Origin of the sequence: Sphingomonas floccifaciens, assembly GCF_042681125.1 — a bacterium.
GTDB classification, from domain to species: Bacteria; Pseudomonadota; Alphaproteobacteria; order Sphingomonadales; family Sphingomonadaceae; genus Sphingomonas; species Sphingomonas floccifaciens.
In genome coordinates this window covers 290,760-345,852 of sequence record NZ_JBHUFC010000003.1, presented here as the reverse complement: position 1 = coordinate 345,852, position 55,093 = coordinate 290,760, and the positions used below count along the sequence as shown (strand labels likewise).

At 67.6% G+C, this 55,093-nt stretch carries 59 protein-coding genes and 1 tRNA gene (2 of these 60 only partly in view); 28 read left to right on the top strand and 32 right to left on the bottom strand.

From position 1 onward, the window contains the following. The 8 genes from topA to ACFSC3_RS08685 form a co-directional block, all read right to left on the bottom strand. A protein-coding gene (gene topA / locus ACFSC3_RS08720; protein WP_380940017.1) for a type I DNA topoisomerase crosses the window boundary here: on the bottom strand, positions 1-624 show its start. It extends 1,938 nt beyond the left edge of the window; 624 of the gene's 2,562 nt are visible here — the first part of the coding sequence; its start codon is at positions 622-624; the stop codon falls past the left edge of the window. Between the two features lie 62 nt (positions 625-686). Then, the gene (locus tag ACFSC3_RS08715) at positions 687-1,316 is read right to left on the bottom strand and encodes a MarC family protein (protein WP_380940016.1); all 630 of its coding nucleotides are present in this window, start codon (positions 1,314-1,316) and stop codon (positions 687-689) included. After that, positions 1,313-1,924 carry a Cif family virulence factor gene (locus ACFSC3_RS08710; RefSeq protein WP_380940015.1) on the bottom strand — a complete coding sequence of 204 codons (612 nt, stop codon included), beginning with the start codon at positions 1,922-1,924 and terminating at the stop codon, positions 1,313-1,315. Before ACFSC3_RS08710 ends, ACFSC3_RS08715 begins: the two co-directional genes overlap by 4 nt. Further along, entirely contained in the window at positions 1,921-2,796 is an 876-nt protein-coding gene (folD, locus tag ACFSC3_RS08705) for a bifunctional methylenetetrahydrofolate dehydrogenase/methenyltetrahydrofolate cyclohydrolase FolD (RefSeq protein ID WP_380940014.1), read from the bottom strand. The genes ACFSC3_RS08710 and folD overlap by 4 nt, the downstream gene beginning before the upstream one ends. A gap of 174 nt (positions 2,797-2,970) precedes the next feature. Next, positions 2,971-3,246: a DUF167 domain-containing protein gene (locus ACFSC3_RS08700; RefSeq protein ID WP_380940013.1), complete on the bottom strand. Its 276-nt coding sequence runs from the start codon at positions 3,244-3,246 to the stop codon at positions 2,971-2,973. After that, positions 3,243-3,536 (bottom strand): YggT family protein, encoded by a 294-nt coding sequence (locus ACFSC3_RS08695; RefSeq protein WP_380940012.1) that lies wholly within the window; start codon positions 3,534-3,536, stop codon positions 3,243-3,245. The genes ACFSC3_RS08700 and ACFSC3_RS08695 overlap by 4 nt, the downstream gene beginning before the upstream one ends. A 44-nt stretch (positions 3,537-3,580) precedes the next feature. Next, positions 3,581-4,480: an acetylglutamate kinase gene (gene argB, locus ACFSC3_RS08690; RefSeq protein WP_380940011.1), complete on the bottom strand. Its 900-nt coding sequence runs from the start codon at positions 4,478-4,480 to the stop codon at positions 3,581-3,583. Between the two features lie 156 nt (positions 4,481-4,636). Continuing rightward, a complete protein-coding gene (locus ACFSC3_RS08685) occupies positions 4,637-5,290 on the bottom strand; it encodes a queuosine precursor transporter (RefSeq protein ID WP_380940010.1) in 654 nt (217 codons plus the stop codon). A 312-nt stretch (positions 5,291-5,602) separates the two neighbouring features. Between ACFSC3_RS08685 and ACFSC3_RS08680 the strand changes: the two genes are divergently transcribed. Both ACFSC3_RS08680 and ACFSC3_RS08675 read left to right on the top strand, forming a co-directional pair. Beyond that, positions 5,603-6,925 carry a NupC/NupG family nucleoside CNT transporter gene (locus ACFSC3_RS08680; RefSeq protein ID WP_380940009.1) on the top strand — a complete coding sequence of 441 codons (1,323 nt, stop codon included), beginning with the start codon at positions 5,603-5,605 and terminating at the stop codon, positions 6,923-6,925. After that, positions 6,922-7,380: a hypothetical protein gene (locus tag ACFSC3_RS08675; RefSeq protein WP_380940008.1), complete on the top strand. Its 459-nt coding sequence runs from the start codon at positions 6,922-6,924 to the stop codon at positions 7,378-7,380. Before ACFSC3_RS08680 ends, ACFSC3_RS08675 begins: the two co-directional genes overlap by 4 nt. A gap of 150 nt (positions 7,381-7,530) precedes the next feature. Here the strand turns inward: ACFSC3_RS08675 and ACFSC3_RS08670 are convergent, their stop codons facing one another. The 3 genes from ACFSC3_RS08670 to ACFSC3_RS08660 all read right to left on the bottom strand — a co-directional run bounded on the left by ACFSC3_RS08670 (position 7,531) and on the right by ACFSC3_RS08660 (position 9,497). After that, positions 7,531-8,181, bottom strand: a complete 651-nt coding sequence (locus ACFSC3_RS08670; protein ID WP_380940007.1) for a L,D-transpeptidase family protein — start codon at positions 8,179-8,181, stop codon at positions 7,531-7,533. Between the two features lie 292 nt (positions 8,182-8,473). Continuing rightward, positions 8,474-8,620 carry a hypothetical protein gene (locus tag ACFSC3_RS08665; RefSeq protein WP_200911473.1) on the bottom strand — a complete coding sequence of 49 codons (147 nt, stop codon included), beginning with the start codon at positions 8,618-8,620 and terminating at the stop codon, positions 8,474-8,476. A 7-nt stretch (positions 8,621-8,627) separates the two neighbouring features. Then, positions 8,628-9,497 (bottom strand): 3-hydroxyacyl-CoA dehydrogenase NAD-binding domain-containing protein, encoded by an 870-nt coding sequence (locus tag ACFSC3_RS08660; RefSeq protein ID WP_380940006.1) that lies wholly within the window; start codon positions 9,495-9,497, stop codon positions 8,628-8,630. A 135-nt stretch (positions 9,498-9,632) separates the two neighbouring features. Between ACFSC3_RS08660 and ACFSC3_RS08655 the strand changes: the two genes are divergently transcribed. Next, the gene (locus ACFSC3_RS08655; protein ID WP_380940005.1) at positions 9,633-10,199 is read left to right on the top strand and encodes an HNH endonuclease; all 567 of its coding nucleotides are present in this window, start codon (positions 9,633-9,635) and stop codon (positions 10,197-10,199) included. 55 nt (positions 10,200-10,254) lie between these two features. Further along, on the top strand, positions 10,255-12,399 hold the full coding sequence (locus tag ACFSC3_RS08650) for a transglycosylase domain-containing protein (RefSeq protein ID WP_380940004.1): 2,145 nt from the start codon (positions 10,255-10,257) through the stop codon (positions 12,397-12,399). Positions 12,400-12,618: 219 nt separating this feature from the next. Here ACFSC3_RS08650 and ACFSC3_RS08645 read toward each other — a convergent pair whose 3' ends face one another. After that, entirely contained in the window at positions 12,619-13,128 is a 510-nt protein-coding gene (locus ACFSC3_RS08645; protein WP_380940003.1) for an O-acetyl-ADP-ribose deacetylase, read from the bottom strand. Continuing rightward, complete coding sequence (locus tag ACFSC3_RS08640; protein ID WP_380940002.1) at positions 13,125-14,393, bottom strand: dicarboxylate/amino acid:cation symporter; 1,269 nt, start codon at positions 14,391-14,393, stop codon at positions 13,125-13,127. The genes ACFSC3_RS08645 and ACFSC3_RS08640 overlap by 4 nt, the downstream gene beginning before the upstream one ends. A gap of 72 nt (positions 14,394-14,465) precedes the next feature. Between ACFSC3_RS08640 and glmM the strand changes: the two genes are divergently transcribed. The 6 genes from glmM (at position 14,466) to folP (ending at position 20,186) form a co-directional block, all read left to right on the top strand. Next, positions 14,466-15,803 (top strand): phosphoglucosamine mutase, encoded by a 1,338-nt coding sequence (glmM, locus tag ACFSC3_RS08635; RefSeq protein ID WP_380940895.1) that lies wholly within the window; start codon positions 14,466-14,468, stop codon positions 15,801-15,803. Between the two features lie 141 nt (positions 15,804-15,944). After that, a complete protein-coding gene (locus tag ACFSC3_RS08630) occupies positions 15,945-16,169 on the top strand; it encodes a DUF1272 domain-containing protein (protein ID WP_380940001.1) in 225 nt (74 codons plus the stop codon). Next, positions 16,166-16,984: a bifunctional hydroxymethylpyrimidine kinase/phosphomethylpyrimidine kinase gene (thiD, locus tag ACFSC3_RS08625; RefSeq protein WP_380940000.1), complete on the top strand. Its 819-nt coding sequence runs from the start codon at positions 16,166-16,168 to the stop codon at positions 16,982-16,984. The genes ACFSC3_RS08630 and thiD overlap by 4 nt, the downstream gene beginning before the upstream one ends. A 1-nt stretch (position 16,985) precedes the next feature. Continuing rightward, the gene (locus ACFSC3_RS08620; RefSeq protein ID WP_380939999.1) at positions 16,986-17,582 is read left to right on the top strand and encodes a ribonuclease HII; all 597 of its coding nucleotides are present in this window, start codon (positions 16,986-16,988) and stop codon (positions 17,580-17,582) included. A gap of 238 nt (positions 17,583-17,820) precedes the next feature. Beyond that, on the top strand, positions 17,821-18,951 hold the full coding sequence (locus ACFSC3_RS08615) for a site-specific DNA-methyltransferase (RefSeq protein ID WP_380939998.1): 1,131 nt from the start codon (positions 17,821-17,823) through the stop codon (positions 18,949-18,951). A gap of 110 nt (positions 18,952-19,061) precedes the next feature. After that, complete coding sequence (gene folP / locus ACFSC3_RS08610; RefSeq protein ID WP_380940894.1) at positions 19,062-20,186, top strand: dihydropteroate synthase; 1,125 nt, start codon at positions 19,062-19,064, stop codon at positions 20,184-20,186. On the opposite strand, the gene ACFSC3_RS08605 is transcribed toward folP, so the two are convergent. The 3 genes from ACFSC3_RS08605 to ACFSC3_RS08595 form a co-directional block, all read right to left on the bottom strand. After that, positions 20,167-20,505: a hypothetical protein gene (locus ACFSC3_RS08605; RefSeq protein ID WP_380939997.1), complete on the bottom strand. Its 339-nt coding sequence runs from the start codon at positions 20,503-20,505 to the stop codon at positions 20,167-20,169. The two genes, folP and ACFSC3_RS08605, sit on opposite strands and share 20 nt — an antisense overlap. Positions 20,506-20,552: 47 nt before the next feature. Next, positions 20,553-21,305 (bottom strand): SDR family NAD(P)-dependent oxidoreductase, encoded by a 753-nt coding sequence (locus ACFSC3_RS08600; RefSeq protein WP_380939996.1) that lies wholly within the window; start codon positions 21,303-21,305, stop codon positions 20,553-20,555. A 132-nt stretch (positions 21,306-21,437) separates the two neighbouring features. After that, on the bottom strand, positions 21,438-22,862 hold the full coding sequence (locus tag ACFSC3_RS08595; protein WP_380939995.1) for a sigma-54-dependent transcriptional regulator: 1,425 nt from the start codon (positions 22,860-22,862) through the stop codon (positions 21,438-21,440). Between the two features lie 145 nt (positions 22,863-23,007). On the opposite strand from ACFSC3_RS08595, the gene ACFSC3_RS08590 reads away from it, so the two are divergent. The 7 genes from ACFSC3_RS08590 (at position 23,008) to ACFSC3_RS08560 (ending at position 27,849) form a co-directional block, all read left to right on the top strand. Next, entirely contained in the window at positions 23,008-23,133 is a 126-nt protein-coding gene (locus ACFSC3_RS08590; protein WP_380939994.1) for an aa3-type cytochrome c oxidase subunit IV, read from the top strand. Between the two features lie 16 nt (positions 23,134-23,149). Continuing rightward, positions 23,150-24,274 carry an NAD(P) transhydrogenase subunit alpha gene (locus ACFSC3_RS08585; RefSeq protein ID WP_380939993.1) on the top strand — a complete coding sequence of 375 codons (1,125 nt, stop codon included), beginning with the start codon at positions 23,150-23,152 and terminating at the stop codon, positions 24,272-24,274. After that, complete coding sequence (locus ACFSC3_RS08580) at positions 24,271-24,720, top strand: endonuclease domain-containing protein (protein WP_380939992.1); 450 nt, start codon at positions 24,271-24,273, stop codon at positions 24,718-24,720. Before ACFSC3_RS08585 ends, ACFSC3_RS08580 begins: the two co-directional genes overlap by 4 nt. 10 nt (positions 24,721-24,730) lie before the next feature. After that, positions 24,731-25,030: an NAD(P) transhydrogenase subunit alpha part 2 gene (locus ACFSC3_RS08575; protein WP_380939991.1), complete on the top strand. Its 300-nt coding sequence runs from the start codon at positions 24,731-24,733 to the stop codon at positions 25,028-25,030. 35 nt (positions 25,031-25,065) lie between these two features. Further along, positions 25,066-26,577 carry an NAD(P)(+) transhydrogenase (Re/Si-specific) subunit beta gene (locus ACFSC3_RS08570; protein WP_380939990.1) on the top strand — a complete coding sequence of 504 codons (1,512 nt, stop codon included), beginning with the start codon at positions 25,066-25,068 and terminating at the stop codon, positions 26,575-26,577. Between the two features lie 156 nt (positions 26,578-26,733). Beyond that, positions 26,734-27,678, top strand: coding sequence for a winged helix DNA-binding protein (locus tag ACFSC3_RS08565; RefSeq protein ID WP_380939989.1), 945 nt, complete (start codon positions 26,734-26,736; stop codon positions 27,676-27,678). 95 nt (positions 27,679-27,773) lie between these two features. Next, positions 27,774-27,849, top strand: a tRNA-Val gene (locus tag ACFSC3_RS08560). A gap of 338 nt (positions 27,850-28,187) precedes the next feature. Here ACFSC3_RS08560 and trmB read toward each other — a convergent pair. Further along, entirely contained in the window at positions 28,188-28,874 is a 687-nt protein-coding gene (gene trmB, locus ACFSC3_RS08555; RefSeq protein ID WP_380940893.1) for a tRNA (guanine(46)-N(7))-methyltransferase TrmB, read from the bottom strand. A 66-nt stretch (positions 28,875-28,940) separates the two neighbouring features. Between trmB and ACFSC3_RS08550 the strand changes: the two genes are divergently transcribed. Further along, positions 28,941-29,519 (top strand): phosphatase PAP2 family protein, encoded by a 579-nt coding sequence (locus tag ACFSC3_RS08550; RefSeq protein WP_380939988.1) that lies wholly within the window; start codon positions 28,941-28,943, stop codon positions 29,517-29,519. Then, positions 29,516-30,898: an RNB domain-containing ribonuclease gene (locus ACFSC3_RS08545; RefSeq protein ID WP_380939987.1), complete on the top strand. Its 1,383-nt coding sequence runs from the start codon at positions 29,516-29,518 to the stop codon at positions 30,896-30,898. Before ACFSC3_RS08550 ends, ACFSC3_RS08545 begins: the two co-directional genes overlap by 4 nt. 64 nt (positions 30,899-30,962) lie before the next feature. Here the strand turns inward: ACFSC3_RS08545 and metK are convergent, their stop codons facing one another. Next, entirely contained in the window at positions 30,963-32,177 is a 1,215-nt protein-coding gene (gene metK, locus ACFSC3_RS08540; RefSeq protein ID WP_380939986.1) for a methionine adenosyltransferase, read from the bottom strand. Between the two features lie 102 nt (positions 32,178-32,279). Beyond that, the gene (lnt, locus tag ACFSC3_RS08535) at positions 32,280-33,827 is read right to left on the bottom strand and encodes an apolipoprotein N-acyltransferase (RefSeq protein ID WP_380939985.1); all 1,548 of its coding nucleotides are present in this window, start codon (positions 33,825-33,827) and stop codon (positions 32,280-32,282) included. 298 nt (positions 33,828-34,125) lie between these two features. On the opposite strand from lnt, the gene ACFSC3_RS08530 reads away from it, so the two are divergent. Next, entirely contained in the window at positions 34,126-34,548 is a 423-nt protein-coding gene (locus ACFSC3_RS08530; protein WP_380939984.1) for a VOC family protein, read from the top strand. 11 nt (positions 34,549-34,559) lie between these two features. Further along, positions 34,560-34,862 (top strand): polyhydroxyalkanoic acid system family protein, encoded by a 303-nt coding sequence (locus tag ACFSC3_RS08525; RefSeq protein WP_380939983.1) that lies wholly within the window; start codon positions 34,560-34,562, stop codon positions 34,860-34,862. 34 nt (positions 34,863-34,896) lie between these two features. Here ACFSC3_RS08525 and ACFSC3_RS08520 read toward each other — a convergent pair whose 3' ends face one another. The 4 genes from ACFSC3_RS08520 to recQ all read right to left on the bottom strand — a co-directional run bounded on the left by ACFSC3_RS08520 (position 34,897) and on the right by recQ (position 38,601). Further along, complete coding sequence (locus tag ACFSC3_RS08520; RefSeq protein WP_380939982.1) at positions 34,897-35,832, bottom strand: sterol desaturase family protein; 936 nt, start codon at positions 35,830-35,832, stop codon at positions 34,897-34,899. Between the two features lie 159 nt (positions 35,833-35,991). Further along, positions 35,992-36,399 carry a hypothetical protein gene (locus ACFSC3_RS08515; RefSeq protein ID WP_380939981.1) on the bottom strand — a complete coding sequence of 136 codons (408 nt, stop codon included), beginning with the start codon at positions 36,397-36,399 and terminating at the stop codon, positions 35,992-35,994. Positions 36,400-36,403: 4 nt separating this feature from the next. Further along, positions 36,404-36,835 carry a protein tyrosine phosphatase family protein gene (locus ACFSC3_RS08510; RefSeq protein WP_380939980.1) on the bottom strand — a complete coding sequence of 144 codons (432 nt, stop codon included), beginning with the start codon at positions 36,833-36,835 and terminating at the stop codon, positions 36,404-36,406. Further along, positions 36,832-38,601 carry a DNA helicase RecQ gene (gene recQ, locus ACFSC3_RS08505; RefSeq protein WP_380939979.1) on the bottom strand — a complete coding sequence of 590 codons (1,770 nt, stop codon included), beginning with the start codon at positions 38,599-38,601 and terminating at the stop codon, positions 36,832-36,834. Before recQ ends, ACFSC3_RS08510 begins: the two co-directional genes overlap by 4 nt. Before the next feature lie 78 nt (positions 38,602-38,679). Between recQ and ACFSC3_RS08500 the strand changes: the two genes are divergently transcribed. Both ACFSC3_RS08500 and ACFSC3_RS08495 read left to right on the top strand, forming a co-directional pair. After that, a complete protein-coding gene (locus ACFSC3_RS08500) occupies positions 38,680-39,573 on the top strand; it encodes a hypothetical protein (protein WP_380939978.1) in 894 nt (297 codons plus the stop codon). A gap of 71 nt (positions 39,574-39,644) precedes the next feature. After that, positions 39,645-40,568, top strand: a complete 924-nt coding sequence (locus ACFSC3_RS08495) for a hypothetical protein (RefSeq protein ID WP_380939977.1) — start codon at positions 39,645-39,647, stop codon at positions 40,566-40,568. On the opposite strand, the gene ACFSC3_RS08490 is transcribed toward ACFSC3_RS08495, so the two are convergent. Continuing rightward, entirely contained in the window at positions 40,565-42,385 is a 1,821-nt protein-coding gene (locus ACFSC3_RS08490) for an ABCB family ABC transporter ATP-binding protein/permease (protein ID WP_380939976.1), read from the bottom strand. The two genes, ACFSC3_RS08495 and ACFSC3_RS08490, sit on opposite strands and share 4 nt — an antisense overlap. 110 nt (positions 42,386-42,495) lie before the next feature. On the opposite strand from ACFSC3_RS08490, the gene ACFSC3_RS08485 reads away from it, so the two are divergent. Next, positions 42,496-42,723, top strand: coding sequence for a hypothetical protein (locus ACFSC3_RS08485; RefSeq protein WP_380939975.1), 228 nt, complete (start codon positions 42,496-42,498; stop codon positions 42,721-42,723). Positions 42,724-42,819: 96 nt separating this feature from the next. On the opposite strand, the gene ACFSC3_RS08480 is transcribed toward ACFSC3_RS08485, so the two are convergent. From ACFSC3_RS08480 to ACFSC3_RS08445, 8 genes are all read right to left on the bottom strand, one after another. After that, the gene (locus tag ACFSC3_RS08480) at positions 42,820-43,773 is read right to left on the bottom strand and encodes a phytoene/squalene synthase family protein (protein WP_380939974.1); all 954 of its coding nucleotides are present in this window, start codon (positions 43,771-43,773) and stop codon (positions 42,820-42,822) included. Between the two features lie 94 nt (positions 43,774-43,867). Continuing rightward, on the bottom strand, positions 43,868-44,449 hold the full coding sequence (locus ACFSC3_RS08475) for an LOG family protein (protein WP_380939973.1): 582 nt from the start codon (positions 44,447-44,449) through the stop codon (positions 43,868-43,870). A 312-nt stretch (positions 44,450-44,761) separates the two neighbouring features. Next, on the bottom strand, positions 44,762-46,234 hold the full coding sequence (locus ACFSC3_RS08470) for a phytoene desaturase (RefSeq protein ID WP_380939972.1): 1,473 nt from the start codon (positions 46,232-46,234) through the stop codon (positions 44,762-44,764). Beyond that, positions 46,231-47,394 (bottom strand): lycopene beta-cyclase CrtY, encoded by a 1,164-nt coding sequence (crtY, locus tag ACFSC3_RS08465; RefSeq protein WP_380939971.1) that lies wholly within the window; start codon positions 47,392-47,394, stop codon positions 46,231-46,233. The genes ACFSC3_RS08470 and crtY overlap by 4 nt, the downstream gene beginning before the upstream one ends. A gap of 177 nt (positions 47,395-47,571) precedes the next feature. Next, complete coding sequence (paoC, locus tag ACFSC3_RS08460) at positions 47,572-49,770, bottom strand: aldehyde oxidoreductase molybdenum-binding subunit PaoC (protein ID WP_380939970.1); 2,199 nt, start codon at positions 49,768-49,770, stop codon at positions 47,572-47,574. Further along, the gene (locus ACFSC3_RS08455; protein ID WP_380939969.1) at positions 49,767-50,714 is read right to left on the bottom strand and encodes an FAD binding domain-containing protein; all 948 of its coding nucleotides are present in this window, start codon (positions 50,712-50,714) and stop codon (positions 49,767-49,769) included. Before ACFSC3_RS08455 ends, paoC begins: the two co-directional genes overlap by 4 nt. Then, positions 50,711-51,349 (bottom strand): aldehyde dehydrogenase iron-sulfur subunit PaoA, encoded by a 639-nt coding sequence (gene paoA / locus ACFSC3_RS08450; protein WP_380939968.1) that lies wholly within the window; start codon positions 51,347-51,349, stop codon positions 50,711-50,713. Before paoA ends, ACFSC3_RS08455 begins: the two co-directional genes overlap by 4 nt. A 111-nt stretch (positions 51,350-51,460) precedes the next feature. Then, a complete protein-coding gene (locus ACFSC3_RS08445; protein WP_380939967.1) occupies positions 51,461-52,894 on the bottom strand; it encodes a hypothetical protein in 1,434 nt (477 codons plus the stop codon). 125 nt (positions 52,895-53,019) lie between these two features. On the opposite strand from ACFSC3_RS08445, the gene ACFSC3_RS08440 reads away from it, so the two are divergent. From ACFSC3_RS08440 to thiC, 4 genes are all read left to right on the top strand, one after another. Continuing rightward, on the top strand, positions 53,020-53,805 hold the full coding sequence (locus tag ACFSC3_RS08440) for a sterol desaturase family protein (protein WP_380939966.1): 786 nt from the start codon (positions 53,020-53,022) through the stop codon (positions 53,803-53,805). Beyond that, positions 53,723-54,160 (top strand): DUF2141 domain-containing protein, encoded by a 438-nt coding sequence (locus ACFSC3_RS08435; RefSeq protein WP_380939965.1) that lies wholly within the window; start codon positions 53,723-53,725, stop codon positions 54,158-54,160. The genes ACFSC3_RS08440 and ACFSC3_RS08435 overlap by 83 nt, the downstream gene beginning before the upstream one ends. Before the next feature lie 225 nt (positions 54,161-54,385). Then, positions 54,386-54,883 carry a DUF2569 family protein gene (locus tag ACFSC3_RS08430; protein WP_380939964.1) on the top strand — a complete coding sequence of 166 codons (498 nt, stop codon included), beginning with the start codon at positions 54,386-54,388 and terminating at the stop codon, positions 54,881-54,883. A gap of 181 nt (positions 54,884-55,064) precedes the next feature. After that, positions 55,065-55,093, top strand: partial view of a phosphomethylpyrimidine synthase ThiC gene (gene thiC / locus ACFSC3_RS08425; protein ID WP_380939963.1) — the 5' end (the start) only. The gene runs 1,816 nt beyond the window's last position; the window shows 29 of its 1,845 coding nt (coding positions 1-29); it begins with the start codon at positions 55,065-55,067; the stop codon falls past the right edge of the window.

Here is a 55,093-nt window from a genome sequence, read left to right as displayed (position 1 = left end):
ACGCGCGACGAACGGCGTGCCGTCCTGTTCGAACGTCGCCTCGACCGACCAATATTCCTGCGGCTTGAACGATTCGATCTCACGCTCGCGCTGGACGATCAGCCGCAGTGCGACCGACTGCACGCGGCCCGCCGACTTGGCGCCCGGCAGCTTGCGCCACAGCACCGGCGACAGGGTGAAACCGACGAGATAATCGAGCGCACGGCGGGCTCGATAGGCGTCGATCAGGTCGGTATCGAGCTCGCGCGGCGCCTTCATCGCCGCCAGGATCGCGGGCTTGGTGATCGCGTTGAAGGTGACGCGCTCGACCTCCTTGGGCAGCGCCTTGCGATTGCGCAGCACTTCCTGGACATGCCAGCTGATCGCCTCCCCTTCGCGATCAGGGTCGGTCGCGAGGATCAGGCGGTCGGCCTTCTTCGCCTCGTCGGTGATCGCTTTCAACTGGCGCGACTTGTCGGCGTAGGTTTCCCATTCCATCGCGAAGTCGGCGTCGGGGTTCACCGACCCGTCCTTCGCCGGCAGGTCGCGGACGTGTCCGTAGGAGGCGAGGACATGATAGTCCTTGCCCAAATATTTCTCGATGGTTTTGGCCTTGGCCGGGGATTCGACGATGACGAGCTGCATGGGGGCCTTAGCTAGGTATCTTTACGTGTACGCGCGAGGGTGACGGGTATTTTGCCGTAGCGTCAAGCCGCGGCGAAGAAGCTGGCCTTCACCCCGTTGATGACGAATTGCGCGGCAAGTGCCGCCAGCAGCACGCCGAGCAGGCGGGTGATGACCGCCTCGATCTTCGCCCCCAGGATGCGCATGATCGGCCCGGCGGCCAGCAAGGCCACGAGGGTCAGCGCCAGGATCGTCAGCATCGCGCCAAGCACGACCAGCGAGGCGCTGAGCCCCTCCGTCCGCGACATCATCAGCATCACCGACGCGATCGATCCCGGGCCGGCGATCATCGGCATGGCCATCGGAAAGATCGACACGTCCTCGACTTCCGGCGTGTCCTTCAGCTTCTCTGCACGCTCCTCGCGACGCTGGGTGCGGCGTTCGAACACCATGTCCATCGCGATGACAAACAGCATGATCCCGCCCGCGATGCGGAAGGCGTCGAGCCCGATGCCGAGCGCGTGGAGCAATGCCTCGCCGAACAGCGCGAAGACCAGCAGGATGCAGGTCGCGACGATCACCGCGCGCACCGCCATCGCGCGGACATGCGTCGGCGACGCGCCGCTGGTCAGCCCGGCATAGATCGGCGCGCATCCCGGCGGATCGATGACGACGAAGAAGGTGATGAGCGCGGAGATGTAGAGTTCGATCATTTGGCGGCCCCCGGCGCGTCGATGCGGTCCGCGATCACGCGCTCCATCCGGCGGCCGTTCCACAGATAGACGTCGAGCGCGCGGGCGCCGGCGGGGGTATAGGTCCAGCGCCATTGCAGCGTCGAATCGCCCGATCGGCCCGAAGACTGCTGCTCCGCCCCCTCTTCCGGCGCGCCAAGCACGTCCCTGGCGCGACCGCGACAGGCCGCCTTGCGCTGCTTCGGCCGGTCGCCGGCGGCATCGATCCGTCCGGTCTGGTCGCCGCCGTCGTACAGCCACTTCCACCCGCCATCGGCCTGTTGCCGCCAGATGGTGGTGAAATAGCCAGCAGCCTTTTGCGCCGGGACCATCCACGGACCGGTATTGACCGCGGTCTTGCCGTCGCACGAGACATAGCTGGCGCGCGGGAACCACTGGATCGGGTGTTTCGGCTCCGCACGATCGGCAAGGAACCGCCGCGCGACGATCGGCTGCGGCACGAACATCATCGCATCTTCGGTCGCCGTATCGCGGAACGCCGCCCATTGTTCGCCCTTCGCGGCCCGTGCGGCAAAGGCACGCTCGGCATCGAGCGCGCTTGCCTGGACCGCGAGGAGCGTCAGGATCACAGGCTGTCCTCGTCGAACGCCACGTCCGCATTGCGATAGGCGGCAACCAGCGTGTTGCGCAGCAGGACAGCGATCGTCATCGGTCCGACTCCGCCCGGCACCGGCGTGATCGCCGCGGCAACGCTGGCGGCCGAATCGAAGTCGACGTCGCCGACCAGTCCGGTGTCGGTCCGGTTGATGCCGACATCGATCACGGTCGCGCCTGGCTTCAGCCATTCGCCCTTCACGAACTGCGCGATGCCGACCGCTGCCACCACGATGTCGGCGCGCGCGACATGGCCGGCCAGATCCTTCGTGCGCGAATGGGCGATCGTCACCGTCGCGCTGGCGCGGGTCAGCAGCGCGGCCATCGGCTTTCCGACGATGTTCGACCGGCCGATCACGACGGCGTCCTTGCCCGTCAGGTCGCCGAGCTCGGTCTTCAGCAGCATCAGGCAGCCGAGCGGGGTACAGGGGACGAAGCCCTCCAGCCCGGTCGCGAGGCGACCCGCGTTCACCGGGTGGAAGCCGTCGACATCCTTTTCAGGCACGATCCGCTCGATCACCACGCTTTCGCGGATGTGCTTCGGCAGCGGCAGCTGGACGAGGATACCGTCGACCGCCGGGTCGGCGTTGAGCCGGTCGACCAGCGCCAGCAGGTCGGCCTCGGCCACATCCGCGTCCAGCCGATGCTCGAAGCTCGCCATGCCGGCAGCGACGGTCGCCTTGCCCTTGGAGCGGACGTAGACGGCGGATGCCGGGTCCTCGCCGACCAGCACGACGGCCAGCCCCGCCTTGCGCCCCGCCTTTGCCTCGAACGCCGCTGCCGCGTCGCCTACCCGCGCCCGAAGGTCGGCCGCAGCCGCCTTGCCATCGATGATCCGTGCCGTCATACGAGGGGTCATAGAGGGGCTCGTCGCAAGTCGCCACCCGTTCGTCGTTGATCCCGAAACGATTCACCAAGCCCCGCCGTGTTCCCGCGAAGGCGGGAACCCAGGGGTACGAGTATACCATGGCACATGGCGGCTTGACCCTGGGCTCCCGCCTGCGCGGGAGCACGGCAGGAATTAGGCGCTTGCAAGCCCCGCCGCGATCGCGGCCAACGCGGCCGGGTCACCCGCGATCGCCAGCCGTTTTTCCCGCGACGCTTCCCCGCCGACGATCCGCACGTCACGCTTGGGCACGCCGAACGCCTTGGCGACCAGCGCGATCACCGCTGCATTGGCCTCGCCATCGACGGGCGGCGCCGTCACGCGGGCGGCAAGCGCGCCGTCGCGCCCCGGGCCCAGGCTGGCGCGCGACGACCGCGGGGTGACGCGGACCGCCAGGACGAAGTCGCTCAAGCGCCGGCAGCGGCGATCAGCTGGTTCCGGATGACGACGTCGAGGATCGCGAGGATGACCAGCACGACGACGGGCGACAGGTCCAGCGCGCCGAAATCGGGCAGGATGCGGCGGATCGGGCGGTACAGCGGTTCGGTCATCACGCCCAGCGCGTTCCAGACGTTGCGCACCAGATCGTTCGACGTGTTGATGACGTTGAACGCGATCAGCCACGACAGGATCGCCTGCACGATGATGATCCACCACACGAGGTTGAGCAGGATCTGGAGGATTTCGAGGATCGTCGTCACGCCGTGGTCATTCCCGTATCTGTCTTAACCCGATATAGCACCGATCAGCGCCGGACCAAGGTGCCGGCCCCACGTTCGGTGAAGATCTCCAGCAACATGCCGTGCGGGATACGGCCGTCGAGGATGACGGCGGCGTCCACTCCGCCCTCGACCGCAGCGACACAGGTTTCCAGCTTGGGGATCATGCCCCCGGTGATCGTCCCGTCCGCGCGCAGCCCCGCGATGGCGGCGGGGTCGAGGTCGGTCAGCAGTTGCTTGTCCTTGTCGAGCACGCCCGGCACGTCGGTCAGCAGGAAGAAGCGCGCGGCGCGCAGTTCCGCGGCGATCGCACCCGCCATCGTGTCCGCGTTGACGTTGTAGGTGTGCCCGTCCGCGCCCAGCGCCACCGGCGCGACCACGGGGATGAAGCCTTGGGCGTTCAGGCTGGTCAGGATCGTCGGATCGACCTGGGTCGGCTCACCGACGAAGCCCAGGTCGACGTGGCGCTCGATTCCCTGGAGCGGATCGGCCTCGCGTCCCGTCACCTTGCTCGCGACGACCAGGTTCGCGTCCTTGCCCGAAATGCCGACCGCACGGCCGCCCGCACTCGCGATCCAGGCGACGATTTCCTTGTTGATCGAACCGGCCAGCACCATTTCCGCGATCTCCGCGGTCGGCTTGTCGGTAATGCGCAGACCATCGTGGAAGCGCGATTCGACGCCGAGGCGCTTCAGCATCGCCCCGATCTGCGGCCCGCCGCCGTGGACGACGACGACGTTGATCCCGACCATCTTGAGCAACGTCACGTCCTCGGCGAAATCGCGCGCGAGTTCGGGGTCGCCCATCGCATGGCCGCCGTATTTCACGACGAAGGTCTTGCCGGTGTAGCGTTGCAGATAGGGCAGCGCCTCGGTCAGCGTTTCCGCCTTGGCGAGCATCGCGGGGGATGGGGCGTGATCGGTCATGGGGCGCCCTGTAATGGCGGGCGGAAAAAAACCCAAACCGTTCGTGTCGAGTAGGCGTCGAGCACCGGCGAGACGCCGTATCGAGACACCGCGCACCGATCTCTCGATACGCCTTCTCGACAGGCTCGAAGGCTACTCGAGACGAACGGGGTTCGGCTAAACGCGGTCCAGCCGCCGCCCCAGCGCAACCGCGACATAGATCAGCGGCGGGACCAGCAGCGCCGACAGCACGACCTTCGCCAGCATCTGCCCGACCAGCAGGCCCCCGATCGGAAATTCGCCGTAGAAGGCGATGGCGACGAAGACGACCGTATCAACGATCTGGCTGAGCACGCCCGCGACTGCCGAGCGGAACCACAGCAGCTTCGATCCCTCGCGCCCCTTCAGCGCGCCGAAGATCGTCACGTTCAGCGTCTGCGAGATGCCGTAAGCAATGATCCCGCCGATCCAGATCCGCCAGGTCGAAAACAGAATGCCTTCGATCGCCGCCAGCGCCTCGGGCCGGTCGGCGCGCATCTCGGCCGAGGCGGGAAGCGCGTAGACGAGGAGCGAGAGCAGCAGCGAGACGATCAGCGGCACGAACCCGATCCGCACCAGCCGGTTCGCCCAGGTCGCGCCGTGCAGTTCGGCGACCGCGCTCGACGTGACGACGAGCAGCAGAAAGGCGAAGATACCCGCCTCTACCGCCAGCGGCCCGAGGCCGACCTGCTTGTTGCCCAGCACGCCGGCAATGCAGACCATGCCGCCGTAGAACAGCGCGAAGACGAAGAGGGATAGCGGGAGGGTGCGTTGGCGGTCGGTCGTTTCCATCGCGCGGACGCTAGCCGATTTTTTGGACGGGGGAAGTCCCAAGCGAAATTCGAATCCTCCCCTGCAAGGGGAGGTGGCAGGCCGCAGGCCTGACGGAGGGGTGCGGCAGGTCGAACGCGCCCCGCGCGTTCTTGGATTGCCGGGGGCAATCCAACCTGCCGCTCTATCCGGATAGGCTGACACCCCTCCGTCGCGCTTCGCGCGCCACCTCCCCTTGCAGGGGAGGATCCGTAGCCATACACAAACCCCTGTCGCAGCGGCCAAAGCTCTGCCATGCTGGCGGAATATGTTTCCCCAGGGGTGGGCGTCTACGTGCATCAAAATCTGATCGGCCTGGCCGGTATCGTCGTCATTCTGCTGGTCGCCTTCGCGCTGTCGAATAATCGCCGCGCGATCCGGCTGCGGGTCGTCGGCCCGGCGTTCGCGCTGCAGGCCGGGTTCGCCGTGCTGGTGCTGGCGACCAGCTGGGGCAAGTCCGCGATCGCCGGCATGTCGCACGGCGTCGCCAACCTGCTGGGCTATGCCAAGGCCGGCACTGATTTCATCTTTGGGCCGCTGGCCGGGCCGACGATGGGGGCCAACAGCTTCGCGATCGCGGCGCTGCCGGTCATCATCTTCTTCGCCTCGCTGATCTCGATCCTCTATTATCTCGGCGTCATGCAGCTCATCATCAAATGGGTGGGCGGCGCGATCCAGCTGGTGACGGGGATCACCAAGGTCGAATCGCTGGGATCGGCGGCGAACATCTTCGTCGGCCAGTCGGAGAGCCCGCTGGTCATCCGCCCCTATCTCGCCAGTCTGACCCCGCCCCAGCTGTTCACCGTCATGACGGTCGGCATGGCTGGCGTCGCGGGCACGATCCTCGGCGCCTATGCCAGCATGATCGGGGAACAGCTGCTCCCCTATCTGCTCGCGGCCAGCTTCATGTCGGCGCCGGGCGGCATCCTGATGTCGAAGATCATCATGCCCGACGTGCCCGCCCGCCAGGGCGAGCTGCCGCTGGGCGATTCGGCCGAGGGCAGCGTCGCGCTGACCGAGCCGCACACGCGCTCGACCGCGCCCGAGATCGAAGGCAGCGAGCCGATCGCCGAGGCGAGCCACGACGAGGAAAAGCCGGCCAACATCATCATGGCCGCCGCACAGGGCGCTCAGACGGGCGTGAAGCTGGCCGTCGCAGTTGGCGCGATGGTGCTGGCGTTCGTCGCCCTCGTCGCGCTCGCCAACGGCTTGCTGGCGGGCATCGGCGGCTGGTTCGGCCACCCCGAACTCAGCTTCCAGATGCTGCTCGGCTATGTCTTCCAGCCGGTGATGTTCATCCTGGGCGTGCCGTGGAACGAAGCGGGCGTCGCCGGCGGCCTGTTCGGCACCAAGATCGTGCTCAACGAATTCGTGTCGTTCATTGAACTCAGCAAGATCCAGGGTGCGGGCGGTCTGTCGGCGGCCAGTGTCGCCATCGTCACCTTCTCGCTGTGCGGCTTCGCCAATTTCTCATCGATCGCGATCCAGATGGCGGTGACCGGCAACCTGGCACCCAACCAGCGGCCGATGATCGCCCAATTGGGGATCAAGGCGCTGGTCGCGGGCAGCCTGTCGAACCTGATGTCGGCCGCACTGGCGGGGCTGCTGATCGGGTGAGGCTGGTCTTCGCCAAGGGAGCGGGGAAGACCGACACGCTGACGATCGTGCGGGACGGCCGCCCCGACGAGGCGATCGACTGTCCCAAGCAACGGATCATTCCGCACGACATGGTGCATTACGCCGTCGAAAGCGTGCTCGACGCGCGGGGGTTTCTCGGTCGCGTCGCAGCGGGCGAGGCCGCCGACTTCACGATGGGCGCGGAGGCGGTCAGCGATGGCGTCGAGCGGCTGGTCGAAGTGATCCAGGGCGATGGCTGGTCTGGCGGCGTCACGCCGGCCGGGGAGATGATCGCGCTCTATGCGGTGACGTGCGACGCGCGCGGGTGCCCGGCGCTGGCGGTGGAAGCGGCTACGATCGATGCGATCCGGGTCCGGATGGCGGAGTTGACGCTGGCGTGGGATGCAGTGCCGGTCGGGGGTCGGTTGGAACTGGACTTTGACGGCCGCCACTGACCTGCCTCACCCTGCCAACATCCGCCGACACCTCCACCCCATCATTCGGGCGAAAGCCGGAATCCAGGGTTTCTCTGCTTCGGCGTCTGTACGGCTTGGCTCTGGATCCTGACTTTCGTCAGGATGACGATTTCAAGAAAGGTGGCGACGTTACGCCGCCTTCACGGCTTGGCGCCGTCCCGGCACCTCGCCGTTGGTCACGATCACCGTGTCCCCCAGTTGCACGACGCCGAACAGCTTCTGCGCGAACGCGATCGGCACGCCGACGCAGCCGTGGGTCGCGGCATCGGGGCGCATCGATTCGCTACCATGGATCGACACGCCGTCGTTGGTCAGGCGCAGCGTATAGGGCATCGGCGCGTCGTAAAGGCTGGACACATGCTGTGCCTTGCGGAAGCTGACCTCAAACGCGCCGAGCGGCGTCGGCTTGCTGTCCGCGCCATAGATCATCACCGCCGTGCCGATCTCATGCCCGTCGCGGAACACCGACAGCACCTGCGCCTTGAGGTCGACGGTCACGACGATCTTGCCGCCCTTGTCGGCGGGCGCGGCGCTCTCGTCCCAATACCAGTCGCCGTGGACGAAGGGTTTGCGGACGGCAAGCACGCTTTTCACGACATAGGCGGTCGGATCGATCGGCGCGGAAACCGCCATGGACCGGGCGGCCGACTTGGACGCTGGCGCCGCCACCGCCGCCGGCGTTGCCGACATCCGGTCGGCGAGATAGGCAGCAACCAGGAAGCTCGCGCCGCAACCGAGCGTCAGCCCGATCCGTTTCGCCCATCTCGCCGTGGTTGCCATCGTCGCTTTCGAATCCCTAGCGCTCTAAGCCAAAGCCCAAGGCGACAGATCGGCTTTTCGGACGGTCAAGGGAAGGGCGGATTTTCGCCTGTTCCGTCACGAGACACGAACCCGGCGCGTTCCCCCCTTCCGTCCCCTGCTCTTGGGCCGATCGACATTCAGGTCAGACCGAGCCGAAAATGGTGATTTTGCGTGACCCGGAGCGCAGCGTACTAAAGGTACGTGAGCACCGGAAGCACGGAAAAGCGCCATTTGCAGGCCGGTATGGGCTGAATGTCGATCGGTCCCAGGGTCATTCGTCGGTGCGGATCTTCACCTTGTTCGGCAGATCCTTGCCCTTGGTCCGACGCGACGGGACCTGCACCGGATTTTTCTTCTTCCACTCGCCATAGGTCATCGGACCGTCCGGCGTCTGGATGATGGTATCGTCGAGAGCCATGCGCCCCTCAACGCGTCGGTACGGGCTCGGGTCCCGTATAGTCGTAGAAGCCGCGGCCGGTCTTGCGGCCGTACCAGCCCGCCTCGACATACTTCACCAGCAGCGGCGCGGGGCGGAATTTGGGATCGCCCGTGCCTTCGAACAGGACGCGGGTGATGTTCAGGCAGGTGTCGAGCCCGATGAAGTCGGCCAGCGTGAACGGTCCCATCGGGTGATTGAGCCCCAGCGTCAGCGCGACGTCGATATCGCGGATCGTCGCGACGCCTTCGCCCAGTGCGAAGCAGGCCTCGTTCAGCATCGGCATCAGCACGCGGTTGACGATGAAGCCCGGCGCATCCTGCGCATGGACGATCTCCTTGCCGAGCGTCCGGCCATAGGCCTCGACCGCCTGCACCGTCGCGTCGCTGGTGGCGAGGCCGCGGATCAATTCGATCAGGCCCATCACCGGCACCGGATTGAAGAAATGCACGCCCATGAACCGTGCCGGGTCGGGCGCGGCCTGCGCCAGGCGGGTGATCGGGATCGACGAGGTGTTGGTGGCGAGGATCGCGTCGCTGCGCATGCCCTTGCCGACGGCTTCGAAGATCTTGCGCTTGATGTCCTCGCGCTCGGTCGCCGCCTCGATCACCAGATCGCAATCGGCCATCGCTGCAACGTCGCCAATCGGCTCGATGTGCCCGAGCGTCGTGTCGCGCACGTCCGCGGTGATCTTCTCCTTCGTCACCAACCGGTCGAGCTGCCTGGCGATCCCCGCCTTGCCGCCCTCGGCCCGGGCCTGGTCGACATCGGACAGCAGCACGCGATACCCCGCCGCCGCCGACACCTGCGCGATGCCTGCGCCCATCTGTCCTGCACCGATCACGCCGACGATCTTCATGAATTTCTCCTTTGTACGACCTCATAGCGCCACGAACGCCCGACGCCAGCGCTTGACCCGACCGCGCTCCCCATGCTGTCATACCTGTGTCATCGCTGGCGACGATGACATCGTCAGTGACGCGATGGGGGACGTATGTTTCATCCCGACCTGCTGAGACACCCGGACAGTTGCCCGGCGCTGGTGCTCAACGCCGACTATACGCCGCTCAGCTATTATCCGCTGTCGATCTGGCCGTGGCAGACCGCGGTGAAGGCGGTGTTCCTCGACCGCGTCGACATCGTGTCGCATTACGAGCGCGAGGTGCGCAGCCCGACCGCGGCGCTGAAGCTGCCGTCGGTCATCGCGCTCAAGCAATATGTGAAGCCGTCGGCCTTTCCCGCCTTCACCCGCTTCAACCTGTTCCTGCGCGATCGGTTCGAATGCCAATATTGCGGGACGGGCCGTGACCTGACCTTCGATCACGTCATCCCGCGCGCGCAGGGCGGGCGCACGACATGGGAGAATGTCGCGACCGCCTGCGCGCCGTGCAACCTGAAGAAGGGCGGCCGCACCCCGCGCCAGGCGAGCATGCCGCTCCACGTCCAGCCGATCCGCCCGACCAGCTGGCAGTTGCAGGAACATGGCCGCAGCTTCCCGCCGAATTACCTGCACGACACATGGCGGGACTGGCTGTACTGGGACATCGAGCTGGAAGCCTGATTTCCCGCCCCGCGGCGGCTTGCCGGTCGCGTATTAGGACGTTAATACAGCCGCTATGAATCTGGGTCCGCCGTTCGATCCGTCCGACCGCCGCTCGGGGCCGTCGGACGACGACCCCTTCGCCAATTTCGCGCGTACGGGCAAACTCGGCGGCCGTGCCATGCCGCCTGCGCCGCCGCCGTCCGACGACGAGGGGTTGCGGTTCGAGCCGCCAGCCAAGCCGAAGAGTCGCATCCGCTGGGGTCGCTGGCTGGTCCGCGGGACAGGCGTGTTCATCGTGCTGCTGGTCGTCGCGATCCTGTGGCTGGCGGTCACCGCGCCGCTGTCGCGCTCGCTCAAGCCCCCGACGCCGCCCAGCGTCACGTTGCTGGCGAGCGACGGCAGCCCGATCGCGCGGCGCGGGGCGGTCATCGGCGCGCCTGTGGACGTGCGGACGCTGCCAAAGCACATCCCGGAGGCGTTCATCGCCATCGAGGATCGGCGATTCTATTCGCATTGGGGCGTCTCGCCACGCGGCATCGCCCGCGCGATGTGGAACAACGCCCGCGCCGGCGGGATGCGCGAGGGCGGGTCGACGATCACCCAGCAGCTGGCGAAGAACGCCTTCCTGTCGTCCGACCGCACCTTCGGCCGCAAGGCGCGCGAGCTGATGATCAGCTTCTGGCTGGAGGCATGGCTGACCAAGGATGAAATCCTCAGCCGCTACCTGTCGAACGCCTATTTCGGCGACAACGTCTACGGCCTGTCGGCGGCGGCGAAACATTATTTCAGCAAGCGCCCTGAGCAACTCAGCGTCTCGCAGGCCGCCCTGCTTGCAGGGCTGGTGAAGGCGCCGTCGCGACTTGCGCCCACCATCAACCTGTCGGGCGCCCGCGCACGCCAGAAGCTGGTCGTCGGCGCGATGGTCGAAAGCGGCTTCCTGACCAAGGCCGAGGCCGCCGATGCCGGTCCCGCGCGGCTGAACGTGGAGCGGACGAAAGACCTGCCCTCGGGCACCTATTTCGCCGACTGGGTCCTGCCCCAGGCGCGCGACCGCGCGGGTGAGATCGCCAGCGAGCTGACCGTCACCACCACACTCGACAGGCGCATGCAGCGCGCCGCCGAACGGGCGATCCGCCGTGCCGGGCTGCGCGAAGCACAGGCCGCCCTTGTCGCGATGCGGCCCGACGGCACGGTCGTCGCGATGGTCGGCGGCAAGGACTATGCGAAGTCGCCGTTCAATCGTGCGGTACAGGCCAAGCGCCAGCCGGGATCGACCTTCAAGCTGTTCGTCTATCTCGCCGCGCTGCGCAGCGGCATGACGCCGGAGAGCCCGGTCGAGGACAAGCCGGTCACGATCGGCGAATGGAGCCCGAAGAATTCGGACGGCCGCTATGCCGGCACCATCAGCCTCGCGCGCGCCTTCGCCAAATCATCCAATGTCGCCGCCGCGCGGCTGACGAAGGAAGTCGGCGTCTCGAACGTCATCCGTGCCGCGCGCGACTTGGGCGTCACCAGCCCGATCGCCAACGAAGCCTCGATCGCGCTCGGCACCTCGACCATGTCGCTGCTGGAGCTGACCAGCGCCTATGCCGCCATCGCCGCCGGCGAATATCCGGTGCGCGCGCGCGGCCTGTCGGCGGAGGAGGAAGCCGGCTTCATCGATCGCTGGCGCGGCCGTCGCACCCAGATCGACGAGAAGACGCTGGAGGGGATGCGCGAATTGCTGTCGCGCTCGATCGCCAGTGGCACGGGCACGCAAGCCGCGCTCAGCATCACCGGCTTCGGCAAGACCGGCACGACGCAGGACAGCCGCGACGCGCTGTTCGTCGGCTATGCGCAGGGGCTGGTCGCGGGCGTGTGGGTCGGCAACGATGACAATTCGCCTAATCCCGGCCTGCAGGGCGGCGGCATTCCCGCGCGCATCTGGCGCGACTTCATGATCGAGGCGCTGGGTGTGTCCGCGCCCCCGCCGCCGATGGTCGAGGAGGTCGAGGACCCGGTCGGCAATCTGATCGACTCCACGCTCGACCCTGACGAGCTGATCACCACCGATGACGCCGCGCCGCCCGCGGCCGAGATCGAAGGATTGGGCCTCAACGTGCGGCTGGGCCGCGACGGCAGCTTCGCGGTAGCGCCGAGCGACCGGCGGCGCGAGGGACCGCCTCCACGCCGGGAAGATCGCCGGCCGCCGGAGGATGAGGACGCGGAGCCGCGGTAGGGCGGGGAGGGATGGCGGACTATCCTCTCCCCGTTCGTGCTGAGCTTGTCGAAGCACCGTTCTTTGAGCCGCAAGCGATGCGCGGGTGTATCGCAGAACGGTGCTTCGACAAGCTCAGCACGAACGGGGAGAGAGGGCCGTTTGCCCCATGGACCACCGTGCCACCGCGCAGGCGGGAGCCCAGGGTTACCGGGGACTCCGCCTGCGCCGGAGCGCAGGTCAGCCCGCGGCCAGCAACCGCTCGTAGATCGCCAGCTGATCCTCGGAAAACAGCGCGAACGTCACGCATGCCAGCCGCGCATTCTCCGCCAGCGCAACGCGCGTCTCGCGAACCGCGATCTCCGCCGCGGGCTCGGCGGGATAGCCATAGATGCCCGTGCTGATCGCCGGAACCGCCAGCGTCTGGAAACCTTCGCGCGCCGCGATGGCGAAGCAGCTTCGGTAACAGTCCGCCAGCACCTGCGCCTCGCCGCGTCCGCCGCCGTTCCAGATCGGTCCGACCGTATGGATCACATACCCCGCAGGCAGTCGATAACCGCGCGACAGCTTCGCCTCTCCCGGCTCGCATCCGCCGAGCGTCCGCGTTTCTGCAACCAGTTCCGGCCCCGCCGCACGGTGGATCGCGCCATCGACACCGCCACCACCCAGTAGCGACGTGTTCGCCGCATTGACGATCGCATCGACCGCCAGGGTCGTGATGTCCGCCCGGATCGCGCGGAGGCGGGTCACTCCGGCGCCTCGGCCAGGATCGCATCGGCTTCGGTCCTGACCCCGCCCGACCGCCGCCCGATCGCGGAGGTCGCCGCGACGTCCATCATCACATTGCCCAGCGTCCGCATGATGTCGGGGAAGGTCTCGACCGCGACCAACAGCGCCAGCGGGCCGATCGGCAGGCCCATCGCCAGCGCGATCGGTGCGATCGACGACACGAAGCTGATCGTGCCAGGCAAAGACACCGCGCCCATCGTCGTTACCGCCGCCGCGGCGATGCCGATCGCGATCTGGCCCGCGGTCAGCTCCACGCCGAAGATATGCGCGACATAGAGCGCGACTGCGAGGTTCATCGCCGGCCCGGTGAAGCGGAAGATCGCGACCGCCAGCGGCAGCACCACGCCCGATGTCGCGACCGGCAGGCCCAGCTTCTCGCTCGCCCGCAGCATCGCCGGCAGCGACGCGAGCGACGATTGCGTCGACACCGCGACCGCGGCGGGCTGTGTCATCGCGCGCAGATAGGTGCCGAGCCCCAGCCGCCCGCCGATGATCGCGACCGGAAAGGCGAGCAACGTGACGCCTGCACCACAGGCGGTAACGGTCAGGACATAGTGAATCAGCGCCCCGAACGCCGCCGTCCCCGCCTTCGCCCCCACAGCGAACGCCAGCGCGAACACGCCGACCGGCGCCAGCCACAACACCCAGCCGATGACGATCAGCATCGCATCCGCCACCGCCTGGAACACGCCCGTCAGCAGTCGCCGCGGCTCGTCGGGCAAACGGGTGACCGCGAAGGCGAAGGCGACGGTGAAGACGATCAGCGGCAGGAAGGCGTCGTTGGCAGCCGCCGCCAGCGGGTTGGTCGGCACCATCGCGACCAGGAATTCGCTGAACGGCGGTACCTGTCCGACTTCGCTCGCGCTCGCGACCGCGCCCTTCAAGGCGGCGGCGGCATTGGGACCGAGCGGGAAAAAATGCGTGATCGTGAAGAAGATCGCCGCCGACAGCGCCGACGACGTCCACAGCAAAGCGATGAACACGACCAGCGCGCGCGTCGCGAGCCGGCTGGCCTTGGCGGCTTCCGCGGTCGCGGCGATGCCGGTGACGAGCAGGCCGACGACCAAGGGCACGATCGTCATCTGCAATCCGTGGAGCCAGATCGTCCCGACCGGTTCGGCGATGGCGACGCCGACCGCGTCGGCCGACGGCGCGATCCGCGCGAGCAGAATTCCGAGGACGAGTCCTCCGACCAGCGCGACCAGGATGCGGGTTGCTTGCGACATTGCTCGATTCTCCGTGGGCGCCGCGCTATGTCGACCCGATCAATGGACGACAAGGTTGCGGAAAACGCTACGATGGCAAGGAAATATTTCGGCACCGACGGCATTCGCGGCCTGACCAACGCCGACAAGATGACGGCCGAGATGGCGATGAAGGTCGGCATGGCGGCAGGCAAGCATTTCCTGCGCGGCGATCACCGCCACCGCGTCGTCATCGGCAAGGATACGCGGCTGAGCGGCTATATGCTTGAATCGGCGCTGGTCGCGGGGTTCACCAGCGTCGGCATGGACGTGGTGCTGCTCGGCCCGATGCCGACGCCCGCGGTCGCGATGCTGACCGCATCGATGCGCGCCGACATGGGCGTGATGCTGTCAGCCAGCCACAATCCGTTCTTCGACAACGGCATCAAGCTGTTCGGCCCGGACGGCTACAAGCTGAGCGATGCCGACGAAGCCGCGATCGAGGAGGGCATCGACGGTCATGTCGATCTGGCTCCGGCTGCCGACATCGGCCGCGCGCGCCGCGTCGACGATGCCAAGGGCCGCTACATCCACTTCGCCAAGACCACCTTTCCGCACGACCTGACGCTCGATGGCCTCAAGATCGTCGTCGATTGCGCGAACGGCGCAGCCTATCAGGTCGCGCCGGCCGCCCTTTGGGAACTGGGAGCCGACGTGATCGCGATCGGCGTGACGCCCAACGGCCGCAACATCAACGACCAGGTCGGATCGACCGCCCCGCTGACGCTGCGCGAGACGGTAGTGGCGAGCGGCGCGCATATCGGCATCGCGTTGGACGGCGACGCCGACCGACTGATCGTGGTCGACGAAACCGGTCAGATCGTCGATGGCGACCAGTTGATGGCGACGATCGCCAGCGGCTGGGCGCGCCAGGGCCGGCTGCGCGGCGGCGGGTTGGTCGCGACGGTCATGTCGAACCTGGGCCTCGAACGCCACCTGGCCGCGCAGGGGCTCGGCCTCGTCCGCACCGCTGTCGGCGATCGCTATGTCCTCGAGAAGATGCGCGCATCGGGCTATAATGTCGGCGGCGAACAGTCGGGGCACATCATCCTCAGCGACTATGCGACCACCGGCGACGGCCTGGTCGCCGCGCTTCAGGTGCTGGCCGAAGTCGTCCGTGCCGGCGCTCCCGCAAGCGAAGTCCTCCGCCGCTTCGAACCCCTGCCGCAGCTCCTCAAGAACGTCCGCTTCTCGGGCGGCCAGCCCCTGGAGAATGCGACGGTCAAATCGGTGATCGCTTCGGCCGAAGCCGAACTTACCGGCAAGGGCCGGTTGCTGATCCGCAAATCGGGCACCGAGCCGCTGATCCGCGTGATGGCAGAAGGCGAGGATGAGAAGCAGGTCGAGACGGTGGTCGATCGTATCGTGGAGGCGGTAAAGGCAGCAGCGTAGAAGACGCCTGACTTTGCCGAGGCAAAGTCAGGACTCGACACGCTCGGCCAGCGGGACGGCACCGCCGCCCCGTCTGACGAGCGTATCGCCCTCTCCCACCACGCCTTCCCCCGCACGGCCGTTGCGCCTACATCCCCGCCCATGCTGGACATGCGCCCTGACTGCGAACGCTGCGGCGTCGACCTGCCCGCGGATGAAGCGGGTGCGTTCATCTGCTCGCTCGAATGTACCTTCTGCGCCGAATGCGCCGATGCGCTCGACGAGCGTTGCCCGAACTGCGGCGGCGAGCTGCTCGACCGGCCGGCGCGGGTCAGCAAGACGCTGACGGCGTATCCGGCTTCGACCGAGCGGCGGCATCGCGGATGACGATTCCGCGCGTCCTGATCGTCGCCGGCTCCGATTCGGGCGGTGGCGCCGGCATCCAGGCCGATATCAAGACGGTGACGATGCTCGGCGGCCATGCGATGACCGCGATCACCGCGCTGACCGCGCAGAATACGCTGGGCGTGCAGGGCGTGATGCCGGTGTCCGCGGCGTTCGTGGTGCAGCAGATGCGGGCCTGCATCGATGATATCGGCGTGGACGCGGTCAAGATCGGAATGATCGGATCGGCGGAGGTCGCGCACGCCGTCGCCGACGTGCTGGAGGGGCTGGATACGCCGGTCGTGTTCGATCCCGTGATGATCGCGACATCAGGCGCGGTGCTGGCCGACGCGGACACGATCGCGGCCTTCACCCGGCTGATGCGACAGGCGACGGTGGTAACGCCGAACCTGCCCGAACTGGAGGCGCTGGGCGGCGAAGCGGCGGTGCTCGCGCATGGCCCGGCGTTGCTGGTGAAGGGCGGGCACGCGGACGGCGCGGAGGTCGTCGACCGGCTCCTTGACCGGGGGAATGAAACACGCTGGTCGCATCCACGGCTCGAAACCCGGCATACGCACGGAACCGGTTGCACGCTCGCCAGTGGCATCGCGGCCGGTCTGGCCGGAGGACTGGCGCTGTCGGTCGCTATCGATCGTGCGATCGACTTCGTCCAGGTGGCGCTCAGGGCCGCACCGGCCCTCGGCCACGGGCACGGGCCGATGGGTCACGCGCTTGGAACGACGCCATTCTATCCGATCCTGGCGGCAAGGGATCGTACGGGTTTCGACGTGAAGGCGTTTGAAGCGCGATGGTCGTGACATGCCCGGACTGAAGCACGAAAAGCTCTGCCTCGCCCCCGTCGTCGGCGTCGACGAGGCGGGTCGCGGTCCGCTCGCCGGACCGGTGGTCGCCGCGGCGGTGATCCTGCCAACGAAGGGGATTCCGCGCGGGATCGACGATTCGAAGAAACTGTCGGCGAAGGAACGCGATCGGCTCGCGCTGCGACTGCGCGATTGCGCCACCTTCGGCATCGGCATCGTCGAACCGGCAGAGATCGACACGCTCAATATCTACTGGGCGACTATGAAGGCGATGACATTGGCGGTCGAGGCGCTGGGGGTCGCGCCCGGCCATGTGCTGGTCGACGGCAACCGTTCGCCGCGCTGGGGCTATGCCTGTACCCCGATCGTCGGCGGCGATGCGATCAGCCTGTCGATCGCCGCGGCCTCAATCCTCGCCAAGACGACACGCGACGCGATCATGATCGCCGCGGCGGACACCTACCCGGCGTATAACTGGCATTCGAACAAGGGCTATGGCTGCGCCCGGCATCTGGCGGCGTTGCGCGAACACGGGCCGACGCCGCTCCACCGCCGCTCGTTCGCACCGGTGGCGCAGGCGGAATTGCCGCTCTGACGCTGCCCGCTCAACGGTTCGTCGCAAAACCCGGCTATTCCATATCCGGTGAGTCTTTCCAGACACACCACTAGGGGTTGTGGATAACTTGCCCACAGGACTCAAAATGCGGGCAGGGTCCAAATTTGTTCCGCTCCGTTAACGACTTGGTCATCCTTAGCGTTAACCAATGTTCGCTTGACGGAGTCCCTGTGCTCCGACGAATTGCGCGTCCAACAACGCCGGGGGGCCGATTCAAATGGGTGTTATCGAGAAGCTGTCCGGTGCGCCGGCGCTGGCGCAGGAAGCGCCGCTCGACCTCGCGCTTGATCGCATCCTGAAGGGTGACTGCATTGAGGTGATGCGCGCGCTGCCGGCCGCCTCCGTCGACCTGATCTTTGCCGATCCGCCGTACAACCTCCAGCTCGGCGGCGACCTCAATCGCCCGGACGGCAGCCATGTCGATGCCGTAACCGACGAGTGGGACAAGTTCGAAACGCTCGGCCATTACGACCGCTTCACCCGCGCCTGGCTGACCGAGGCGCGCCGCATTCTGAAGCCGAACGGCGCGATCTGGGTGATCGGCAGCTATCACAACATCTTCAAGGTCGGCGCCGCGATCCAGGATCTGGGCTATTGGATCCTGAACGACATCGTGTGGCGCAAGGCCAACCCGATGCCTAACTTCAAGGGCACGCGTTTCACCAACGCGCATGAGACACTGATCTGGGCGTCGATGGGCGAGAAGTCGCGCTACACCTTCAACTACCGCAGCATGAAGACGCTCAACGACGAGCTTCAGATGCGCTCGGATTGGGAATTCCCGATCTGCGGCGGGCAGGAGCGTCTGAAGAAGGACGGGGTGAAGGTTCACCCGACCCAGAAGCCCGAGGCGCTGATCTACCGCATCCTGCTGGCCTGTTCGAAGCCGGGGGACGTCATCCTCGATCCGTTCTTCGGCACCGGCACGACCGGTGCGGTCGCCAAGCGGCTGGGGCGGCACTGGATCGGCATCGAGCGCGAGGATTCGTACATCGCCGCCGCCGAGGAGCGGATCGCCGCCGCCCTGCCGCTCGACGAATCGGCGCTGACCACGATGCAGAGCCCCAAGGCCGCGCCGAAGGTCGCGTTCGGGACGCTGGTCGAAACCGGCTATCTCAAGCCGGGCGCGGTCTTGACCGACGCCAAGCGTCGCTGGCGGGCGACCGTGCGCGCGGACGGATCGCTGCTGAGCGATTGCGGACAGGCGGGATCGATCCACAAGCTCGGCTCGACGCTGCAGGGCGCGCCGGCGTGCAATGGGTGGACCTTCTGGCAGCATGAGGCCGAGGGCAAATTGCAGCCGATCGACACGATCCGTCAGACCTATCTGCTGGCGACGCAGCCGTAGTTTTGTTCAACTCCCTCCACCGTTCGGGCTGAGCGTGTCGAAGCCCTGCCCTTTCTTCGACTGAAGAAGTACAGCACTTCGACAAGCTCAGTGCGGACGGGGTCGGCGTGATGATTGATTTGCAGACGATTCCCGCCGACGCCCGGCTGTACCTCCGGCCCGAGGCCTTCGTCGACACGCCCGTCGGCCGCGACGGCACCGTCGCCCGGCTGGCTGGCGGCCTCCTTTGGTTCGCCGCCTACGAACTGATCGCCATCGTCGGCACCGCCCGCGTCGCGCAGGCGAGCGTCCCGGTCGCCGCCCTGCCCGCGGTCATCGCCAACTTGGCCGCACCTCAGGCCGAGCGCCTCCGCACTCTCGCCGCGCGCATCTCGGCCCCGCGCGCGCCGATCGTGCTGCCGGGGCGCACCATCCGGCTCGACCAGCCGCAGGTGATGGGCATCCTGAACCGCACACCGGACAGCTTCTCGGACGGCGGCGCCAACGCCGATGACACAGCCGCCGCGCAGGCCGGGTTCGACATGGCGGCGGCGGGTGCGGCGATCATCGACGTCGGGGGCGAATCGACCCGTCCGGGCGCGGCGACGGTGTGGGAGGGTGACGAGATCGCCCGCGTGCGGCCAGTCATCGAACGCCTCGCCGCCTCGGGCACCGCCATCTCGATCGACACGCGCAAGGCCGGCGTGATGGAAGCCGCCCTCGCCGCCGGGGCCGGCATCGTCAACGACGTGGCTGCCCTCGCGTGGGACGATCGCGCGGTCGCCGTGTGCGTGGCGGCCGGCTGTCCGGTCGTGCTGATGCACACGCCCGACCCCGCCGCCGGTCCGCACGCGCGGCCGAGCTATGCCGACGTGCTGGTCGAAGTGTACGACTGGCTGGAGGCGCGGGTGGCGGCAGTGGTCGCCGCGGGCGTCGACCGGACGAAGATCCTGGTCGACCCCGGCATCGGCTTCGCCAAATCGCTGGCCGACAATCTCGCGCTGTTGAACGGGATGGCGATGTTCCACGGATTGGGCTGCGGCATCGTCCTGGGCGCGAGCCGCAAGCGGCTGATCGGCGCGCTGTCGAACGAGGCGCCGGTCGACGAACGGCTGGGCGGCAGCGTCGCGCTAGCGCTCCACGGCGCGGATCGCGGGGCGCAGATCCTGCGCGTCCACGACGTCGCCGAGACGGTTCAGGCGCTACGGGTCTGGCGCGGGTTGAAGGACGCCGGGCTTACGTCGCGGCGGGACTGACCGCCGCCGCCGCCATCGGCCGCGCGGTCGCGATGCCGAAGAGCACGACGCCGAGCACGCCGCAGATCAGCGCCACCGTGGCCAGCGTCCGGCGATTGCCCGCGAGAAAGCCCGGCACGCCCGCCCCGACCATCAGAATGCCGCCGACCAGCCAGCGCGAATCCCCGGTGGCCTTGAACGCCGCGATCCCGAACAACCCCGCCGCCAATGCCAGCGCCAGTTGCGCATTCCTCAAGCGCGGCGGCGCGGAGGGCGAGAAACGGTAGGCGGCGACACCGACGAAGGCGATGGCCGCGAGCAACGCGATGGTGGACAGCATGGACCCTCCCCCGGATCGTTAGGTTTCAACCCTTCGTCAGGCATCGATCATAGCGTATAACCGCCGTCGCTGACCAGCACCGTGCCGGTCATCAGTGCGGCCGCATCGGACAGCAGAAATCCGATCTGCGTGGCGATCTCTTCGGCCTTCGCATAGCGGCCGAGCGGCGTCGCCATTGCGGCCAGCTCTGCGAAGGCGGCGTCGCGACCGATCTCGGCGGCGCGGTCGGCGAACATCGGCACCGCGTCCCACACCGGCGTCTCGACGCCCGCGGGCGCGATCGCGTTGACGCGGATGCCTGCGCGCGCACCTTCCTTGGCGGCGACACGGACGAGCTGGATCAGCCCCGCCTTCGATGCGGCATAGGCGGCGATGCCCGGCTCGGCCTTGATCCCCGCCGCCGAAGCGACCGCGACGATCGCGCCGCCCCGCGGCCCCATCGCACGCATCGCGGCGCGGATCGTCAGGAATGCGCCGTCGAGGTTGACCGACAGGATGCGGCGCCACTCGACAAAATCGAGCGTGGCGATCGGACCGGCCCCCGCCACGCCGGCGTTGACGACGGCAGCGTCGAGGTTTGCGAGGGCGTCGCCGGCCGATGCCCAGAAGCCTTCGTCGGCGACGTCGCCGGCCAGTCGGTCGACGGCGCACGGCAGGTCGATCGCGGCGAGCGCGTCGGCGTCGCGGTCGACGAGGATCAGACGTTTGGCATCGTTGGCGGCGAGATGCTGCGCGGTGGCGAGGCCGATACCCGAGGCGGCGCCGGTGACGAGGATGGTACGGTTGGTGAAGTCGGTCATGCCGCTACCCTACCCCGTTCGTGCTGGGCTTGTCGAAGCACCGTTCTTTGATCCGCTAGCGACGCCCCTGCGGCACGAAGTACGGTGCTTCGACAAGCTCAGCACGAACGGGAGTGGGGCGACGAAGTCGGCTCAGGCAGCCGACTGATCAATTCCCAACTCGCCAAGCTTGCGATAGAGCGTCGACCGCCCGATCCCCAGGCGCCGCGCGACTTCGGTCATGCGGCCGCGATAATGGCCGATCGCCAGGCGGATCACGTCCGCCTCGATCTCCTCCAGCGCGCGCAGATTGCCGTCGGCGCGGAACAGCGTGACGCCGCTCGCCCCGTGCAGGCTGCCGCCGGATGCCGGCGTCGTGCGCGCGCCGGCCAGCGTCGCGATCTGCGGAAAGTCGGCCTTGGTCAGCGCGTCGCCGTCGCACAGGACAGCGGCGCGGAACAACGCGTTCTGAAGCTGGCGGACGTTGCCCGGCCAGTCATACTGTACCAGCAACGACAGCGCGTCGTCGGTGATGCCCAGCGGACGCAGGCCCGGCTGAGTCGCGATGCGACCGAGGAGGTGACGTGCCAGCGGAGCGACGTCGTCGGGACGGTCGCGCAGCGGCGGGATCGTCACCTGCACGACGTTAAGGCGGTAATAGAGGTCCTCGCGGAAGCGACCCGCGGCGACCTCGTCGGCCAAGGTCTTGTTGGTCGCCGCGACGACGCGGACGTCGACTTCGCGCGGGTGGCGCGCGCCGATCGCCTGGACTTCGCCCGACTGGAGCACGCGCAGCAGCTTGACCTGCGCCTCTAACGGCATCTCGCCGATCTCGTCGAGGAAGATGGTGCCGCCGTCGGCGTCCTGGAACCGGCCGATCTTGCGCTCGAACGCGCCGGTGAAGGCGCCCTTTTCGTGTCCGAACAGCTCGCTTTCGACCAGATTGGCGGGGATCGCGCCGCAATTGACGCGGACCATCGGCTTCTTCGCGCGTGGGGAGGCGGCGTGGATCGCGTCGGCGACGACTTCCTTGCCGACGCCGCTTTCGCCCTCGATCAGCACCGGCACGCGTGCGCGGGCCGATTTGGCGGCGATGGCGAGTGCAGCGCGGAACTGCGGCGCCGCGCCGACGATATCCTCGAACGCCAGCTCCGCCGGCAGCTTTTCGCTGAGCGGGCGCAACTCACCCGTTCCGCCCCCGCCGACCGCGGCATCGAGCGCGGCGAGCATCCGCTCCGGCCCCAGCGGTTTGACCAGGAAATCAGTGGCGCCGGCGCGCATCGCATCGACCGCGGCGGCGACCGAGTTGTTCGCCGTCAGCATCAGGATCGGCAGTGCCGGACGCCGCGCGCGAAGCTCGGCGATCAGACCGGCGGTATCAGCCTCCGGCGACCAGCTGTCGAGCAGCACCGCATCCAGCGCCATGCCGTCCGGCGTGCCCAGTTGCGCGATCGCCACGTCAGCGTCGCCGGCGAAGATCGTCCGCCATCCGCGACGCCCCGCGATCGCCGCGATCAGGCGGCGCTGCGCGGGTTCGTCGTCGATCAGCATCAGCAGGCGCTGGCCGTTGCGCGTCATTCGGTTGTCCCCGTCGTCCCTGTTCGGGGCACAGCGATAGTACGCGATCGGTAAAGACGGGCTTAAGTGCGATCGCGGCCAGCACTTGAGGCGCCTGCCATCGCTGGCTAAGGGTGGTGCAGTTGCGACGGAAGAGGGACTGAAAATGGCCGAACACGGCGACATGAAGGCGCATGTATCGACCTATAACGGGGTGATGAAGTTCCTGTATTGGGGCGCGATCGCCTGTTTCATCGTTGCCGCCGGGGTCGTCTGGCTGATCGCAAACTGACGCAAAGGGCCGGGGCATGAGAATCGCGGTCCTGCGGGAAACGGCACCGGGCGAACGGCGCGTCGCGGCGACGCCGGAGACGGTGAAGAAGTTCATCTCGTTAGGTGCCGCGATGGCGGTCGAACGCGGGGCCGGCAATACCGCCTCGATCGCCGACGATGCCTATGCCGCGGCAGGCGCCACGATCGGATCGCGTGCGGAGGTGCTGGCGGACGCCGACATCGTGCTGGGCGTCGCCGGACCCGATCCGGCGAGCCTGGACGGCATCAAGTCAGGCGCCTGGCTGGCGGCGGGCCTCAACCCGTTCGGCGAGCGCGCGCGAGTCGACGCCTATGCCGCGCTCGGTATCGAGGCGCTGGCGATGGAGTTCATGCCGCGCATCACGCGCGCGCAGTCGATGGACATATTGTCCTCGCAGTCGAACCTGTCGGGATACAAGGCGGTGCTCGACGCCGCGGGCGAATATGGCCGCGCCTTCCCGATGATGATGACCGCCGCCGGTACGGTCAGCGCCGCAAAGGTGTTCGTGATGGGCGTCGGGGTCGCCGGGCTCCAGGCGATCGCCACCGCGCGGCGGCTGGGCGCGCAGGTGTCCGCCACTGACGTACGATCGGCGACGAAGGAACAGATCCTGTCGCTCGGCGCCAAGCCGATCTTCGTCGAGAATGTCGCCGGCATCGAGGGCGAAGGCTCGGGCGGCTATGCGACCGAGATGTCCGACGAATATAAGGCCGCGCAGGCCGCGCTCGTCTCGTCGCACATCGCCAAGCAGGACATCGTCATCACGACCGCGCTGATCCCCGGCCGCCCGGCGCCGCGGCTGATCAGCGACGCACAGATCGCGACGATGCGCCCCGGCAGCGTGATCGTCGACCTGGCGGTCGAAGCCGGCGGCAATGTCGAAGGCGCGGTCGCAGGCGAAGTCGTCGAGCGACACGGCGTGAAGATCGTCGGCCACCGCAACGTGCCCTCGCGCCTGGCGGCGGACACCAGCGCATTGTTCAGCCGCAACCTGTTCAACTTCCTGTCGGCGTTCTGGGACAAGGAGGCGGGGAAGCCGGTTCTGGACGCGGAAATCGGCGACGCGGTGCGGTTGACGCAGGGCGGCAAGGTCGTGAACCCGCGGTTGCTGTCCCAATGATCCTCCCCGGCACGGGGAGGGGGACCGGCGAAGCCGGTGGAGGGGGCGCGCCACGCATACTTCGGCCAGAAGTATCGATCGCCCGTCGTCTGCGCCGCGACATGACGCTGCCGGAAGTTCAACTGTGGCAGCAGCTTCGCGGCTCGCCACAAGGTGTTAGCTTTCGGCGCCAACATCCAATTGGCCCATATGTCGTCGACTTCTTTTGCCCGAAGGCCTCGCTGGTCATCGAGATCGACGGTATCTCGCGTGACATGGCTAATCGGCCTGCGCGCGACGCGCTTCGTGACGCATTCCTGGCCGATAACGGGTATCGCGTCCTCCGCATCGCAGCGGCGCGTATTCTCGCCGACCCGACAGGCACCGCAGAGGCGATCGTCTCGCGTGCCGCCCGCCCCCTCCACCAGCCTGCGGCTGGTCCCCCTCCCCGTGTCGGGGAGGATTGAAGGAAAGCTCATGGACTTCATCGCGATCCTCTCGATCTTCGTCCTCGCCTGTTTCGTCGGCTATTATGTCGTGTGGTCGGTGACGCCGGCGCTGCACACGCCGCTGATGGCGGTGACCAACGCGATCTCGTCGGTCATCATCGTCGGCGCGCTGATCGCCGCCGCCGCGGCTGGAAGCGCGTCGTCGAAGTGGCTGGGGCTGCTCGGCGTCGTGCTTGCCAGCATCAATATCTTCGGCGGCTTTGCGGTGACCAGCCGGATGCTGGCGATGTACAAGAAGAAGGACCGGCCGGCGCCGGCCAAGCACTGACGCGCGAGCAGTCCACGACAGGTTTTGGGGGTAGGATGGAACACGTAACAGCCGGCAGTTCGTTCGCTGCCCTTGCCTATCTCGTCGCCGGGGTGTGCTTCATTCTCGCGCTGCGCGGGCTGTCGTCGCCGACATCGAGCCAGCGCGGCAACCGCTTCGGCATGATCGGCATGACGATCGCGGTGGTGACGACTTTGGTCACGCATGTGCCGGTCGACCAGTTGCTGGTGACCGAGAGCACGCCCGCGTTCGACTACACCGCCATACTACAGCGCGTCGATTATCTGACCGTTCTCGAACTGCTCGCTGCGATCGGCATCGGCGCGGTCATTGGCCTGGTCACCGCGCGCCGCATCGCCATGACCGCGATGCCGCAGCTGGTCGCCGCTTTCCACAGCCTCGTCGGTCTCGCCGCGGTCCTCGTCGCCGCCGCCGCCTTCCTGAACCCGATGGCGTTTGGCATCGCCCAGCTGGTCGTTCCGATGATCGGCGAGCCCTTCGCCTACATCGCCCCCGTCAGCCGGGTCGAGATGGGCCTGGGCGTCGCGATCGGTGCGATCACCTTTTCCGGTTCGGTCATCGCCTTCCTGAAATTGAACGGTAACATGGGCGGCGCGCCGATCCTGCTGCCGGGCCGCCATCTCATCAATCTGGGAACGCTCGCCGCGATCCTGCTGCTGGTCGTCCATTTCACGCAGGACCAGAGCCCGTGGGTGTTCTGGACGATCACCGCGCTCAGCTTCGTCATCGGCTTCCTGCTGATCATCCCGATCGGCGGCGCGGACATGCCGGTCGTGGTCAGCATGCTAAACAGCTATTCGGGCTGGGCGGCGGCGGCGATGGGCTTCACGCTGCACAACTCGGCGATGATCATCACCGGCGCGCTGGTCGGATCCTCGGGCGCGATCCTCAGCTACATCATGTGCCGCGCGATGAACCGCAGCTTCATCAGCGTCATCGCCGGCGGCTTCGGCGCGGAGAGCGGCGGCGGCGGTGCGGGCGCGGCCAAGACCGACCGGCCGTGGAAGCGCGGGTCGGCCGAAGACGCCGCCTTCCTGATGCAACAGGCCGAACAGGTCATCATCGTTCCCGGCTACGGCATGGCGGTCGCGCAGGCGCAGCATGTGCTGCGTGAAATGGCCGACAAGCTGAAGGAACATGGCGTCCGCGTGAAATACGCGATCCACCCGGTCGCGGGGCGCATGCCCGGCCATATGAACGTGCTGCTGGCCGAAGCGAACGTGCCCTATGACGAGGTGTTCGAGCTGGAGGACATCAACTCCGAATTCGCGCAGACCGACGTCGCCTTCGTCATCGGCGCGAACGACGTGACCAATCCGGCGGCGAAGACCGACAAGACCTCCCCCATCTACGGCATGCCGGTGCTCGACGTGGAGAAGGCCAAGACCGTGCTGTTCGTGAAGCGCAGCATGGGCGGGGTGGGCTATGCCGGCGTCGATAACGACGTGTTCTACATGGACAACACGATGATGCTGCTGGCCGATGCGAAGAAGATGGTGGAGGAGATTGTGAAGTCCCTCGATTAACATCGGTTACGAAGATATTCCCTCCGGAACGGATGCATCTGCGCGGTCCGGATGTTGCGAACGCGGCGTTAGGTCCACTTCGGCGACGTCGCGGCTCGTGCCCTGTCCCCGGCGCGGCCATGAACGAGCCGGGAACATGAAGGAGGGACCGACCCGATGACTGCCGCCGAACCGACCGCCGATGTGTTCTATGATACGCAGCCGACGGTCCTGTTGATCGGCGACCGCCCGTCCGATTTGGAGGCCGCGGCCGACGCGATCGCGCGCGCCGGCATGCGTACCATCGGCACCGTACCGCTGGCGGAGGGCGCGACCGCACTCGCGATGCGCAGCGGCCCCGATATCGTGATGCTGGAGGCGACCGACGTCCCGCCGGCGGTGGCCGAACGCTGCCTTACCGCGATCGACGCGCTGGTTCGCGACCGTGATATCGACGTCGTGGTAACCGCGGGCGAAGCCGACACCGACACCATCGCCGCGACGCTGTTCGGGCCGAACGTCCAGCATCTCTGCAATCCGCAGCTGATCGACCGCATCACCGCGCTGCAATTTGCCGGTGGCGCTCGCGGGATGCGACTGCATGACAGCAGCCGCGATGCCGACGATCGCCTGCGCCGGCTGAACGACGAAGTCGCGCGGTTCGCCGATACGCTGGCCCGGCTGGCGGGGGACGGCGGGGGGCGGCCGCGGTTCGGTGGGCAGGTGCGCGATACCTCGCGTGGCTTCCGTGCCGAGCGGATGGACTCGGTCGCCACGATCGACGCCAATGTCGTTCGCGACACGATCCGCAGCCGGCGGATGCGCGCGGCGCATTTCCCACCCGACCTGTTCGCCGATCCCGCCTGGGACATGTTGCTCGACCTGTTCGCCGCCGAGCTGGAGGGGCGGCAGGTTTCGGTGTCCAGCCTGTGCATCGCGGCGCACGTGCCCGGCACGACCGCGCTGCGCTGGATCGGCTCGATGGTCGAGGCGGGGCTGTTCGAACGCTACGCCGACCCGGCCGACCGCCGCCGCGCCTTCATCTCGCTCGCTCCTGCGGCGCGTGCCGGGATGGAGGGATATTTCGACGCGATCCGGCGCGCGGGGTTGTTACCGGCGTGAGCGGCAGGGGTTGATTGCAAGGGGCCGACGCGGCTAAGCCGCATCACCGGTCGGGCATCGCCCACCGGCCGTGCTCGGGTCCGCGACCCTCGCATGGGCGCTTAGCTCAGTTGGTAGAGCATCTCGTTTACACCGAGAGGGTCGGCGGTTCGAGCCCGTCAGCGCCCACCATGGCCGCGGCGAAGACGAAACAGCCCAGCTGTTTCGCATCGCGAGGCCATCGATCGGCGCGGAGAAGCGCGCCAGAGGGCGCGGCTTCGCTGCGACCGGCGGTGCAGCGGGCGCCTCATCGCCAGCGATCTTACCATTTCGGTACGTAAGCCTGTCGAAGCACGCCCTTCTTTCGACGGCGTCGGGCATGCGGCACGAAGAGCAGCCCTTCGACAAGCTCAGGGCGAACGGGGTGTGGGGTGATACCGTCCTTCACATCCCGTAGCGGCGAGACCGCGCCGTCTGCCATCGCAGGACAAGCGGCCGACGAATACGTCCACGACGCGGTTCAGCCCGAGCTAAATCGCCACCCGTTCGTAGCGGAAATACCAGACCTCATGCCCCTGCCGCCGCGCCTTGCGCTCATAGCGCGTCTCCGGCCAGTCCGCGGGCCGCGTCAGGAAGTCCGCCGCGCTGTTCGCCTGCCACACGAAGTCGCGCCGCCGGTTCATCACCATCATCGCGTGCCGGCAATAGGTCGGGTCATCGGTCCCCAGCCGGAACTCGCCGCCGACCTTCAGCTTCGCCGCGATCAGGTCGAGCGGGCCGTTGTTGACCATCCGGCGCTTGGCATGGCGCGGCTTGGGCCAGGGATCGGGGTGGAGCAGATACAGCCGGTCGAGGCTGGCGTCGGGCAGCCGGTCGAGCACCTCGATCGCATTGCCCATGTGCAGGCGGACATTGTCGAGCGACTCGTCGCGAATGTGCAGCAGCGCGCCGACGACGCCGTTCAGGAACGGCTCGCACCCGATGAAGCCGGTGCCGGGCCGCATCGCCGCCTGCCCCGCCAGATGTTCGCCGGCGCCGAAGCCGATCTCGAATTCCAGCGGCCGGTCGTCACCGAACAAAGCCCGCGCATCGAGCGCCCCCGCTTCCGGTACAGAAACGCGCGGCAGCAGGTCCTCGACCAGCGCGGCCTGGCCGGTGCGCAGCTTGTGCCCGGCGCGGCGGCCGTAGAGCTGGCGATGAGTGGCGGGATCGACCATGACCGTGCCGATAGAGATCGCGACGGCGATCTGCAACCGCGCGGCCCCTTCGTCGATTGGACGTCCATGACCAAGGTGAAGAAAGCCGCAAAGCGCCTCGAAGAGGCCGATCGCAAGGTAACGCACAAGGCGGCGGCCAAGCATGATACGCCGCCGATGCAGGTGGCGGCGAAGCTCGGCGAACTCGCCGACCAGCCGCCGCTGATCGCGCTCAGCGCCGCGACGCTCGCGCTGGGACTGATCCTCCGGCGGCGCTCCATGACGGAGGCCGGTGCGCGGATGCTCGCGAGTCACCTGCTCGCCACCGCCGCCAAGGAGGTCGTGAAACGCAGTGTCGACCGCACCCGCCCCCATTCGGTCAAGAAGGGGCATAGCTACAAGCTGGAGCCCGGCGGCGATCGCTCGCACCACTATAGCAGCTTCCCCTCGGGCCACACCGCCGGCGCAGTCGCGGTCGCGCGGGCCGCGGCACGGGTGTGGCCGGACGCGACCCCGGCGCTGTCGCTGGCAGCGGCTGGCGCCGGTGCGATCCAGCTGCCCATCGCCAAACATTATGTCGGCGACGTGCTGGCCGGTGCCGCGATCGGCCTTGCCAGCGAATGGGCGGTCGATGCCGCCGTACGAGCGGCCAACCGCCCGGCATGACCCGCGCGCTGCTCGACCGGGATGCGGTGCTGGCCGCCGGACTGGGTGCCATCCGCAGCGAGTTCGCCGTTCCGACCGGGTTTCCGCCCGAGGTGCTGGCCGCCGCCGAAGCTGCGTCGCGCCGTGTGCCGGACGCCCACCGCGATCGCACCGCCATCCCGTTCGTCACGCTCGACCCGGCAAGCTCCACCGATCTCGACCAGGCCTTTGCCATCGAAGCGTCGGGCGGCGACCTGCTGTTGCACTATGCCATCGCCGACATCGGCTGGTTCGTGGAGGATGGCGACGCGATTGATCGCGAGGCGTGGGCGCGTGGCGAAACCCTGTACCTGCCCGATGGAAAGGCCGGACTCTATCCGCCTGTTGTGGCCGAAGGAGCGGCCAGCCTGTTGCCCGACGGCCCGCGCCCGGCGATCGTGCTGACGACGCGCATCGCGCTCGATGGGCGCGGGCGGATCGACTCGGTGGAACGTGCGCTGATCCGCAGCCGGGCGAAGCTCGCCTATGACGCGGTCCGCCCGGCGGACCTGCCGCCCGACTTCCCCGAGATCGGGCGCCGCATCCGCGCGGCGGAGGCCGCACGCGGCGCGACGCAGGTCGATCCGCCGGATCAGGAGGTGGTTCATGCCGCGGATGGCCGGTTGACGCTGGCGTTTCGCCCGTTGCTGGAGAGCGAGCGCGACAATGCGGCGCTATCGCTGGCGACGAACATGGCGGTCGCCGACCTGCTGTACGCCCATGCAACCGGCCTGTTTCGCGTGATGGAAGGGCCGGACGCGGTCGCCGTTGCCCGGCTGCGCGGCGAAGCGACGGCGCTCGGCTTGGACTGGCCCGCTGCAACGACGCTCGCCGAATTCGAGCGCACGCTTGATGCCCGAGAGCCTGCGCAGGCGACGATGATGCTCGCCATCCGCCGCGCGGGCGGGGGCGCACGCTATGAGGCCTATCGCGCCGACGTCGTGCCATGGCACGCTGCGGTCGCCGCGCGCTATGCCCATGCCACGGCGCCGCTGCGTCGCCTGGCCGACCGCTACGTTCTGGACGCCGCACTTGCGGTGGCGAACGGACGGCCCGTTTCAGAGGCGACGACGCAGGCCTTCGCGCGCCTGCCCAAGGTCATGGCCACCGCCGACGCCCGCGCCGGCCGCATCGACCGCGCCGTGGTCGATCTGGCCGAGGCGGCGATGCTGGAGGGGCGGGAGGGCGAGCGTTTCACGGCCGTCGTCACCGACATCGACGACCGCGGCGTGCGCATCCGCCTGACCGACCTGCCGATCCTCGCCCGCGTCGACGCCGGCGGGCGCGCGCCGGGCGACACGCTGACCGTCCGCCTGACGGTCGCCGATCCGGCGGCGCGGCGGATCACGTTCGTCGTATAGTTCCGCAAACGAAAACGGGAGGCCCGTCGCCGGACCTCCCGCATATTTCGACCGGTGAGCCGGCTTACGCCGCCAGCGCCGTCTTCAGGTCGTCGACCAGATCGGTCCGCTCCCACGGGAACAGGTCGCCCTCGGCCTTGCGGCCGAAGTGGCCATAGGCGGCGGTCTTCGAATAGATCGGCTTGTTGAGGCCCAGATGCGTGCGGATGCCGCGCGGGGTCAGGCCGCCCAGCTTTTCGATCCGGCCGATCGCGGCTTCGATCGCGTCGTCGCCGACCGTGCCGGTGCCATGGGTATCGACGTAGAGCGACAGCGGCTTCGACACGCCGATCGCATAGGCCAGCTGGATCGTGCAGCGCTGGGCCAGGCCGGCGGCGACGATGTTCTTGGCGAGATAGCGGGTGATGTACGCCGCCGAACGGTCGACCTTGGTCGGGTCCTTGCCCGAGAAGGCGCCGCCGCCGTGCGGGGCCGCACCGCCGTAGGTGTCGACGATGATCTTGCGACCCGTCAGGCCGGCGTCGCCGTCCGGTCCGCCGATTTCGAAGCTGCCGGTCGGGTTGATGTGATAGACGGTCTCGTCCGACAGCAGCTCGGCCGGGATGACGTCGGCCACGACCGACTTCACATAGGCGTGCAGCTCGGCTTCCTTCTCGCCCTGGTCATAGCCCGGCGCGTGCTGGGTCGACACGACGATCGCGGTGCAGGCGACCGGGCGGCTGCCCTCATAACGCAGCGTGACCTGGCTCTTCGCGTCGGGCTCCAGGAACGGGGCCTTCTTCGAATGGCGGTCGGCGGCCATGCGCTCCAGAATCTGGTGGCTGTACTGCAGCGTCGCCGGCATCAGTTCGGGCGTATCGTCGGCGGCATAGCCGAACATGATGCCCTGGTCGCCGGCGCCTTCATCCTTGTTGCCTGACGAATCGACGCCCTGCGCGATGTGCGCGGACTGCGGGTGCAGGTTGTTCTCGAACCGCAGCGTCTCCCAGTGGAAGCCCGCCTGTTCGTAGCCGATGCGCTTCACGGTATCGCGGACGGTCTTCTCGACCTCCTCCGGCACGCCTTCGGCCCAATTGCCGGCTTCGTCCATGATGCCCTTGCCGCGGATTTCACCGGCCAGCACGACCAGCTGGGTCGTGGTCAGCGTCTCGCACGCGATGCGGGCTTCGGGGTCCTTGGACAGGAACAGGTCGACGATGGCGTCGGAAATCTGGTCGGCGACCTTGTCGGGATGGCCTTCCGAAACCGATTCGGACGTGAAGAGATAGCTGGAACGCATGGAAATCCTCGAAATGAAACCGAGGGAAAGCCGTAGGGCCGTTGCCATGCCCAGGATATAAAGCTTTCCTTATATGCGCCGTAGACTTCCGCAGACCAAGCGTCAACGCCGCCGCAGGACGCGTGCGGCGGCGAGCAGCAGCAAGGCGACGGCCAATGCGGCCCAGTTGCCGATCCGGGAGAACGGCGTCGGCGCATGGGCGGGCGGGATCGGCACGTCGATCGCGGCTGCGGCGAAGCGCGGACCGGTGCCGATGACCGCGCCGTCCGCCCCGACCACGACTGAGATGCCGTTGGGTGTCGAATGCACCACCGGCAGCCCTTCCTCGATCGCGCGCATCCGTGCCTGGGCGACGAACTGGACGGTGCCCCAGCTGCCGAACCAGCTGTCGTTGGACGGGTTGAAGATCAGCCGCGGGCGCTTGGCCGGATCGACGACCTCGCCCGAGAAGATGATCTCGTAACAGACCTGGAACCCGATCGGCCCGAAGACGCCGACGTCGATCGACCGAGGTCCCGGTCCGCTGCCGAAGTCGATGTCCCCAGCCACCAGCCGCGCCAGACCAAGCGGCTCGGTGAGCGCGCGCATCGGCAGATATTCCCCACCGGGAACCAAGTGCGCCTTGTCATACCGCCCTGCCAGCCGCGCGTCGGGGCGCACGACGAACACCGAATTGCCGGCCTCGCTAACCTCGTCGGCCGCGTCGAACATCAGCGCGGTGCCGCCGACGAGGGCTTGATCGTTGGGGCCGAGCAGCTGCGCGATCTGGCGTCGTGCGGCCTGCGGCGATCCGAACTTCAGATACCATTCGTACGGGTAGCCGTCCTCCAGATAGGGCTGGACGATGCCCTCCGGCCACATCAGCAGTCGGGGCGCGCGGCCCGGCTTGCCCGACAGCGCCGCCAGCCGGGCCGACGTCTCGCGCCAATCGTCGCGGCTGATGTGGATCTGCTGGTCGATGTTCGGCTGGACGACGCGCAACCGCGGCGCGCCCGGTGGTTGCGGGGCGGCGGGCGTCCGGTAGCTCAGCGCGGCGAGCGGAACCGGTAAAAGGACGGCCACGCTCGCCAGACCCAGCGCCAAGGGCTTGCGCGGCACCGTAAGCAACAGCGCCGCCGCGGCGACGGTCAGCCCAGAGAGCGCATAGGTCCCGATCAGCGTCGTCACCCACGCGACCGGCTGCACCGGCACCCAGACGACCGCCAGCGGGTCCCAGGCATAGCCGGTGAACAGCGTTGAGCGCAGCCACTCGCCCACGATCCACGCCGCGCCGGCAACGAGCGCGAAGGCGACACCCGGCGGCGTGCCGGTATCGCCGCGGCTGCGGGGGGAGGCCAGGCGCCAGACCAGCCCGGCGGTGATCATCGGATAGATGGCAAGATACAGCGCCAGCCCCACCGCCGCGCCATAGCCCAGCACCGGCGGCATCTTGTCCTGATAGTCGAAAGCGTGCTGGATCCAGTTGTTGTTGACCGTGAAATGGCCGACCCCGAACAGCCAGCCCGTCAGCATCGCACGCCCGAGCGTCGGTACGTCATGGACGATCCGCAGCCACATCGCGATCGCGACGATCATCAGCGGCACCAGCTCAAGCGGCGCGAACCCGGTGGCGGCGAGCGCGCCGAGGAGGATGGGGATGAGGAAACGCATGCCGGCTGGGCTCTAGCGGGCGTCTTCGGAAGAAGGAATGATTCACGCAAAGGCGCGAAGGCGCAAAGAGAAGGAGATGAGATTTTCATGCGGAGGCGCGGAGACGCGGAGGGAAGCCACTTGCGGCTATCGTCTCGCGCCAGCGAGACCTTTCCCCCGCTCGGCTAGTAGTAAGAGGGCCGCTGGCGCGGCAGGCGAGACACCTCCGCGTCTCCGCGCCTCCGCGTGAATCAATCCTTCTTCTCTTCGCGCCTTTGCGCCTTTGCGTGAATCACCCTTCTTCTTCTAAACCCACCAAATGACCCTACGCCCTTTCCACCTCGCCTTCCCCGTCCACGACCTTGCTGCCGCGCGAACATTCTACGGCGAGACGATGGGCTGCGCCGAGGGGCGGTCCTCGGACGAATGGATCGATTTCGACTTCTACGGCCATCAGATCGTCGCCCACCTCGACCCCGCAGCAAACCCCGTCGCGGTCGCGAACGAAGTCGATGGCCATCACGTCCCCGTTCCCCATTTCGGCATCGTCCTGACCATGGCTGACTGGCAGGCGCTCGCCGATCGCCTGCGTGCCGCAGGCACCGTGTTCGGGATCGAACCGCACATCCGTTTCCCGGGCCAGCCCGGCGAACAGGCGACGATGTTCTTCCGCGACCCGTCCGGGAACGCGCTGGAGTTCAAGGCGTTCGCCGACGATTCCATGCTTTTCGCCACAGCCTGAAAGGACGCCCCATGAGCGAACCCGTCGAACTCGACATCGCCCACAGCCTGGGCCGAGACGCCGCCAAGGCGCGAATCGCCGGCGGCATCGCCAAGCTGGAGGGCTATATCCCCGGCGGCAAGGTGACCGAACACCGCTGGGACGGCGACCGGCTGATGTTCAACGTCGCCGCAATGGGTCAGCGCGCCGCCGCGACGGTCGACGTGCTGGAGGACAAGGTCCACCTGCGCGTCGAACTGCCGCCGTTCCTCGCGATGTTCGCGAACAAGATCCGCGACGTGCTGGGCCGCGAGGGGCCGAAGCTTCTCAAATAAGCCACCGTGCTCCCGCGCAGGCGGGAGCCCAGAGTTACTGAAGACCCCGCTCGTGGCCCTGGGCTCCCGCCTGCGCGGGAGCACCGGGGGTTTGGGTACGCTCCCACCGCGCCCGGATCATATCCGACGTCTCGCGGCTGCCGTCATGGCTCCACCCCGGCTCGCGCAGCAGATAGCCAAGCTTCGCCCCCCACGGCGCGCGCCACATGTCCTTGGCGATCCCGACCCATTCATGGAACGCCGCCCACAGCAGGTTGAAGCTGCCGAGATCGCGCACGATGCCATAGCGCGGACGGTCGCCGTCGACCTCCGCGGTGTAGGTGCCGAACAGCTTGTCCCACACGATGAACACGCCCGCATAATTGCGGTCGAGGTAGCGCGGGTTGGTCGCGTGGTGGACGCGGTGATGGCTCGGCGTGTTCATCACCGCCTCGAACCAGCGCGGCAGGCGGCCGATCGTCTCGGTATGGATCCAGAACTGATAGACGAGGTTGAGGCTCGCCACGAAGAACACCATCGCCGGCGTAAAGCCGATCAGGAACAGCGGCAGGCGGAACAGAAACGCCAGGCTGAAGAACCCCGTCCACGTCTGCCGGAGCGCGGTCGACAGGTTGTAGTGCTGGCTCGAATGATGGACGACATGGCTCGCCCAGAACCAGCGGACGCGGTGGGCGGTGCGGTGGAACCAATAGTACGCCAGGTCATCGAGCACGAAGGCGAGCGCAAACGCCCACCACGCATAGCCGATGTCGAACAGCCGGAACTGCCACACCCATGTGGCGAGCGCGAAGACGAGCCCGGCGGAGAGCACGCCTGCGACCGTGCTGCCCAAGCCAAGCAGCATCGAGGTTCGCGTGTCGTCGGGACAGTAACGCGTGCGGTCGCGGGTGCGCGCGACCAGCATTTCCGCGAGTACGAGCAAGACGAAGGCGGGGATTGCAAGCGTCACGGGGTTGGGAAGGTCGGGCACGGGCGCTTATTAACACGGGTGTCAGTCAACGAAAATCCTCCCCTGCAAGGGGAGGTGGCAGGCCGCAGGCCTGACGGAGGGGTGTCCAGTTATCCGGAGAGGGTGACACCCCTCCGTCCGGCTACGCCGGCCACCTCCCCTTCCAGGGGAGGATTACCCTTAATGCAACGTAACCACCGTCGACCGACCGGCCTCCGCCTCCAGCGCGCGGACCTCCGGCTCGGTCACGCCGAATAGAGTCACTGCCCCGAACAGCCGTTCGCCCGTCTCGACCGTCACGCCCTCGACCGAGACGCGCAGGTAGAGCGGCGGGATCAGGCGGCGGACGGCGACCTTCGCGCCGTGGCGCTTGACCACCGCGATCCCCGTGTCCCCCGCGACCAGCGCCGCCGCACCATCGGTGCCGACCAGAGCGCGCCCGGCCTGGAAACCCGCCAGAGCATTCTGTGCAAAGCCCGCCGCGGTCGTCGGGTCGGTGATCTTGCTCTCGCCCAGCCGCAGCCACCGCGCGATCCACGCGAGCAGCAGCACGGCGACCAGCGACCCGCCGAGCTGCGTCAGCGTCACGGTGTCAGCGCGCCTCGGCCACGAGGGTATCGAGCATCGCGCGAATGCCCGAAATATCGTAGCCGGCCTCCGCTGCTTTCGCGACCAGCGTGCCGGGATCGTCGCCCATCCGCGCGCGAGCCAGCGCCCACAGATGCGTCGATCGCGTACCCGAGCGGCAGAATGCCAGCACCGGCCCCGACGCGGCGGTCAGCGCCTGCGCCATCGCCTCGACCTGATTGCCCGAGAAACCGGAATGCCCGACCGGAATCGCGCGATAGGCGATGCCCGCTTCGCGCGCCGCGGCGGCGATCTCCGCGCCGGACGGCTGGCCGCCCTCTTCGTCGTCGGGGCGGTTGTTGACGATCTCGGTAAAGCCCGCCGCGGCGATCGCATCGACTTCGGCCGGAGTGATCTGGGGGGCAACGCTGATGTGATCGTCGATTTGGCGGATCATTCGAACTCTCGGATAGTCGACAGGAACGCTTCTCCATACGCATCGAGCTTGCGCGCGCCAACGCCGGAAATTCTCGACAAGGCGTCGAGCGTGCCGGGACGGACCGACGCCATCTCGCGCAGCACCGAATCGTGGAAGATGACATAGGGCGGCACCCCGCCCTCCTTCGCCAGCGCACGGCGGCGTTCGCGCAGCGCCTCGAACAGCGGATCGCCGACCGGGTTCGCCTCCGCAGCGCCCGCCTTGCCCTTGCGCCGCCGCTCGCGCTTGGGCGGCAAGACCAGGGTGACGTCCACCTCCCCTTTTAGGATCGCGCGCGCCGCGGGACCGAACTCCAGCCCGCCGTGCGGATTGGCGCGCAGCGCATCGCGGGCCTGGAGCGCGCGGGCGACCGGGCGGATGAGCGCCGCCTCCTCACCGTCGACGATCCCGAACACGCTGAGATTTTCGTGGCCGTTGATCAGGCTGCGCTCGCTCGACTTGCCTAGCAGGATATCCTCGACATAGCCGACCCCGAACAGCTGGCCGGTGCGGAACACCGCCGACAGGAACTTGCGCGCGATCTCGGTCGCCTCCGTCCCCATGGGCGGATTGAGGCAATTGTCGCAATTGCCGCAGACCTCGCCGGGCTGTTCGCCGAAATGGCGCAGCAGCACCGCGCGGCGACAGCCGGTCGTCTCGACAAGGCCGGCGAGCGCGGTCAGCCGCTGGCGCTCGCCCGCCTGGCGCTGCGGCTCGACCTCGGCCACGCGTTGGCGAGCCTTGGCGAAGTCCTCCGCCCCCCAGAACAGATGCGCGACCGATGGGTCGCCGTCGCGGCCCGCGCGGCCGGTTTCCTGATAATAGGCCTCGATCGATTTCGGCAGGCCGGCATGCGCCACGAACCGCACATCGGGCTTGTCGATCCCCATGCCGAACGCGACCGTCGCGCAGATCACCATGTCCTCGGACGCGACGAAGTCAGCCTGGTTGCGCGCACGAACCTCGGGGTCGAGCCCGGCGTGATAGGCGCGGGTCGGCCGCCCGGTCTTGGCCAGCGCCTCGGCGAGCTTTTCGGTGCCCGCGCGGGTCTGGGCATAGACGATGCCGGGACCCGGCGTCTCCGCGATCAGGTCGGCGATCTGGCGCGTGGTGTTGTCGCGCGGGGAGATCGCATAGCGGATGTTCGGGCGATCGAAGCCGGCGACGATCAGCCCGTCCTGCGGGATGCCGAGCTGGTCGAGGATATCGGCCCGCGTGTGCGCGTCGGCAGTCGCAGTCAGCGCGAGCCGCGGTACGTCCGGATAGCGATCGAGCAGCGGCCGCAACAGGCGATAATCGGGGCGGAAATCGTGCCCCCACTCGCTGACGCAATGCGCTTCGTCGATCGCGAACAGCGCCACCCGACCACGCTCCAGCAGCTCGCGGAAGTCGCTCGTGGAGGCGCGTTCGGGCGCGATGTAGAGCAGGTCGAGCTCGCCATCCAAGAACCGCCCGCGCGTCTCCGCCCGGTTCTGGTCGACCGAGGTCAGGGTCGCGGCGCGGATGCCGACCGCCTCGGCCGCGCGCAGCTGGTCGTGCATCAGCGCGATGAGAGGTGAGACGACGACGCATGTCCCCTCCAGCATCGTCGCCGGTAATTGATAGGTCAGCGACTTGCCGGCGCCGGTCGGCATGACCGCCAGCGTCGATTGCCCCGCGAGCACGCGATCGACCACCCGCCCCTGCACGCCGCGAAAGTCGTTGAAACCGAAGATACGATGCAGGGTGTCGAGCGCGGCAGTCACCGCGGGGCACTTAGGGACCGGGGGCCGCGGCGGCAACCGGCCGCAATCGCGCCATGATCGCGCGGCACACCGCACAGGATGATCCGTTACGCCCTCGCAACGCTCGCCCTGCCCGCCATCCTTGCCGCCGCGCCGGCCGAGCGCGTCGTGACCGACACCGCGCTCGTCACCAAGGCGAACGATGCCGAGGTGCGGCTGCTGATCGATCCCGGCGCACCGGCGATGCCGATCCTGACCGAGGAAGCGGCGGCGCGTGCCGGGTTGAAGGCCGGGCCGTTCGGCATCGGCTATCGTGTCGGGCCGGTCATGGTCGCGGGGCGCAGTGCGGTCGGGCGGATCGGTCTCGGCGATGCTCCGGCCAAGCGGCGGATCGGGTGGACGGCCAAGCCTTATCTGGTGGGCTATGACGGGGTCGTCGGCCCCGGCGGTCTGCCCGATCAGGTCGTCCGCTTTCGGCTACGGCCAGCCCAACCCGGCGAGCGCGAGGTCGCGATCCCGATGGACGCCGATGGCGGGCTGTTCGGCAACTGGGGTGCGAGCAACGGCGTGCTGACCATCGATAGCCAGCCGCTCCAGGTCCGCTTCAACCTGCACCAGGATGCGACGATCGCGACTGCCGGTGCGGCGCTGACCCTGGCCAAGGCGCTGGACGGGACGCTCGACGACGACCGCGCCGAGGCAGAGATCGCGTTCGGCGTGAAGCGCCCGGTGCGCACGCTGCGGCTGGCCAAACCCTTCGCCATCGGCCCGATCGCGCTGACCTCTCTCCTCGCGCGCACGTCCGACTTCGGCAATGCGGAAGGGATCGCCGCGACCGGCACGGCACCCGATCCCGACGAGATCGTTGTCACCGCGAAAGGCAAGCGCGACCACAAGCGCGACCGGGTGATCATCGGCCGCGCGGCGCTGGCGGGGTGTTCGAGCATCACCTTCGACAAGCCGGCCAAGCAGATCCGCCTGCGCTGTCGTTGACGCCGCCCTACCCGACGCGCGACAGGGACCAGGACAGTCCCGGCGCCGACGCGAATGACGAGGACCATGCCATGATCAAGCCCGGACGCAGAATCCTTGCCCTGACCGCGGTGCTGATGGCGCTGCCCGGCGCCGCCGCCGACCGCAACATCCTCACGATCCGCGGCGACGGTGTCGTCGCGATGCAGGTGAACGGGGTCGACGGCCGCATCCGCGTCGACCCGTCCGCGGTGCCCCGTATGCTGTGCAACCCGGACTTCGCGGTGCGGGCCAGGATGGTCGCGCAGGGTCGCGCGGTGATCCTGACCGATCCGTCGGACGCCTATGGATCGTTCGGCGAAGTGACGCTGCGGCTGGCCGGCCGGACGCTGCAACCCCGCGCGAACTGGCTGGAGCGTCGCTATGTCGAGGGCGCCGACTGCGTGATCGCGCCCGAGATGATCGGCGTCGACGCAGCGCATTTCGAGTTGCGGTCGTCGGTGCGCGGCGAACGGACGGTCGTCATGCCGCTCAATCCCGGCGGCGAGACCTCGCCCGACTGGAACGGGGCGGCCGCCACCGCGGTCCGGTTGGGCGACCGCGACGTCAGCGTCGGCTTTACCCTGGCCCAGCCCGCCAATACCGTCACCGCGCAGACGGCCCTGCGCATCGCGAGCGCCTATGGCGGACGCTATGCGGGCGAGGCGGTGCGGACCGAAGCCGCCTCCGGCCAGGAGCGGTTGCTGCGCCGCATGGTACTGACGCGACCGATGGCGGTCGGGCCCGTAGCGATCGACGACATGCAAGTCCGCGTCACCGACTGGGGCTCAGCACGGCGGATCAAGAAGGTCGGCGATGTCGACGAACCCGTCGATCCGAACGACGTCCAGGTCGTCGCCCGCGCCGTGCACGAGGATACATTCGAGCGGCTGATGATCGGCACCGATGCGCTCAAGCGCTGCTCGTCGATCGTCGTCGACCTGCGCGCGAAGGAAATGCGCCTGACCTGCGCCTAAAGGGGGAGGGTTTCCTCGGCCGACCGCCGCTCGGCCTGCTGCCTCGCCCACATCTCCGCGTACAAGCCACCCATCGCCAGCAATTCGGCATGGGTGCCCTGCTCGGCCACCCGTCCGCCGTCCAGCACGACGATCCGGTCGGCGTGGACGATCGTCGACAGCCGGTGCGCGATCACGATGGTCGTGCGGCCCTGCTCGATCGCCTCCAGCGTGGCGAGGATCTCGGCCTCGGTACGGCTGTCGAGGGCGCTCGTCGCTTCGTCCAGGATCAGGATCGGCGGGTCCTTCACCAGCGTCCGCGCGATCGCGACGCGCTGCTTCTCGCCACCGCTGAGCTTCAGTCCGCGCTCGCCGACGCGGGTGTCGAAGCCATCGGGCAGCCGGTCGATGAACGGCATGATCGCCGCCCCGCGCGCCGCATTCGCTATGTCGTCCGGCCCGGCGCCTTCGCGGCCATAGGCGATGTTGTAGCCGATCGTGTCGTTGAACAGCACCGTATCCTGCGGGACGATGCCGATCGCCGCACGCAGCGAGGTCTGCGTGACCTTCGCGATATCCTGCCCGTCGATGGTGATCCGCCCGCCGGTCACGTCCCAGAAGCGATACAGCAACCGCGCCAGCGTCGACTTGCCGGCACCCGACGGTCCCACTACCGCGACCGTCGCGCCGGCGGGAATGTCGAGGGTCAGCCCTTGCAGGATCTCGCGCCCGTCGCCGTAGCCGAAGCGGACATCCTCGAACCGTACCGCGCTGCGCGCGATCGCCAGCGGCGGCGCGCCGGCTGCGTCCTTCACGGTCGCCTCCGTATCGATCAGGTCGAACATCGCGCCCATGTCGATGACACCCTGCCGCACCGTCCGATAGACCATGCCAAGCAGGTCGAGCGGGCGGAACAGCTGCGAAAGCAGCGTCGACACCAGCACGACGTCACCCGGTGAGAAGCGCCCGCTCGCCCACCCCAGCGCGACCAGCGCCATTCCGCCCGCCAGCATCGCGTTGGTGATGACCGCCTGGCCGATATTGAGCCAGGCCAGCGAATTTTCCGACTTCACCGCCGCATCGGCATAGCTCGCGACCGCGGCCGAATAGCGCCGCGCCTCACGCTCCTCCGCGTTGAAATATTTCACCGTCTCGAAATTCAGCAGCGAATCCACCGCATGTGCGACCGCGCCGGTGTCGAGGTCGTTCATCTGCTGTCTGAGCGCTGCGCGCCAGTCGGTCACGATCCGCGTGAAGACGATGTACAGCACGACCATCACGACGGTGCCCGCGACCAGCCCGACGCCGAACCGCGTCCAGAAGATGCCGAGCACCAGCCCCAGCTCCAATATCGTCGGCGCGATGTTGAAGAGCAGGAAGTAGAGCATCGTGTCGATGCTTTTCGTGCCCCGCTCGACCACCTTGGTCACTGCGCCGGTGCGGCGTTCGAGGTGGAAACTGAGCGACAGGTCGTGGAGGTGGCGGAACACCGCGGCCGCCAGCCGCTGAGTCGCGTCCTGCCCGACGCGCTCGAACACGGTGTTGCGCAGATTGTCGAAGACGACAGTTCCCAGCCGCGCCGCGGCATAGCCGATGACCAGCAGCACGACGAGCGTCGCCAGGCTCCGGTCCCCGCTCGCCATCCGGTCGACCGCGCCCTGCAGCGCGAACGGCGCGCCATAGACCTGCACCAGCTTCGACGCGACGACGAGGGTCATCGCCCCGCCGATCCGCACCTTCAGTGCGGGGGCATCGGCGGGCCAGAGATAGGGCAGGAACCGGCGCAGCGTCGCGACCAGCGGCCGGTCGGCGCCCGGCGTGGAGGTCACGGGAGGCATGAGGTGGGAAATAGGCATGCACGCGCCGATCGCCAAGCATCGCGCCGCCACCGGCGGTCCGGGAACTGAATCCCTCTGATTTTGTTGAGTGTGATGAAGGGGATAGCGCGATGCAACCGCTCTATTACGTCATGGCGATCCTGGGCTGCGGCGACGATGGCGCGGCCTGTCAGCAGGTCCGGATGGAACCGGCGCGTTACCAGTCGGTCGCCGCGTGCCAGGCGGCCATGGCCAACGCCCTTCAGCGCAATACCGATCTGTCCTTCCCGGTCGTCCAGGCGACGTGCGAGCGCCGCGGCCTTATGATGGCCGATCGCGGGACCGGTCGCCGGGGCTGACCTCCCCACTCGTCCCCGCGAAGGCGGCGACCCATCTCCCGGACGTGCCCCAAGGACAGCGTGAAAGATGGATTCCCGCCTTCGCGGGAATGACGATTATCCCCGCGGCCGCGTCCACAATTCCGCGTCGCGCGCCGTCGGCGGATACAGCCGCGCACGACCCGCCGCCTGCGCCCCTGCCCGCGCGATCGCGGCGAGCTTTTCCGCCTTCGTCGTCGTCACGCGATGATCCCACGCATGGTCCCCGGCCGCCGCGACCTTACGCGCGATGCCGCCGTAGATGTCCGCCGCCGCCAGCACCGCCCAGGCCGAGCGGTAGGACAAGGCCGGCGTCCCGAACCGCGCGCTCTCTTCAAACTCCCCCGCCATCGTCGCCAGCCGCCGCGCGAGCACGGTGAGCCGCTTGCGGAACGGCGGCTTCATATGCTGGCCGGGCGGGAAGTCCATTTCGACCAGCCATTCCTCGGGCAGATAGCAGCGGCCCGAGCGATCATCCTCCTCGATGTCGCGCGCGATATTGGCGAGCTGGAAGGCAAGCCCCAGATCGCATGCGCGATCGAGGGTCGCGTCATCGTCGGGTGCGACCCCCATCACCACCGCCATCATGCAGCCGACGACGCCGGCGACATGGTAGCAGTAACGCAGGAGATCGTCGGTCGAGCGCGGCCGCCATTCGTCGGCATCCAGCGCGAAGCCGGCGATATGGTCGTCGATGAACCGCCGCGGCATCCCCGTCTCGTCGACCACGATCGCCAGCCCGTCGAAGGCCGGGTCGCCGGTCGGCTTGCCCGCCAGCGCCATCGCGGTGCAATTGCGGATGCGCGCGATGCGCTCGGCGGGGTCGGTCACCTTCTGCTGGTCATGCCCCAGTTCCTGCGCATCGGCGATGTCGTCGCACGCGCGGCACCAGGCATAGAGCAGCCACGCGCGTTCCCGCGTTACGGGGTCGAACAGCTTGCTGGCGGCGGCGAAGCTCTTGGAGCCCTTTGCGATCGTCGCGCCGGCCTGGGCGACGAGGATGGCGCGGTCTGGATTAGCAGCAGCCTCCATCACCGTTCACCCTGAGCTTGTCGAACGGCTGTCCTTCTTCTGCCCGGAAGAAAGGGCAGGGCTTCGACAAGCTCAGCCCGAACGGACGATAACATCACAAATCCTTCGCGCCGATCTGCGTAATCGTGGTCGCCGGCGTGAACGCCGCCATCTTCGCCAGCAACCCGTCCAATTGATCGTCGACGATCAGCAGCCCGCGATGCTGCGGGCGTAGGAAGCCGACCTCGCCCATCGTGTGCACGAAGCTGATGAGCCCGTCATAGAAGCCCGCGACGTTGAGCAGGCCGACGGGCTTCGCGTGATAGCCGATCTGCGCCCAGCTCATCGCCTCCCACAATTCGTCCATCGTGCCGGTGCCGCCGGGCAATGTGACGAAGCCGTCCGACAGGTCGGTGAAGGCCTGCTTGCGCTGGTGCATCGTGTCGACGACGTGGAGTTCGGTGCAGCCGCGATGGGCGACCTCGGCATCGACGAGGGCCTGCGGGATGACGCCGATCACTTCTCCGCCCGCCTCCAGCGCGGCATCGGCGACCGCGCCCATCAGGCCCAGCCGGCCACCGCCATAGACGACGCCGATCCCGCGCTCGGCAAGTGCCCTGCCCACCGCGCGGGCGGAATCGACGAATACGGAATCGCTCGGGGTGGCCGAGCCGCAATAGATGGCGAGACGCTTCATGGTCGGGGCTCGTAGCTGGGTTTGGGGGGAAGAAGAAGGAGGGTTTGATCACGCAAAGGCGCGAAGGCGCTAAGAAGATTTTGATTCACGCGGAGACGTGGAGACGCGGAGACGCGGAGGTGTCTGATCTTGCCGCGCCAGCGGCCCTTACACTTCGGGCGCTTCGGACGATGGAGATCTCGCTGACGCGAGACGAATGCGGCAAGTATCTCCCTTCGCGTCTCCGCGTCTCCGCGTCTCCGCGTGAGCCCAAATCTTCTCCCCTTCGCGCCTTTGCGCCTTTGCGCCTTTGCGTGATTAAACCCTCCTTCTTCAGCCCTCCAGCATCAGCTTCGCCGTCGCCTTCGCACTCCCGACCACGCCCGGAATTCCCGCCCCCGGATGCGTGCCCGCACCCACGAAATACAGGTTCGGGATCGAATCATCCCGATTATGCGCCCGAAAATACGCGCTCTGCGTCAGCACCGGCTCTAGGCTGAACGCGCTGCCGAGATGCGCCGACAGGTCGCGGCCGAAGTCGCTCGGCGCATAGCTGAACTTGGTTACGATCCGATCGTGGATGTCCGGGATCAGCCGCTTGCCGACCTCGTCCAGGATGCGCTTTTCGATCACCGGTTTCAGCGCGTCCCAGTCGCCGACGAACTTGCCCATGTGAGGGACGGGCGCCAGCGCGTAGAAGGTCGAATGCCCCTCCGGCGCCATCGTCGGGTCGGTGACGGTCGGGTGATGGAGGTAGAGCGAGAAGTCCTCGCTGAGCATCCCCGTGTCGTAAATGTCGGCCAGCAGCCCCTTATAGCGCGGGCCGAACAGGATCATGTGGTGCGGGATGCCCGGCCATGTGCCCTTGATCCCGAAATGGACGACGAACAGTGAGGGCGAGAAGCGCTTGCGCTCCAGGCGCGCCGCGGTGCGCTTGGCCGAGCGCGAGGTGCGCAGCAGGTCGCGGTAGGTGTGCATCAGGTCGCCGTTCGACGCGACCATGTCCGCGGGAATCGTCTCCCCGCTCTTCAGCGTCACGCCCGTCGCGCGGTCGCCCAGCGTGTCGATCGTGTCGACCGGCGCATTGAGGCGCACAATGCCGCCCAGCCGCTCGAAATGGCGCACCATGCTCGCGACCAGCCGGTTGGTCCCACCTTGCGCGAACCACACGCCCCCGTCGCGTTCCAGCTTGTGAATCAGCGCATAGATGGCACTGGTCGTCATCGGATTGCCGCCGACGAGCAAGGTGTGGAAACTCAAGGCTTCGCGCAGCTTCTCGTTCTTCACGAAGCTGGACACCATCGAATAGACCGATCGCCACGCCTGATATTTCGCCAGCGCCGGCGCCGCCGTCAGCATCGACTTGAAGTCGAGGAAGGCGACATGGCCCAGCTTCTCATAGCCTTCGCGATACACGCCGGCCGAATATTCGAGGAAGCGGCCATAGCCTTCGATATCGGCGGGATCGAGCTTGGCGATCTCGCCGCGCAGGACAGTGTCGTCGTTGGTATAGTCGAAGTTCGTCCCGTCCGGCCAGTTCAGGCGGTAGAAGGGATTGACCGGCAACAGCGTCACATCCTCCGCCATGTCGCGGCCGGAGAGCGCCCACAATTCCTTCAGCACGTCGGGCGCGGTGATGACGGTCGGGCCGGCGTCGAACGTGAAGCCGTCCTTTTCCCAGACATAGGCCCGCCCGCCGGGCCGGTCGCGCGCCTCGACGATGGTGGTGGACACACCGGCCGATTGCAGCCTGATCGCAAGTGCTAGGCCGCCGAAGCCGGCCCCGATGACGACCGCGCTCCTCATGCCGTCTTCCCCATGATCGCGCGGACGGCGCGGCCGATCGGCACCGGCGGCTTGCCGGTCAGCACCCGCGCCTTGTCACCGAGCGTCGAACGCGCGGAATAGAAGCGCGCGATCAGTTTCGGGTCGAGCCCGTAGAAGCGTTCGAGCACGCGATAGCGTTCGCCCGGTTCGGCAGCACGAAACAGCATGGCATCCAGCATCCGGTAGAAGCCGCGGGCGCGCCAGGCGGCCCGGGCATGATCGTGGGTCAGGGTCGCGAGGTGGCCGCCCGACAGGTCGCGGCTCGCGGCGATCAGGCTGGCGAGCCGGACGGCGTCGGGCAAAGAATAGCCGGTGGTCGGCTGGCACAGCCCGGCGCGCATCCCCGCCTTTGCGACATCCCTGCCGGTGCTCGCCCAATAGCGGTCGAAATCGCCGCCGATGATGACGGGCAGCGCGCCCCCTTCCTCGCGCACCACCGACTTGGGCTTCCAGCCCTTGGCGAGCGCATAGGTCTCGATCCGCGCCGCCAGCGCCGCGCGGTCGATGTCGGGGGTGTCGCTGTAATAGGTGTCCTCGATGAACATGCGATCATCGGCGAAGGGCAGGGTGTAGACGAAGCGATAGCCGTCGATCTGCTCGACCGTCGCGTCCATCACGGTCGGGCGGACCGCGCCGTGCGGGCGCTTCAGCACGAACTCGCGGCCGATGAACTTCTGCCAGCCGGCATCCAGTGCCGACAGGTCGCCATTGCCGCGACAGTCGATCACGCCGCCCGCCTCGATCCGCAGGCCGTCGGCGAGCGCGACGCCGGTCGGGCCGACCCCCACCACTTTCCGATCGGTCAGGATGCGCTCCGCCGGGATCGCGGCACGGACCGCAGCGTCGAGCTTTTCCGAGGTGGTCGAATAATAGTTGACCGGCAGCATCCGGCGGCGCGCCGGGAAGGCGACGTCATAGCCCTGCCAGACATGCGCGATCAGCGGGATCACCAGATCGCGGTCGGCGTGCGCGACGTCCGGGCCGAAGAACGACCAGATATGGTTGCCGCCCAGTGACATGCCGCGCTCGACGATGACGACGCGCGCGTCCGGGTGCGATCGCGCGAGGGCCAGCGCAATAATGCCGCCCGCGAGGCCCCCGCCGACGATCGCGACGTCGCATGTAATGATGTCCGACACGGGGTAAGGCCTAGCCGAAGCGGTGGTGCGGCGAAAGCGATGGATTCGGGCGGGGTGTCTCATACCTCCCGTTCGTGCTGAACGAAGTCGAAGCACCGTTCTTCATGCCGTGAGCGACGCGCGCAGTGTATCGCAGGACGGTGTTTCGACTTCGCTCAGCACGAACGGGAAAGAGGGTCACGCCACCGCCGGCAGCTTGTCGATCAGCTTGTCCAGCGTGATCGGATAGTCGCGCACCCGCACGCCGGTGGCGTTGTAGACCGCGTTGGCCACCGCCGCACCGACGCCGCAGATGCCAAGCTCGCCCACGCCCTTCGCCTTCATCGGCGTCGAATAGGGGTCGAGCGTATCGAGGAAGATGACCTCTTGATGCGGAATGTCGGCGTGGACGGGCACTTCATAGCCGGCAAGGTCGTGGTTGACGAAGAAGCCGAAACGCTTGTCGATCGCCAGTTCCTCCATCAGCGCAGCACCGACCGCCATGGTCATGCCGCCGATCACCTGGCTGCGCGCCGACTTGGGGTTGAGGATGCGTCCGGCGTCGCAGGCCGCAAGCATGCGTCGCACGCGGATTTCGCCGGTATAGGCATCGACGCCGACCTCGACGAAATGCCCGGCGAAGGTCGACTGGACGACGCGCTTGCCGATATCGCCATATTCGATGCCGTCCTCTGCGGTCAGCGCGCCTGCGTCCGACAGCGCTACGCTGCGGTTGCCGGCGATCACCCGGCCATCGGTGAAGCTCGCGGTCGCCGGGTCGAGGCCAAGCTTGGTCGCCACCGCCTCGCGCAACTTGACGCAGGCGGCATAGACGCCCGCGGTCGAGTTGGCCGCGCCCCATTGCCCGCCCGATCCGGCGGACGCGGGGAAATCCGAATCGCCCAGCACCACGCGCACCTGGTCGATAGCCAAGCCCATCATCTCGGCCGCGGTCTGGGCGATGATCGTGTAGGTGCCGGTGCCGATATCGGTCATGTCGGTTTCGACCGTCACGCGTCCGCCGTCCAGCTTCACCCGCGCCGCCGACTTCATCAGCATGTTGTTGCGGAAGCCGCCCGCCATGCCCATGCCGACCAGCCAGCGGCCGTCGCGGACCTGGCCCGGCTGCGCGTTGCGACGCGACCAACCGAACTTCTCCGCCCCGGTGCGCAGGCACTGAACGAAGTTACGGTCGGAATATTTCTTCTCCGGGTTTTCCGGATCGACCTGGGTGTCGTTGATGATCCGGAATTCGACCGGGTCCATCCCCAGCTTTTCCGCCATCTCGTCCATCGCGACTTCCAGCGCCATCAGCCCCGGCGCTTCGCCCGGCGCACGCATCGCGTTGCCCTCCGGCAGGTCGAGCACCGCCAGCTTCATGAACGTTTCGCGGTTCGGCGCGGCATAGAACAGCTTGGTCTGCGCGATCGCGGTTTCCGGGTCGCCGCCCTTCAGATTGCCGCTCGTGCTGTTGTGCGCGATCGCGGTCAGCTTGCCGTCCTGCGTCGCCGCCAGTCGCAGGCGCTGGATCGTCGCGGGGCGATGCGTCGTGTTGTTGGCCATCATTGGCCGGGTCAGCGCAACCTTGACCGGGCGTCCGGCCGCCTTCGCGCCGATCGCCGCCAGCACGACATCGGCACGCAGGAACAGCTTGCCGCCGAAGCCGCCGCCGATGAACGGCGAATCGACCCGGACATTGGCGGGCGGGATCTCTAGCGTCCTGGCTAGTTCCCGCTTGGCCCAGGCGATCATCTGGTTGGCGGTCCACACGGTCAGCTTGTTGCCGTTCCACGCCGCGATCGTCGCATGCGGCTCCATCATCGCGTGGCTTTCGTCCGCGGTGGTGAAGGCGACGTCGATCTTCACTGGCGCATCGGCATAGGCCTTGGCGAAATCGCCGACACGCTTGACCGGCGCCTTGTCGGGGCCATCGCCGGGGACAAATTCGGCGCCCTCGGCCTCAGCCGCGAGATCGAACTTGCCGGGGGCGCGGTCATAGGTCGTGCGCACCAGCGCGGCGGCGGCGCGGGCCTGTTCGAACGTCTCAGCGACGACGATGCCGATCGCCTGATGATAATGCTCGACCTCCGCTCCGCCGAACAGGCGCGCGGTGTTCATCGGTCCGGTCTTGAGCGGCGGATGCTCGGTCGCCAGCACCACCTTGAGCACGCCCGGCGCGCGGCGCGCCTCGCTCGCGTCCATCGACGCGATCCGGCCCTTCGCGATCCCGGCGCCGAGGATATAGCCATAGACCTGGTTCGGCGCGACGTCATGGCGCTCATAGGCATAGGGGGCGCGCCCCGTGGTCTTGAGCGGCCCGTCGATCCGGTCGGTCGCACGGCCGACGACCTTGCCGTTGTCGATCGGGTTCTGGCCCGCAGGTTCGTTGAACTTCATGCCCGCGCCTCCGCGATCGCCGCCGCCAGCGTCCGTTCGGCCAGCGGCACTTTGAATGCATTGTCCTCGGTCGGTCGCGCACCGGCGAACACCTGCGCCGCCACGGCCTTCGCACCGTCACGCATCGCGCGCTCCGCCGCCTCGACCCGCCATGGCTTGGGCGCGACGCCACCGAACGCCGCGCGGCCGGAGCCGTCCTTGCCGATCACCGCCGCGACGCTGACGAGCGCGAAGGCATAGGACGCACGGTCGCGGACCTTGCGATAGATATGCGTGCCGCCGATCGGCTTCGGCAACGTCACTGCGGTGATCAACTCGCCCGGCTCTAGCGCAGTCTCGATGTGCGGGGTGTCGCCCCACAGCCGGTGGAAGTCGGCGAAGGGAATCGCGCGCGTCGCCCCATCGGGCTTCACCGTCTCGACGCTGGCATCGAGCACCCTGAGCGCTACCGCCATGTCGCCCGGATAGGTGGCGATGCAATGATCCGACGTGCCGATCACGCCCAACTGGCGCGAGTAGCCGCCGATCGCCGCGCAGCCGGACCCGGGCTTGCGCTTGTTGCACGCCTGGTTGGTGTCGTAGAAATAGGGGCAGCGTGTGCGCTGGAGGATGTTCCCCGCGGTCGTCGCCTTGTTGCGCAACTGGCCCGAGGCGCCCGCGACGATCGCTCGCGACAGCACGCCATAGTCCTTGCGGATGCGCGCATCGGCGGCGAGCGCGGTGTTGCTGACCAGCGCGCCGATCCGCACGCCATCGCCCGCGCGCTCCATCCGGTCGAGCTTCAGATCCTGCACGTCGACCAGATGCGTCGGCGTCTCGATCTGCAATTTCATCAGGTCGAGCAGGTTGGTCCCGCCCGCGATGAACTTCGCGCCCGGCCTGGCCGCGACTGCTGCCGCCGCCTCGGCCGGCGTCCGCGCGCGTTCGTAGGTGAAGGCTTTCATGCCCGCGACCCTCCGGCGACTTCGGCCATCGCATCCGCGATGTTCGAATAGGCACCGCAGCGACAGATGTTGCCGCTCATCCGCTCGCGCATCTCGTCCGCGGTCACACCGGGCTTGGCGGCGATGTCGCCCGAGACGTGGCTCGGTATGCCGCGCTTGATCTCGTCGAGCACGCCGACCGCCGAACAAATCTGCCCCGGCGTACAATATCCGCACTGATAGCCGTCATGTTTGATGAAAGCCGCCTGCATCGGATGGAGCTTCGCGAGCGTGCCCAGCCCCTCGATCGTCGTGACCTTGTCGCCGGCATGCTGCACGGCGAGCGAAAGGCAGCTGTTGATCCGCTCCCCGTTCACCAGAACCGTGCACGCGCCGCACTGGCCGTGATCACAGCCCTTCTTCGTGCCGGTCAGCTTCAGATTCTCGCGCAGCAGGTCGAGCAGGGTCGTGCGCGTATCGACCTCCAGGCTGCGACGCTGGCCGTTGACCTCGATCGTCAGCGGCATCGTCGCCGGCCGTTCGGCCGCGGGCGCGCCTGCGGCTTCGGCGGGCACCGCAGTCAGCGCGGCGGATGCAGCGGTCCCGGCCATCAGGCCACGCCTCGACAGGCAGAAGGATGGGTCTTGCTCAAGCATGTCGTCTCCGGCGGGCTGATCGGGTTTTGTAACGCGCGGTCCATGGCTGCGTTGCATAGCGCGGTGGCGGCAACCGTACCAAGTGAAGGTGGATTGATCGGAGACAGGCCGTCAGAGCCCGAGAAACGTCAGTCGGCCCGCGAACCGGCCAGTCGGCGCCTGTGGCTGCGCTCGCAATGTCTCGCCGGGATCGCTGCGTCGCGGATCGCTCAGGAACAGCCGACTGACGGCGATCGCGCGCTGGCCGTCGGCGTCGGGCACTTGGTGAAACCCGTTGATGTTCGCCAGCCGCCCGCCTGTGTCGACGATCGTCACTGGTGCGAAATACGCCTCGTCCCACACCCGCCCGGTGTCGCCGGCGAAGGTCAGCATGCGGGCCGGCTCGGAGTCGTCGACAGGCTGTGGCACCACCCGGATGCCGAGGGGCAGCAGGCACGCCGCCACGATCCCTGCCAGCATCGCCCGCCGACCGGGCACGAGGGCCAGCCTCACGCACAGGATCACCCCCAGCCCGACCAGCGGCAGCACCCATTTGAAATAATGGATGTTGCCGAATCGCCAGAGCCCGGGCGGCTGCAGATCGGCATAGGTCAGCATGACCGCACTGACCGGTATCGCCAGCAGCGCCAGGATCGCGATCGTCCGGCGCACCGCTTGCCCGCCGGTAATCGCCGTGGCGATCAGCCCCGCGATGCCCACCGCGATCCACGGCATGCGCTCGAATACCGCCAGCGTATCCGGAAACCACGGCTCGGCATGGATCAGCAGGACATAGGCCTTCCATCCGAAGTCGGCCCAGATGAACCCGGTCCGCGACGCCGCGATCATGTACGGCGTCGCCTGCGCGCCGTAGATCGCCAGATGGAGCGCGGCATAGGCAGCGATCACCGCCGCGGCGCCGACGCAGGTCAGGGCGGCGAGACGGATCGACAGGCTCCGCGCCCGCAGCAGCACGATCGCGACCACTGCCACACCGGTCGCGGCGACCAGTACATCGACCGGTCGGACGAGCGGGATGGCCGCAGCGACCGCACCGAACAGGATCGCCTGCCGTCTGGATATGCTGGCGCCTTCCGAACCGACGATCCGCAGCATCTGGTCGGCGAGCGACCAGATCAGCGCCGCCGACAGGGTCGTCGTCCACGGGTCGACCCACCCCCGCGCCACCGTCGCATCGATCAATGTCGTCAGGACGAAGCAGCCGGTCGCCAGCGCCGGCCCGATCTGCAACCGTGCCGCGACGTTGCGGAAGGCATGGCAGGCGACGAGATACAGGATCAGGTCGAGCGGCAGGAACGGGTCGCGCGGCACGATCCAGGCGATCGGCGCGGCGAGCAACGGATAGGCGAGCGGATACCAGTGCGCCGCCGGCGACAGGTCGCCCCGCGCGAATGCCGTCGCCGATGCGAAGTAGCGACTCTGATCGAACCATCCCATCCAGATCGGCTCGCCCGCGAAGGGCAGGCCGTTCAGCGTCCACAGGCGGATCAGCCATAGTGTCGCGACGACGGCCACCCACCCGCCCGAACCGATGCCGCGTTTCATCCCCATGATCCGATCGCCCCCGCGCCCCTATTGCTGCCAGGCGGGTAGGATCAGAGGCAGGGCGACGGCAAGCCTTCCGCGAACCGCTTCGCAAAGCCTGTCCCGCCCTGTATGGCGGTCCGCACATGTCCGCCGCCCTCGCCATCCTCCTCTCCGCGCTCGCGATGTCGGTCATCGTCGCGGTCCGCTACCTGATCGCCAGCGGCGGGTTTGCGCTGGCGACGCGGGTGAAGCACCCAGGCCACTACCGCGGGCTCGATGCACAGATCCGTCGCGAGATCGGCTGGAGCCTTGCGTCCGCCATCATTTACGGCGCGCCGGCGGGTATCGTCGCCTGGGGGTGGCAGCATCGCGGGTGGACGCGAATCTACGACGACTGGCACGCCTATCCCCTGTGGTGGCTGCCGGTATCGGTGCTCGTCTACCTCGTGATCCAGGATACGTGGTTCTACTGGACCCACCGCTGGATGCATCGTCCGGCCGTCTTCAAGCGCGTCCATGCCGTCCACCATGCCAGCCGGCCGCCGACCGCCTGGGCGGCGATGGCGTTCCACCCGTTCGAGGCGGTGACGCTGGCTGTGGTAATTCCGCTACTCGTGCTGCTCATTCCGATCCATGTCGCGATGCTGGGATTGGTCCTTGGCGTCATGACGGTTATGGGTGTGACCAATCATATGGGTTGGGAGATGTTCCCGCGGTTCCTGTGGGGGGGGCGTGTGGGGGCGTGGCTGATTACCGCGAGCCATCATCAGCGGCACCACGACGCGTACAGGTGTAACTATGGATTATATTTCCGCTTCTGGGACCGGCTTTGCGGCACCGACCAGGGTGTCGGCGATTTCGCGAAGCATCGCCCTCGCGGGCCTCGCCTGGACGCTGCTGGGGGGAGCGAGCCCGGTCGGGCGGCTTGAGGTCGACGTCGACAATCTGCGCTCGGCAAAGGGCGTGATCCAGCTCTGCCTGACGTCGGACCCGACCAATTTCCCCAATTGCGTCGACGATGCGCGCGCGCTGCGTCGCACTGTGCCGGCGGCGAGCAAGTCGGTCCGCTTCGATGCGCTGCCGGTCGGCGGCTATGCGATCGCCGTCATCCATGACGAGAACGCCAATTCGAAGCTCGACACGCTGATGGGCATCCCGCGCGAAGGCTTCGGCTTCTCGCGCAATCCCGCGATCCACTTCGGCCCACCCAAGTTCGGCGCGGCGCGCTTCACGCTGGAGGCGGGCGGGAGTATGCAGGATATTCGGATGAAGTATCTGCTGTAATCGCGGGCGGCGCGCGGATTCCGTGAGCAATCCGCCGACTCGCCACGTCGAGCAGCGGCGCCGGCAAAGTTGGCTCCGTCTGACGGCGTGGCGCTGGACAAGGCCTATGCCCAACCGGCCTACGCTTCGCTCACTGTCCGAAGCACTAACGGCAAGGCAAGACCGCGCTTTACCCGAACCGCCAGCCCGATATGATCCCTTCTTCATCCGGGGGGAGAACAGACGATGGCTTATAACGATCGCAGTCTGCGCGGCGTCGGCGGATGGCTGATGTTTTTCATTCTCACGCTGACGGTTTTCGGGCCGCTTCGCGCTGTCGCCACGACGGCACAGTCGCTTTACACCGATCCTTCGGTCGCAACGACCTATGGAGCTTCCTGGGCGACGCTGCAGATCGTCGAATGGACCCTCGTTGCAGCCTCGGTCGGCGCATCGATCTGGTTGGGGTGGCGCCTCTATGCGGTTCACGTCTGGCGATCGGTCCAGTTGGTGCTGGTCGGACTGTGGACGCTCGGTCCTTTGACGTTGATCATCGATCTGGTCGTCGCGTCCCTGTTCGCCCGCACCTCGCCGTTCGATCATATCGGCGTGATCGCGCCGGAGTTGCTGCGCGGTTTCGTGTACGCTGCGATCTGGACCGCCTATCTGCTCCGCTCGGAGCGGGTCGCCAACACCTACGACCGCTATCCCGAGAGCGATTCGCTGAGCGCGGTGTTCGAATAGTCCGCTTCCTTCCGCCCCGCGATCTGCTACAACACCCGCCATCCCCGGGGGAGCGCCGATACTGCGTTTGAGAGGAGGGCCGCAGCCCTCGACCCGCCGAACCTGATCCGGCTGACACCGGCGTAGGGAGTGGAGCGCGGTCGCAACCCCGTCTTCCCCTCCCCTTTGGAGAAGACGAGACATGGCCGACATCCCCGCCCGCACGGAACT

Coding starts and splice junctions, on each gene's coding strand:
- paoC (WP_380939970.1), bottom strand. CDS start 49,770: ATGAAGTTCAACGAACCTGCGGGCCAGAACCCGATCGACAACGGCAAG.
- trmB (WP_380940893.1), bottom strand. CDS start 28,874: ATGGTCGATCCCGCCACTCATCGCCAGCTCTACGGCCGCCGCGCCGGG.
- ACFSC3_RS08685 (WP_380940010.1), bottom strand. CDS start 5,290: ATGGAAACGACCGACCGCCAACGCACCCTCCCGCTATCCCTCTTCGTC.
- ACFSC3_RS08485 (WP_380939975.1), top strand. CDS start 42,496: ATGCAACCGCTCTATTACGTCATGGCGATCCTGGGCTGCGGCGACGAT.
- ACFSC3_RS08585 (WP_380939993.1), top strand. CDS start 23,150: ATGAGAATCGCGGTCCTGCGGGAAACGGCACCGGGCGAACGGCGCGTC.
- ACFSC3_RS08665 (WP_200911473.1), bottom strand. CDS start 8,620: ATGGCTCTCGACGATACCATCATCCAGACGCCGGACGGTCCGATGACC.
- ACFSC3_RS08660 (WP_380940006.1), bottom strand. CDS start 9,497: ATGAAGATCGTCGGCGTGATCGGTGCAGGACAGATGGGCGCAGGCATC.
- folP (WP_380940894.1), top strand. CDS start 19,062: ATGATTGATTTGCAGACGATTCCCGCCGACGCCCGGCTGTACCTCCGG.
- ACFSC3_RS08580 (WP_380939992.1), top strand. CDS start 24,271: ATGATCCTCCCCGGCACGGGGAGGGGGACCGGCGAAGCCGGTGGAGGG.
- ACFSC3_RS08525 (WP_380939983.1), top strand. CDS start 34,560: ATGAGCGAACCCGTCGAACTCGACATCGCCCACAGCCTGGGCCGAGAC.
- thiD (WP_380940000.1), top strand. CDS start 16,166: ATGACGATTCCGCGCGTCCTGATCGTCGCCGGCTCCGATTCGGGCGGT.
- ACFSC3_RS08480 (WP_380939974.1), bottom strand. CDS start 43,773: ATGGAGGCTGCTGCTAATCCAGACCGCGCCATCCTCGTCGCCCAGGCC.
- ACFSC3_RS08470 (WP_380939972.1), bottom strand. CDS start 46,234: ATGAGGAGCGCGGTCGTCATCGGGGCCGGCTTCGGCGGCCTAGCACTT.
- paoA (WP_380939968.1), bottom strand. CDS start 51,349: ATGCTTGAGCAAGACCCATCCTTCTGCCTGTCGAGGCGTGGCCTGATG.
- ACFSC3_RS08500 (WP_380939978.1), top strand. CDS start 38,680: ATGATCCGTTACGCCCTCGCAACGCTCGCCCTGCCCGCCATCCTTGCC.
- ACFSC3_RS08715 (WP_380940016.1), bottom strand. CDS start 1,316: ATGATCGAACTCTACATCTCCGCGCTCATCACCTTCTTCGTCGTCATC.
- ACFSC3_RS08620 (WP_380939999.1), top strand. CDS start 16,986: ATGCCCGGACTGAAGCACGAAAAGCTCTGCCTCGCCCCCGTCGTCGGC.
- ACFSC3_RS08430 (WP_380939964.1), top strand. CDS start 54,386: ATGGCTTATAACGATCGCAGTCTGCGCGGCGTCGGCGGATGGCTGATG.
- ACFSC3_RS08445 (WP_380939967.1), bottom strand. CDS start 52,894: ATGAAACGCGGCATCGGTTCGGGCGGGTGGGTGGCCGTCGTCGCGACA.
- ACFSC3_RS08455 (WP_380939969.1), bottom strand. CDS start 50,714: ATGAAAGCCTTCACCTACGAACGCGCGCGGACGCCGGCCGAGGCGGCG.
- ACFSC3_RS08530 (WP_380939984.1), top strand. CDS start 34,126: ATGACCCTACGCCCTTTCCACCTCGCCTTCCCCGTCCACGACCTTGCT.
- folD (WP_380940014.1), bottom strand. CDS start 2,796: ATGACGGCACGGATCATCGATGGCAAGGCGGCTGCGGCCGACCTTCGG.
- ACFSC3_RS08670 (WP_380940007.1), bottom strand. CDS start 8,181: ATGGCAACCACGGCGAGATGGGCGAAACGGATCGGGCTGACGCTCGGT.
- ACFSC3_RS08490 (WP_380939976.1), bottom strand. CDS start 42,385: ATGCCTCCCGTGACCTCCACGCCGGGCGCCGACCGGCCGCTGGTCGCG.
- ACFSC3_RS08595 (WP_380939995.1), bottom strand. CDS start 22,862: ATGACGCGCAACGGCCAGCGCCTGCTGATGCTGATCGACGACGAACCC.
- lnt (WP_380939985.1), bottom strand. CDS start 33,827: ATGCGTTTCCTCATCCCCATCCTCCTCGGCGCGCTCGCCGCCACCGGG.
- ACFSC3_RS08655 (WP_380940005.1), top strand. CDS start 9,633: ATGTTTCATCCCGACCTGCTGAGACACCCGGACAGTTGCCCGGCGCTG.
- ACFSC3_RS08615 (WP_380939998.1), top strand. CDS start 17,821: ATGGGTGTTATCGAGAAGCTGTCCGGTGCGCCGGCGCTGGCGCAGGAA.
- ACFSC3_RS08510 (WP_380939980.1), bottom strand. CDS start 36,835: ATGATCCGCCAAATCGACGATCACATCAGCGTTGCCCCCCAGATCACT.
- ACFSC3_RS08605 (WP_380939997.1), bottom strand. CDS start 20,505: ATGCTGTCCACCATCGCGTTGCTCGCGGCCATCGCCTTCGTCGGTGTC.
- ACFSC3_RS08565 (WP_380939989.1), top strand. CDS start 26,734: ATGACTGCCGCCGAACCGACCGCCGATGTGTTCTATGATACGCAGCCG.
- ACFSC3_RS08440 (WP_380939966.1), top strand. CDS start 53,020: ATGTCCGCCGCCCTCGCCATCCTCCTCTCCGCGCTCGCGATGTCGGTC.
- ACFSC3_RS08630 (WP_380940001.1), top strand. CDS start 15,945: ATGCTGGACATGCGCCCTGACTGCGAACGCTGCGGCGTCGACCTGCCC.
- argB (WP_380940011.1), bottom strand. CDS start 4,480: ATGACCGATCACGCCCCATCCCCCGCGATGCTCGCCAAGGCGGAAACG.
- ACFSC3_RS08545 (WP_380939987.1), top strand. CDS start 29,516: ATGACCCGCGCGCTGCTCGACCGGGATGCGGTGCTGGCCGCCGGACTG.
- glmM (WP_380940895.1), top strand. CDS start 14,466: ATGGCAAGGAAATATTTCGGCACCGACGGCATTCGCGGCCTGACCAAC.
- ACFSC3_RS08640 (WP_380940002.1), bottom strand. CDS start 14,393: ATGTCGCAAGCAACCCGCATCCTGGTCGCGCTGGTCGGAGGACTCGTC.
- ACFSC3_RS08575 (WP_380939991.1), top strand. CDS start 24,731: ATGGACTTCATCGCGATCCTCTCGATCTTCGTCCTCGCCTGTTTCGTC.
- ACFSC3_RS08475 (WP_380939973.1), bottom strand. CDS start 44,449: ATGAAGCGTCTCGCCATCTATTGCGGCTCGGCCACCCCGAGCGATTCC.
- ACFSC3_RS08495 (WP_380939977.1), top strand. CDS start 39,645: ATGATCAAGCCCGGACGCAGAATCCTTGCCCTGACCGCGGTGCTGATG.
- ACFSC3_RS08570 (WP_380939990.1), top strand. CDS start 25,066: ATGGAACACGTAACAGCCGGCAGTTCGTTCGCTGCCCTTGCCTATCTC.
- metK (WP_380939986.1), bottom strand. CDS start 32,177: ATGCGTTCCAGCTATCTCTTCACGTCCGAATCGGTTTCGGAAGGCCAT.
- ACFSC3_RS08600 (WP_380939996.1), bottom strand. CDS start 21,305: ATGACCGACTTCACCAACCGTACCATCCTCGTCACCGGCGCCGCCTCG.
- ACFSC3_RS08550 (WP_380939988.1), top strand. CDS start 28,941: ATGACCAAGGTGAAGAAAGCCGCAAAGCGCCTCGAAGAGGCCGATCGC.
- ACFSC3_RS08650 (WP_380940004.1), top strand. CDS start 10,255: ATGAATCTGGGTCCGCCGTTCGATCCGTCCGACCGCCGCTCGGGGCCG.
- ACFSC3_RS08590 (WP_380939994.1), top strand. CDS start 23,008: ATGGCCGAACACGGCGACATGAAGGCGCATGTATCGACCTATAACGGG.